At 69.0% G+C, this 57,300-nt stretch carries 52 protein-coding genes, 5 tRNA genes, 3 pseudogenes and 2 riboswitches (2 of these 62 cut by a window edge); of the genes and pseudogenes, 46 read left to right on the forward strand and 14 right to left on the reverse strand.

Annotated elements, in window-relative coordinates; all coding sequences use genetic code 11:
- The 5 genes from ileS to Q9R22_RS07125 all read left to right on the forward strand — a co-directional run.
- Positions 1-1,713, forward strand: partial view of an isoleucine--tRNA ligase gene (gene ileS, locus Q9R22_RS07105; RefSeq protein ID WP_131332801.1) — the 3' portion only. The gene continues 1,587 nt to the left of window position 1, outside the view; 1,713 of the gene's 3,300 nt are visible here — the last part of the coding sequence; its start codon lies off the left edge, out of view; its stop codon occupies positions 1,711-1,713.
- Entirely contained in the window at positions 1,710-3,080 is a 1,371-nt protein-coding gene (locus Q9R22_RS07110) for a folylpolyglutamate synthase/dihydrofolate synthase family protein (RefSeq protein ID WP_286738354.1), read from the forward strand. The genes ileS and Q9R22_RS07110 overlap by 4 nt, the downstream gene beginning before the upstream one ends.
- A gap of 30 nt (positions 3,081-3,110) precedes the next feature.
- Positions 3,111-3,548, forward strand: coding sequence for a DUF4233 domain-containing protein (locus tag Q9R22_RS07115; protein ID WP_131332803.1), 438 nt, complete (start codon positions 3,111-3,113; stop codon positions 3,546-3,548).
- 123 nt (positions 3,549-3,671) lie between these two features.
- Entirely contained in the window at positions 3,672-4,085 is a 414-nt protein-coding gene (gene ndk / locus Q9R22_RS07120; protein ID WP_064846151.1) for a nucleoside-diphosphate kinase, read from the forward strand.
- Between the two features lie 171 nt (positions 4,086-4,256).
- On the forward strand, positions 4,257-4,526 hold the full coding sequence (locus Q9R22_RS07125) for a hypothetical protein (protein ID WP_311254131.1): 270 nt from the start codon (positions 4,257-4,259) through the stop codon (positions 4,524-4,526).
- A gap of 20 nt (positions 4,527-4,546) precedes the next feature.
- Here Q9R22_RS07125 and Q9R22_RS07130 read toward each other — a convergent pair whose 3' ends face one another.
- Positions 4,547-5,185: a vitamin K epoxide reductase family protein gene (locus Q9R22_RS07130; RefSeq protein ID WP_242670666.1), complete on the reverse strand. Its 639-nt coding sequence runs from the start codon at positions 5,183-5,185 to the stop codon at positions 4,547-4,549.
- A 460-nt stretch (positions 5,186-5,645) separates the two neighbouring features.
- Between Q9R22_RS07130 and Q9R22_RS07135 the strand changes: the two genes are divergently transcribed.
- The 13 genes from Q9R22_RS07135 to Q9R22_RS07195 all read left to right on the forward strand — a co-directional run bounded on the left by Q9R22_RS07135 (position 5,646) and on the right by Q9R22_RS07195 (position 19,550).
- Complete coding sequence (locus Q9R22_RS07135) at positions 5,646-8,963, forward strand: Rne/Rng family ribonuclease (RefSeq protein WP_131332805.1); 3,318 nt, start codon at positions 5,646-5,648, stop codon at positions 8,961-8,963.
- Between the two features lie 80 nt (positions 8,964-9,043).
- A riboswitch (TPP riboswitch) is annotated at positions 9,044-9,139 on the forward strand.
- Positions 9,127-10,680, forward strand: a complete 1,554-nt coding sequence (locus Q9R22_RS07140) for a bifunctional hydroxymethylpyrimidine kinase/phosphomethylpyrimidine kinase (RefSeq protein WP_131332807.1) — start codon at positions 9,127-9,129, stop codon at positions 10,678-10,680. It overlaps the preceding riboswitch by 13 nt.
- A gap of 237 nt (positions 10,681-10,917) precedes the next feature.
- Positions 10,918-11,229: a 50S ribosomal protein L21 gene (gene rplU, locus Q9R22_RS07145; RefSeq protein WP_064846154.1), complete on the forward strand. Its 312-nt coding sequence runs from the start codon at positions 10,918-10,920 to the stop codon at positions 11,227-11,229.
- 46 nt (positions 11,230-11,275) lie between these two features.
- A complete protein-coding gene (rpmA, locus tag Q9R22_RS07150; RefSeq protein ID WP_035962177.1) occupies positions 11,276-11,530 on the forward strand; it encodes a 50S ribosomal protein L27 in 255 nt (84 codons plus the stop codon).
- Between the two features lie 151 nt (positions 11,531-11,681).
- On the forward strand, positions 11,682-13,283 hold the full coding sequence (gene obgE / locus Q9R22_RS07155; protein ID WP_035962175.1) for a GTPase ObgE: 1,602 nt from the start codon (positions 11,682-11,684) through the stop codon (positions 13,281-13,283).
- A gap of 49 nt (positions 13,284-13,332) precedes the next feature.
- Positions 13,333-14,556, forward strand: a complete 1,224-nt coding sequence (gene proB / locus Q9R22_RS07160) for a glutamate 5-kinase (RefSeq protein WP_131333915.1) — start codon at positions 13,333-13,335, stop codon at positions 14,554-14,556.
- A gap of 68 nt (positions 14,557-14,624) precedes the next feature.
- Entirely contained in the window at positions 14,625-15,932 is a 1,308-nt protein-coding gene (locus tag Q9R22_RS07165; protein ID WP_311254132.1) for a glutamate-5-semialdehyde dehydrogenase, read from the forward strand.
- A 79-nt stretch (positions 15,933-16,011) separates the two neighbouring features.
- A complete protein-coding gene (locus Q9R22_RS07170; RefSeq protein WP_131332811.1) occupies positions 16,012-16,269 on the forward strand; it encodes a hypothetical protein in 258 nt (85 codons plus the stop codon).
- 104 nt (positions 16,270-16,373) lie between these two features.
- Positions 16,374-17,060 (forward strand): nicotinate-nucleotide adenylyltransferase, encoded by a 687-nt coding sequence (gene nadD, locus Q9R22_RS07175; protein WP_131333916.1) that lies wholly within the window; start codon positions 16,374-16,376, stop codon positions 17,058-17,060.
- Positions 17,057-18,019 (forward strand): hypothetical protein, encoded by a 963-nt coding sequence (locus Q9R22_RS07180; protein WP_311254133.1) that lies wholly within the window; start codon positions 17,057-17,059, stop codon positions 18,017-18,019. The genes nadD and Q9R22_RS07180 overlap by 4 nt, the downstream gene beginning before the upstream one ends.
- A gap of 32 nt (positions 18,020-18,051) precedes the next feature.
- On the forward strand, positions 18,052-18,462 hold the full coding sequence (gene rsfS, locus Q9R22_RS07185; protein WP_085107812.1) for a ribosome silencing factor: 411 nt from the start codon (positions 18,052-18,054) through the stop codon (positions 18,460-18,462).
- A 159-nt stretch (positions 18,463-18,621) separates the two neighbouring features.
- Positions 18,622-18,694: transfer RNA gene (locus Q9R22_RS07190), tRNA-Ala, on the forward strand.
- Between the two features lie 355 nt (positions 18,695-19,049).
- Entirely contained in the window at positions 19,050-19,550 is a 501-nt protein-coding gene (locus Q9R22_RS07195) for an isochorismatase family protein (RefSeq protein WP_131332815.1), read from the forward strand.
- A gap of 99 nt (positions 19,551-19,649) precedes the next feature.
- Here Q9R22_RS07195 and Q9R22_RS07200 read toward each other — a convergent pair whose 3' ends face one another.
- Both Q9R22_RS07200 and Q9R22_RS13315 read right to left on the reverse strand, forming a co-directional pair.
- On the reverse strand, positions 19,650-20,969 hold the full coding sequence (locus Q9R22_RS07200) for an esterase-like activity of phytase family protein (RefSeq protein WP_131332816.1): 1,320 nt from the start codon (positions 20,967-20,969) through the stop codon (positions 19,650-19,652).
- A 337-nt stretch (positions 20,970-21,306) separates the two neighbouring features.
- Positions 21,307-21,555, reverse strand: a pseudogene (locus tag Q9R22_RS13315) (GNAT family N-acetyltransferase); the annotation flags it as partial.
- Positions 21,556-21,599: 44 nt separating this feature from the next.
- Here Q9R22_RS13315 and Q9R22_RS07205 point away from each other — a divergent pair.
- The 5 genes from Q9R22_RS07205 to Q9R22_RS07225 all read left to right on the forward strand — a co-directional run bounded on the left by Q9R22_RS07205 (position 21,600) and on the right by Q9R22_RS07225 (position 29,847).
- A complete protein-coding gene (locus tag Q9R22_RS07205) occupies positions 21,600-21,959 on the forward strand; it encodes a hypothetical protein (protein ID WP_131332820.1) in 360 nt (119 codons plus the stop codon).
- Complete coding sequence (locus tag Q9R22_RS07210) at positions 21,956-22,903, forward strand: arsenic resistance protein (protein WP_131332822.1); 948 nt, start codon at positions 21,956-21,958, stop codon at positions 22,901-22,903. Before Q9R22_RS07205 ends, Q9R22_RS07210 begins: the two co-directional genes overlap by 4 nt.
- A gap of 127 nt (positions 22,904-23,030) precedes the next feature.
- Complete coding sequence (locus Q9R22_RS07215) at positions 23,031-23,978, forward strand: hypothetical protein (RefSeq protein WP_242670669.1); 948 nt, start codon at positions 23,031-23,033, stop codon at positions 23,976-23,978.
- Between the two features lie 389 nt (positions 23,979-24,367).
- Positions 24,368-28,417, forward strand: coding sequence for a Pls/PosA family non-ribosomal peptide synthetase (locus tag Q9R22_RS07220; protein WP_242670671.1), 4,050 nt, complete (start codon positions 24,368-24,370; stop codon positions 28,415-28,417).
- Entirely contained in the window at positions 28,414-29,847 is a 1,434-nt protein-coding gene (locus tag Q9R22_RS07225) for a DUF418 domain-containing protein (protein ID WP_082943378.1), read from the forward strand. Before Q9R22_RS07220 ends, Q9R22_RS07225 begins: the two co-directional genes overlap by 4 nt.
- 43 nt (positions 29,848-29,890) lie before the next feature.
- On the opposite strand, the gene Q9R22_RS07230 is transcribed toward Q9R22_RS07225, so the two are convergent.
- Positions 29,891-30,673, reverse strand: a complete 783-nt coding sequence (locus Q9R22_RS07230) for a 4'-phosphopantetheinyl transferase superfamily protein (RefSeq protein WP_131332826.1) — start codon at positions 30,671-30,673, stop codon at positions 29,891-29,893.
- Entirely contained in the window at positions 30,670-31,434 is a 765-nt protein-coding gene (locus Q9R22_RS07235; RefSeq protein WP_131332828.1) for a thioesterase II family protein, read from the reverse strand. The genes Q9R22_RS07230 and Q9R22_RS07235 overlap by 4 nt, the downstream gene beginning before the upstream one ends.
- Positions 31,435-31,765: 331 nt before the next feature.
- Between Q9R22_RS07235 and ybaK the strand changes: the two genes are divergently transcribed.
- From ybaK to Q9R22_RS07250, 3 genes and pseudogenes are all read left to right on the forward strand, one after another.
- Positions 31,766-32,287, forward strand: coding sequence for a Cys-tRNA(Pro) deacylase (gene ybaK, locus Q9R22_RS07240; RefSeq protein WP_064846797.1), 522 nt, complete (start codon positions 31,766-31,768; stop codon positions 32,285-32,287).
- A gap of 87 nt (positions 32,288-32,374) precedes the next feature.
- Positions 32,375-32,770, forward strand: coding sequence for a hypothetical protein (locus Q9R22_RS07245; protein ID WP_242670672.1), 396 nt, complete (start codon positions 32,375-32,377; stop codon positions 32,768-32,770).
- A 12-nt stretch (positions 32,771-32,782) separates the two neighbouring features.
- Positions 32,783-33,133 (forward strand): annotated as a pseudogene (locus tag Q9R22_RS07250) (enoyl-CoA hydratase-related protein); the annotation flags it as partial.
- Between the two features lie 37 nt (positions 33,134-33,170).
- Here the strand turns inward: Q9R22_RS07250 and Q9R22_RS07255 are convergent.
- Positions 33,171-33,302, reverse strand: coding sequence for a hypothetical protein (locus tag Q9R22_RS07255; RefSeq protein WP_269155647.1), 132 nt, complete (start codon positions 33,300-33,302; stop codon positions 33,171-33,173).
- Between the two features lie 248 nt (positions 33,303-33,550).
- Here Q9R22_RS07255 and Q9R22_RS07260 point away from each other — a divergent pair.
- Positions 33,551-34,106 (forward strand): annotated as a pseudogene (locus tag Q9R22_RS07260) (SDR family NAD(P)-dependent oxidoreductase).
- A 13-nt stretch (positions 34,107-34,119) separates the two neighbouring features.
- Here Q9R22_RS07260 and Q9R22_RS07265 read toward each other — a convergent pair.
- From Q9R22_RS07265 to Q9R22_RS07275, 3 genes are all read right to left on the reverse strand, one after another.
- Entirely contained in the window at positions 34,120-34,455 is a 336-nt protein-coding gene (locus Q9R22_RS07265; protein ID WP_206399173.1) for a putative quinol monooxygenase, read from the reverse strand.
- A gap of 454 nt (positions 34,456-34,909) precedes the next feature.
- Entirely contained in the window at positions 34,910-35,329 is a 420-nt protein-coding gene (locus Q9R22_RS07270; RefSeq protein WP_098054436.1) for a PIN domain nuclease, read from the reverse strand.
- Positions 35,320-35,547 (reverse strand): hypothetical protein, encoded by a 228-nt coding sequence (locus tag Q9R22_RS07275; protein ID WP_131332832.1) that lies wholly within the window; start codon positions 35,545-35,547, stop codon positions 35,320-35,322. Before Q9R22_RS07275 ends, Q9R22_RS07270 begins: the two co-directional genes overlap by 10 nt.
- A 189-nt stretch (positions 35,548-35,736) precedes the next feature.
- Between Q9R22_RS07275 and Q9R22_RS07280 the strand changes: the two genes are divergently transcribed.
- From Q9R22_RS07280 to Q9R22_RS07320, 9 genes are all read left to right on the forward strand, one after another.
- Complete coding sequence (locus Q9R22_RS07280; RefSeq protein ID WP_064846804.1) at positions 35,737-36,147, forward strand: hypothetical protein; 411 nt, start codon at positions 35,737-35,739, stop codon at positions 36,145-36,147.
- A 96-nt stretch (positions 36,148-36,243) separates the two neighbouring features.
- Positions 36,244-39,903, forward strand: coding sequence for a DNA polymerase III subunit alpha (locus Q9R22_RS07285; protein WP_311254134.1), 3,660 nt, complete (start codon positions 36,244-36,246; stop codon positions 39,901-39,903).
- Between the two features lie 173 nt (positions 39,904-40,076).
- Positions 40,077-41,291 carry a metallophosphoesterase family protein gene (locus tag Q9R22_RS07290; protein ID WP_131332834.1) on the forward strand — a complete coding sequence of 405 codons (1,215 nt, stop codon included), beginning with the start codon at positions 40,077-40,079 and terminating at the stop codon, positions 41,289-41,291.
- Between the two features lie 178 nt (positions 41,292-41,469).
- Entirely contained in the window at positions 41,470-42,540 is a 1,071-nt protein-coding gene (locus Q9R22_RS07295; RefSeq protein ID WP_131332836.1) for an App1 family protein, read from the forward strand.
- An 89-nt stretch (positions 42,541-42,629) separates the two neighbouring features.
- Positions 42,630-43,121 (forward strand): NAD(P)H-binding protein, encoded by a 492-nt coding sequence (locus Q9R22_RS07300; protein WP_131332838.1) that lies wholly within the window; start codon positions 42,630-42,632, stop codon positions 43,119-43,121.
- A 295-nt stretch (positions 43,122-43,416) separates the two neighbouring features.
- On the forward strand, positions 43,417-43,653 hold the full coding sequence (nrdH, locus tag Q9R22_RS07305) for a glutaredoxin-like protein NrdH (protein WP_064846808.1): 237 nt from the start codon (positions 43,417-43,419) through the stop codon (positions 43,651-43,653).
- Between the two features lie 128 nt (positions 43,654-43,781).
- Positions 43,782-44,276 carry a class Ib ribonucleoside-diphosphate reductase assembly flavoprotein NrdI gene (gene nrdI, locus Q9R22_RS07310; RefSeq protein ID WP_131332840.1) on the forward strand — a complete coding sequence of 165 codons (495 nt, stop codon included), beginning with the start codon at positions 43,782-43,784 and terminating at the stop codon, positions 44,274-44,276.
- Positions 44,273-46,432, forward strand: a complete 2,160-nt coding sequence (gene nrdE / locus Q9R22_RS07315; RefSeq protein ID WP_064846810.1) for a class 1b ribonucleoside-diphosphate reductase subunit alpha — start codon at positions 44,273-44,275, stop codon at positions 46,430-46,432. Before nrdI ends, nrdE begins: the two co-directional genes overlap by 4 nt.
- Before the next feature lie 189 nt (positions 46,433-46,621).
- The gene (locus Q9R22_RS07320) at positions 46,622-47,593 is read left to right on the forward strand and encodes an ornithine cyclodeaminase family protein (RefSeq protein ID WP_311254135.1); all 972 of its coding nucleotides are present in this window, start codon (positions 46,622-46,624) and stop codon (positions 47,591-47,593) included.
- 43 nt (positions 47,594-47,636) lie between these two features.
- Here the strand turns inward: Q9R22_RS07320 and Q9R22_RS07325 are convergent, their stop codons facing one another.
- A complete protein-coding gene (locus tag Q9R22_RS07325; protein WP_131332844.1) occupies positions 47,637-48,119 on the reverse strand; it encodes a DUF2306 domain-containing protein in 483 nt (160 codons plus the stop codon).
- Between the two features lie 79 nt (positions 48,120-48,198).
- Between Q9R22_RS07325 and Q9R22_RS07330 the strand changes: the two genes are divergently transcribed.
- Entirely contained in the window at positions 48,199-48,879 is a 681-nt protein-coding gene (locus Q9R22_RS07330) for a MerR family transcriptional regulator (RefSeq protein ID WP_131332846.1), read from the forward strand.
- A gap of 52 nt (positions 48,880-48,931) precedes the next feature.
- Here Q9R22_RS07330 and Q9R22_RS07335 read toward each other — a convergent pair.
- The 3 genes from Q9R22_RS07335 to Q9R22_RS07345 all read right to left on the reverse strand — a co-directional run bounded on the left by Q9R22_RS07335 (position 48,932) and on the right by Q9R22_RS07345 (position 49,236).
- Positions 48,932-49,006 (reverse strand) — tRNA-Val (locus tag Q9R22_RS07335).
- A 29-nt stretch (positions 49,007-49,035) separates the two neighbouring features.
- Positions 49,036-49,106, reverse strand: a tRNA-Cys gene (locus Q9R22_RS07340).
- A gap of 57 nt (positions 49,107-49,163) precedes the next feature.
- Positions 49,164-49,236, reverse strand: a tRNA-Gly gene (locus tag Q9R22_RS07345).
- Between the two features lie 243 nt (positions 49,237-49,479).
- Between Q9R22_RS07345 and Q9R22_RS07350 the strand changes: the two genes are divergently transcribed.
- The 6 genes from Q9R22_RS07350 to rpe all read left to right on the forward strand — a co-directional run bounded on the left by Q9R22_RS07350 (position 49,480) and on the right by rpe (position 54,668).
- A tRNA-Val gene (locus tag Q9R22_RS07350) sits at positions 49,480-49,551 on the forward strand.
- A gap of 179 nt (positions 49,552-49,730) precedes the next feature.
- The gene (locus tag Q9R22_RS07355; RefSeq protein ID WP_131332848.1) at positions 49,731-50,651 is read left to right on the forward strand and encodes a cytochrome; all 921 of its coding nucleotides are present in this window, start codon (positions 49,731-49,733) and stop codon (positions 50,649-50,651) included.
- Between the two features lie 45 nt (positions 50,652-50,696).
- Positions 50,697-51,356 (forward strand): peptide deformylase, encoded by a 660-nt coding sequence (def, locus tag Q9R22_RS07360; RefSeq protein WP_131332849.1) that lies wholly within the window; start codon positions 50,697-50,699, stop codon positions 51,354-51,356.
- Positions 51,353-52,303, forward strand: coding sequence for a methionyl-tRNA formyltransferase (locus Q9R22_RS07365; RefSeq protein WP_131332851.1), 951 nt, complete (start codon positions 51,353-51,355; stop codon positions 52,301-52,303). The genes def and Q9R22_RS07365 overlap by 4 nt, the downstream gene beginning before the upstream one ends.
- Entirely contained in the window at positions 52,300-53,958 is a 1,659-nt protein-coding gene (locus Q9R22_RS07370; RefSeq protein ID WP_131332853.1) for an RsmB/NOP family class I SAM-dependent RNA methyltransferase, read from the forward strand. The genes Q9R22_RS07365 and Q9R22_RS07370 overlap by 4 nt, the downstream gene beginning before the upstream one ends.
- 44 nt (positions 53,959-54,002) lie before the next feature.
- On the forward strand, positions 54,003-54,668 hold the full coding sequence (gene rpe / locus Q9R22_RS07375; protein WP_064846815.1) for a ribulose-phosphate 3-epimerase: 666 nt from the start codon (positions 54,003-54,005) through the stop codon (positions 54,666-54,668).
- A gap of 46 nt (positions 54,669-54,714) precedes the next feature.
- On the opposite strand, the gene Q9R22_RS07380 is transcribed toward rpe, so the two are convergent.
- Positions 54,715-55,071: a helix-turn-helix transcriptional regulator gene (locus tag Q9R22_RS07380; RefSeq protein ID WP_131332855.1), complete on the reverse strand. Its 357-nt coding sequence runs from the start codon at positions 55,069-55,071 to the stop codon at positions 54,715-54,717.
- 85 nt (positions 55,072-55,156) lie between these two features.
- Between Q9R22_RS07380 and arsB the strand changes: the two genes are divergently transcribed.
- The 3 genes from arsB to pnuC form a co-directional block, all read left to right on the forward strand.
- Positions 55,157-56,260 carry an ACR3 family arsenite efflux transporter gene (gene arsB / locus Q9R22_RS07385; RefSeq protein WP_131332857.1) on the forward strand — a complete coding sequence of 368 codons (1,104 nt, stop codon included), beginning with the start codon at positions 55,157-55,159 and terminating at the stop codon, positions 56,258-56,260.
- On the forward strand, positions 56,257-56,697 hold the full coding sequence (locus Q9R22_RS07390; RefSeq protein WP_131332859.1) for an arsenate reductase ArsC: 441 nt from the start codon (positions 56,257-56,259) through the stop codon (positions 56,695-56,697). Before arsB ends, Q9R22_RS07390 begins: the two co-directional genes overlap by 4 nt.
- Before the next feature lie 57 nt (positions 56,698-56,754).
- A riboswitch (FMN riboswitch) is annotated at positions 56,755-56,930 on the forward strand.
- 147 nt (positions 56,931-57,077) lie between these two features.
- Positions 57,078-57,300, forward strand: partial view of a nicotinamide riboside transporter PnuC gene (gene pnuC, locus Q9R22_RS07395; RefSeq protein WP_131332861.1) — the 5' end (the start) only. The gene runs 485 nt beyond the window's last position; only the first 223 of its 708 coding nucleotides appear in the window; it begins with the start codon at positions 57,078-57,080; its stop codon lies beyond the right edge, outside the window.

Genomic DNA, 57,300 nt, shown 5'->3' on the forward strand with positions numbered 1-57,300 from the left:
AATTACCCGCGCCGGGACGTCTACGGTTCCCTCGCAGAGCTGGAGCGGGACTTCGGCCGACTTCCGCGCAACGCCCAGGGCGAGGTGGACCTGCACCGGCCGTGGATCGACGACCTGACCCGGCCCAACCCGGACGACCCCACGGGCGAGTCCGTGATGCGCCGCGTGCCCGAGGTGCTGGACGTGTGGTTCGACTCCGGGTCCATGCCGTACGCCCAGGTGCACTACCCCATGGAGAACCGGGAGTGGTTCGAGACCCACAACCCGGGTGACTTCATCGTGGAGTACATCGGTCAGACCCGCGGCTGGTTCTACACGCTGCACATCCTGGCCACCGCGCTGTTCGACCGCCCCGCGTTCCGCAACGTGATCTCCCACGGGATCGTGCTGGGTTCGGACGGGCAGAAGATGTCCAAGTCGCTGCAGAACTATCCGGACGTCAACGAGGTCCTGGACCGGGACGGTTCGGACGCCATGCGCTGGTTCCTGATGTCCTCGCCCATCCTGCGCGGCGGCAACCTGATCGTCACCGAGCAGGGCATCCGCGACGGCGTGCGCCAGATGATGTTGCCGCTGTGGAACGTGTACCACTTCTTCGGTCTGTACACGAACGCCGCGAACGGGGGAGCCGGCTACGACGCCCAGTTGCGCCACGACGCCGATCACGTGATGGACCGCTACATCCTCGCGGAGACCGGCGCGCTCGTCACGGACGTCAAGCGGTTGTTCGACGACTACGACATCTGGGCCGGTGCCGAGCGGTTGCGCTCCTACATGGACACCCTCACCAACTGGTACGTGCGCCGTTCCCGCGAGCGGTTCTTCGAGGAGGACACCCAGGCCTTCGACGTGCTGTACACGTGCCTCGAGACGGTGTGCCGCGTAGCCGCCCCGTTGCTGCCGCTCGTCACGGAGGAGATCTGGCGCGGTCTTACGGGTGGGCGCTCCGTGCACCTGACCGACTGGCCGGATGCCTCCCTGTTCCCCCGGGACGAGGCCCTACTCACGGCCATGGAGCGCACGCGCGCCATCTGCTCGGCCGGGTCCGGTCTGCGCAAGACCCACAACCTGCGCGTGCGGCAACCGCTCGCGGGGATGACCGTGGCCGTGCCCGGGGCGCATGCCCTCGAGGGCACGTTCCAAGAGATCATCGCCGATGAGTTGAACCTCAGGTCCGTCACGCTCGAGGACTCGGAGCAGGTCAGCGCCGCGGACCACGGTATCTCCCAGGAGCTGAAGGTCAACGCCCGCGCGGCGGGCCCGCGCCTGGGCAAGCAGGTCCAGCAGGTCATCAAGGCCACCAAGAACGGTGACTGGTCGGTCTCCGCGGACGGCGTCGTCGTGGCCGGCTCCGTGCCCCTGCAGGAGGGCGAGTACGAACTCGTCACGGTCGTTGACGACGCCGCGGCGGACTCCGCGCGCGCCGTGACCGTTCTGCCCGGCGGCGGGTTCCTGGTCCTGGACACCGAACTGACGGATGAACTGCGCGCCGAGGGCGTGGCGCGGGACATGATCCGTGCGATCCAGCAGGCACGGAAGGACGCGGACCTGCAGGTCTCGGACCGGATCCGCACCCACGTCGCCGCGGACGCGCAGACCGTGGCCGCCGTGGCCGCGAACCGCGAGCTCGTGCAGTCCGAGACCCTGTCCCGCGAGCTCGAGCTCTTGGAAGCGGACGAGCCGTCCGTGACCGTGGCGGTGATCGACGCGTGAGCGGGGCCCAGGAGCACGAGGACTTCGCATCGGTCGAGAATATCTACCAGCACCTGCTGAGTCGGGCGCCGGAGGACAGGATGGCGCCGCGGCTGGACGCCGTGGCCGCCGCGGTCGCCGCGCTCGGGGATCCGCACCGCAGCGCACCCGTGGTGCACGTGACCGGGACCAACGGCAAGACGTCCACGGCCCGGATGATCGAGTCGCTGTTGCTCGCCCACGACCTGCGCGTGGGCCGGTACACGAGCCCGCACCTCGAGCGCGTCACGGAGCGGATTAGCATCGACGGCGAACCCGTCCCGGACGAGACGTTCGTGCGGATCTACTCGGAGATCGCCCCGTACCTCGAGCTCGTGGACCGAAAGCTCGAGGCCGACGGCGCTCCCCGCCTCACGTACTTCGAGACCCTTACGGTCCTGGCGTTCGCGGTCTTCGCGGACGAACCCGTGGACGTCATGGTCCTTGAAGTCGGCATCGGTGGCACGTGGGACGCGACCAACGTGGCGGACGCCGCGGTGTCCGTGGTGACCCCGATTGGGCTGGACCACACCACCATGCTCGGGGACACCGTGGGGCAGATCGCCCGGGAGAAGGCCGGGATCATCAAGCCCCAGGGCTTCCTCGTGAGCGCGGCGCAGCAACCCGAGGCCGCGCAGGTCCTGCTGGACCGGGCCCGGGAACTCGGTGACCCGTTCCGGTTCGAGGGCGTGGAGTTCGCCGTGACCGGGCGTTCCACCGCGGTGGGCGGCCAGGTCATCACCGTGCAGGGGCTCGCGGGGGAGTACCCGGATCTCATGTTGCCGCTGTTCGGGGCCCATCAGGCCCAGAACGCCGCGGTGGCCGTGGCCGCCGTCGAGGCGTTCGTGGGGGGAGGGGACAAGCCCCTGAACCCCGAGCTCGTGGCCACGGGACTGGGTGCAGTCTCCTCGCCGGGCAGGCTCGAGCTCGCCCGCAAGGCACCGCCGGTGATCCTGGATGCGGCCCACAACCCGCACGGACTGCTGGCCTCGGCGACCGCGGTGCGCGAGGCCTTCACGTTCACCAAGCTCAACCTGGTGGTGGGCGTGCTGCGAGACAAGGACGCTGCGGAGATGATGCGCGTGCTCGTGGACGAGTACCACGAGTTCGAGCTCGAACTGTGGTGCACCCGCTCCCAGTCCCCGCGCGCTGTAGCACCCGAGGAACTCGCGGAGATCGCCGAGGACATGGGCTTCGACGAGGACGCCGTGCACGTGAGCGAGCGACTGGACGACGCGTGCGCCGCGGCCATCCAGGACGCCGCGGCCCGCGAGCAGTTCGACGGCGCGGTGCTCGTCACCGGGTCCATCACCGTGGTGGGTGAGGCCCGTGTACTGCTCGGACTCTGAGCCCGCCGCCCCGACCATGGAAGGAGCCCGATGGCCCGCATGACCAAGGCTCAGCGCGAATGGCGCCCTGGCCAACCCAAGAAGCCACGCTCGATCAAGACGATGTTCGCCTCGAGCGTGCTCTCCATCGAGGCGTTCATCGTGTTCTTCGCCGCCCTCGCGGCGTTCGGACTCACGGCGCGGGACTGGAGCACGGCCGGGAAACTGTGGCTCATGGGCGGATCGGTGGTTCTCGCCCTGGTGTTCCTGCTGGCGTGCGGCCTCCTGCGCAAGCCGTGGGGGTACGCCCTCGGGTGGGTGCTGCAGGTCGTGCTCATCGCCACGGGAGTGCTCGTGCCCTCGATGTTCGTGATCGGCGTGTTGTGCGCCCTGGCCTGGTGGTACGCCGTGGTCAAGGGTGGCGCGATGGATCGCGAGAACGTGCGGCGCGCGGAGGAACAACGCCGCTGGGAGGTCGAGAACCCCTGACGTGATCACCGTCTCCCGGCCGCGGTCCCCGGGCGTTGCCGCGCGGGGACCACAGGCCGTTAGGCTCGGAGTGGAACCTGATCGACCGAGGACTCCGCGTGGGTCCACAGCAAGGAGAAGCACATGACGCAACGCACCCTCGTCCTCGTGAAGCCGGACGGCGTCCAGCGCGGCCTGACCGGGCAGATCCTGGCCCGCATCGAGGCCAAGGGCTACACGCTCGCGCAACTCGAGCTCGTGACGGCGACCCGCGAGATTCTCGAGCGGCACTACGAGGAGCACCAGGGCAAGCCGTTCTTCGAGCCGCTCGTGGAGTTCATGCTCTCCGGGCCCGTCGTGGCCGCCGTGGTCGAGGGGGACCGGGTCATCGAGGGCTTCCGCAGCCTCGCCGGTGCCACCGAGCCCACCACGGCCGCCCCCGGTACCATTCGCGGCGATTTGGGTCGGGACTGGGGCGAGAAGGTGCAGAAGAACCTCGTGCACGGGTCCGATTCGCCCGAGTCCGCCGAGCGGGAGATCGGCATCTGGTTCAGCTGAGCTGAACGCGGGATCCATGACCGACTACGACCCGCGGATCGTCGACCTGTGCGACGGGGACAACCCCGACGGGCCGGACCATGACTACTACCGCTCCCTCGCCGAGCGGATGCATTCCCGTGCGGTGCTCGGCGTGGGGTGTGGGACGGGTGGCGTCAGTCCGAGCCCACCGTGCGGGACACGCAGCACGGGCTGTTGCGGCAATGGTGCGAGGTGGGGGAACTCGAACGGAGCCGGGTCCTGCTGCGTTTGCACAATCACTTCGAGTCATCGGATGAGCTCGTGGTGGAGGAGTCGGACCTGGCCTTTCGTGACCGCGGCATCCTGACCGATCAGTTACGGCGCGCCGGGTTCGAGGTCGACGCGGTTCGGGGCGACTGGCAGCGGACGCCATTCGACGGCACGCACCCCATCACGGTGTTCGAGGCGCACGCCGTCTGAGCGCGGCGTCGGTGAACGGCTCAGGCGAAGATCGCGGTCGAGAAGCGCACCGCGATGATCCCGAAGACGATCACGAGCACCCCGATGCCCAGGAGCCACGCCCACGCGGCGGAACCGGCGGCGGTGCCACGCGAGGAACCGATCAGGCCGGCGCGGCGCATCCGCGCCGTCGTATGCGCGAGCAACAGGGTCTGGGCGCACCACACGATCATGCAGTACAGGCACAGGGCGTTGATGTGGAAAGTGGTCTGCCACCACAGCCACAGGGTGAACACCGAGCCGGCGGCGATCCCCAGCCACAGCAACCACCAGAACCAGCTGGCGTAGCGTGCACCGGCGAGCACGCCCACGGCCACGGCGATCACCACGGCGTACGCCACGATCCCGATGAACGGGTTGGGGAAGCCGAAGAGCTCCGCCTGCGGGGTGCGCATGACCGTGCCGCACGAGAGCCACGCGTTGATGTCGCAGCTCGTGCGGTGTCCCGCGTCCTTGTAGATCGCGAGCCGTTCCGCCACGAGCACGGCCGATGCGGCGAAACCCACGATCGAGAAGATCACCGCGAGCACGGCCCACGAGCGGTCCGAACGGGTGGCGTGCGCCGGAGTCGTCTCGGGTGTCCGGTCGGTCAGGGGGGTGGTCGCGGAAGTTGGGCTCACGCGCTCGATCGTAGACCATGCGCATGACGACCCACCGGGCGCGGGCCGCCCGTGGCGGCGGGCGACGCCGGCACATTCCCCGTACACGCACTGTGGTCCGGCCGAGGGAATGTGGTCCGGACCACCCGGAATGCACCCCGGCCCGGGGTGACTGTGAGATACTCCCAATGGTCGGGCCTCAGCCGCACGTGAGGAACCGACCCGGCAGGAACACCGATCTCCCTCGGTACGGACCCGCGCTCTCACAGGATCGAGCGCGTCCGGAGCGGGGCAAGTTCGCGGTCCCCACGGACCCAGCGACTCGGGCATCCGCCGGCTCGCGGACAGTGTGCGCAACACACGCCGCGCCCGCGAGTACGACTTTGACTTCCGGCGGCCGCGTGGCGAACACCGGCTCGACCGACCGAGCACACCTCGGGCCCGGGTGCGGGCGGTGTCCCGAGCAGGAGCACAACTTCACATGGAACCTGAGAAGGACAACGCGGAACAGTCACCCCTCGAGACTGCCGCCACCACCCCCGTCGAGGACAGCACCACCACCGACCCCGCCGTCACGCCTGATGCACCGGCCGACGACGCCGCCGTTCCCCATTCCGAGCCCGACGCCGCCGTGCCCGCCGACACCGCTACCGGGCAACCCGCGACGACCGACGCGTCCGCCGAGGATCCGGGGACGTCCGATTCCGCGGCCACCGCTTCCGACGATGCTGGCGTTGCGCACACGCCCGCGCGCGAGATCCCAGTGGCCGAGATCCCCGAGGCCGAGCAGCCCGCGGAGAGTATCGAGGACGAGATCGCGCTCGATGTCGAGGACGCAGCCGGTGACGCCGCTGAGAGCGCCCGCGAGACGGATGAGCAGGCCGCTCTGCGCGCCGACGGGCCCGAGCAGACGACGCAGGCCGGCGAAGGAACCGGCTCGGCCGAGGCGAGCGACGAGCAGACCGACACCTCGGAACAGACGGACGCGCAGACTGTACAGGTCGAGAAGTCCGCGAACGACCAGCCCAGCACCCAGGAGAACTTCGGGGCCTTCGGTCCCGGCGCCTCCCTCATGTTCCATGCCCCGGACCCGGACGAGATCCGCCGTGCCGCCGAGGAGCAGGCTGCCCGACTGCGCGAGGCCGCCAAGGAACGCGACGCCCAGCGCGAGGCCGAGCGGGCCGCGCGCAATGACGTGGACAGCGAGGACGACAAGTCCGGCGAGGTCACGAGCAAGCGGCGTCGCCGGCGGCGTCGCGGTGACGAGGACATGGAACTCGTGGACGAGTCCGACGGCTCGGTGACCCGGGTCCGCGCCCCGCGCGGTGCCGGTGAGGGCACGGGCAGCGACGAGGTGACCGGGGTCAAGGGCTCCACGCGGCTCGAGGCCAAGCGTCAGCGTCGTCGTGAGTCCCGGCAGTTCGGCCGCCGCCGCCACGTGATCACCGAGGCCGAGTTCCTGGCCCGGCGCGAATCCGTGGAGCGCAAGATGCTCGTGCGACAGAAGGACGACCGGATCCAGATCGGTGTGCTCGAGGACGGGATCCTTGCCGAGCACTTCGTCTCGCACACCCAGCAGGACTCGCTGATCGGCAACGTGTACGTGGGCAAGGTGCAGAACGTGCTGCCGTCCATGGAGGCCGCCTTCGTGGACATCGGCCGCGGCCGCAACGCCGTGCTCTACGCCGGTGAGGTGGACTGGGACGCCGCCGAGCTGGGCAGCAAGCCCCGCAAGATCGAGAATGCCCTGAAGTCCGGGGACACCGTGCTCGTGCAGGTCACCAAGGACCCCGTGGGGCACAAAGGTGCTCGGCTCACGAGCCAGGTGTCCCTGCCCGGTCGCTACCTCGTCTACGTCCCGGGCGGTTCCATGACGGGGATCTCCCGCAAGCTCCCGGACGTGGAGCGCCAGCGGCTGAAGAAGATCCTCAAGGACCGGTTGCCGGAGGGTGCGGGCGTGATCGTGCGCACTGCGGCGGAGGGCGCCTCCGAGACCGAGCTGACCAACGACATCAACCGGCTGCGCTCGCAGTGGGAGCAGATCCAGGACAAGGCCAAGTCCACCAAGACGCTGGCCCCGGAGATGCTGTACGCGGAACCGGACCTGACCATCAAGACCGTGCGGGACGTCTTCAACGAGGATTTCTCCGCCATGGTGGTCCAGGGCGAGCAGGCGTGGGACAACATCGAGGCTTACGTGACCTACGTGGCGCCCGACCTGCTGGACCGCCTCGAGCGCTGGACCGGCGATGACGACCTCTTCGAGCACATGCGCGTGGAGGAGCAGATCCAGAAGGCCCTCGAGCGCAAGGTTTTCCTGCCCTCCGGCGGATCGCTCGTGATCGACCGCACCGAGGCCATGACCGTGGTGGACGTCAACACCGGCAAGTTCACGGGCTCCGGGGGCAACCTCGAGGAGACCGTGACCAAGAACAACCTCGAGGCCGCCGAGGAGATCGTGCGGCAACTGCGGTTGCGTGATATCGGCGGGATCATCGTGGTGGACTTCATCGACATGGTTCTGGAGTCCAACCGCGATCTCGTACTGCGCCGGCTCGTGGAGTGCCTGGGCCGGGACCGCACGAAGCACCAGGTGGCCGAGGTGACCTCCCTGGGTCTCGTGCAGATGACGCGCAAGCGCATGGGTACGGGGTTGCTCGAGGTCTTCTCCGAGCCGTGCGAGGAATGCGCGGGCCGCGGCGTCGTGGTCCACGACCACCCCTTGAAGGGCCGCTCCGGCGCGGCTCCCTCCGACCAGCGCGGCACTCGACACGAGCGTAAGCGTTCGCGCAACAAGCAGCACAACGGTGCGCAGGACAAGCCCAGGAACGGCAACCAGCACCACGGTTCGGACGAGCCGGACCAGGCGCGCGTGGAGGCCACCCGCACGGCGTTAGCGAACATCGCCGCGGCCTCCTCCCACGACGAGTCCGGCGACGCCGCACGGAATGCTTCCCAGGGCACCGCACCGCAGTCCGGGGGCGGGCAGGCCGAGGACACCGGTTCCCAGGAGCAGCAGACCTCCCGCGGTCAGCAGGGCGGGGAGCACGCGTCCGAGAACTCCCACGGGGAGTCCGAGGGCGGGCGCCGTCGCCGCAAGCGCCGCGGCAAGCGCAGCCGCGGTCGCGGTCAGCAGGGCGAGGACAACGCCGTGCAGAACGACGGTTCCGACCGGGACGGTTCCGGGAACGACTCGCGCGGGGATTCCCGGTCCGAGGACCGTTCCGGTGGGGACTCGTCCGCGAGCCTCACGATCCACGGCGAGGTCATCGAACTGCCCCACGGGCAGTCTGAGCAGCGGGGGAGCGAGGGCACCCAGGAGGCCCTGTCCCTGGATTCGCTGAGCGCCGCGTTCACGGATGCGGGCGAGGACGAAACCTCGACCGAGGGTGCCGTTCAGGATGCGGACGCCGCGCCCCAGCCGCGAGAGGCCGTGTCGAAGCGGTCGGCCGCCGGACACGCGCCGTCGAACTCCGGGACTGCGCAATCCAGTGCAGGGCAGACGAGTGCCGCGCAGCAGCAGAGTTCCGGGGCGGCGTCGTCCGCCGGCGGGAACCGGCCGGCGGAGGCGCCGGCGGCTCCGGCCCGACGGCGTCGTGGGTCGCGGCGTGCCGTGGCGCCGGCGGCCGCGCCCGGAACCGCGAGGGTGGAGACCCACGAGTACACGCAGGAACGGCAGGTCAGCCGTTTCACCGCGGAGGCCGGGGCCGCGACCCCCGCGGCGTCCGGTGACCAGCCCACCATCGTGGGTGTGGGCATCAAGGCTCAGGACATCACGATGACCGGCAAGCAGGACTGAGTGACCGGCGGCTGGATCCGTCGCCACGCGAGCACCGCAGGGGCACCCGGGATTCCGGGTGCCCCTGTGGCATGATCGGGGACACACACACGGGGTGCTGCGCACTGCGGCTGAGAACACACCCGTCGAACCTGATCTAGCTCGTACTAGCGAAGGGATTGTCGTGGACACCACGCCTTCTACCGCCATACCCCGCGTCCTCTCTATTGCCGGAACCGATCCCACGGGCGGGGCGGGTCACGCCGCGGACCTGAAATCCATCGCCGCACTGGGCGGGTACGGGCTGAGTGTGATCACCGCAGTGGTCGCCCAGAACACCCGGGGCGTCGTGAGCGTACACACCCCACCCGTCCAGGTCCTGCGGGACCAGCTGGACGCGGTCGCCGGGGACGTCACCCTGGACGCGATCAAGGTGGGGATGCTCGGCTCCGTGGAGGTCATCGACACGGTCCGGGACTGGCTCATGGTGGGGCGCGCACCCGTGGTCGTGATCGACCCCGTCATGGTCGCCACGGCCGGCGGGCGATTGCTGCGTCCGGACGCCGAACGGGCCCTGCGGGAGCTGCTGCCCCACGCGAATTTGATCACCCCCAACCTCCCGGAACTCGCGGTGCTGGCCGAGCGCCCCGTGGCCGCGACCTGGGACGAGGCGCTCGAGCAGGGACGCGCGGTCGCGGCGGCGTTCCATACCCGGGTCCTCGTGAAAGGTGGCCACTTGGCCGGGGACACGACCCCGGACGCCCTGTTGCTCCCCGGTCAGGACGAACCCGCCGCGTTGTTCGAGGGTCGCAGGGTGCACACGCGTAACACCCACGGCACCGGGTGCTCGCTGTCCTCCGCGGTGGCCACGGTCGTGGCGCGGACCGGGGACTGGCCCGAGGCGATCCGCACGGCCCGCACATGGTTGCGTGGTGCACTGCGCGGCGCGGACGAGTTGCACGTGGGTCACGGCAACGGTCCCGTGCACCACATGCACCACGTCCAGCACCTCGTCACGGATCCGGCGTTCGTGATGACGGCCGCCGCGGAATCCGAGGGCCCCCGGTTCACCGACGAACTGTGGGAGGAGAGCGCCCCGGTGCGTGAACGCATTGCCGCCCTGGCGTTCATCCGGGGCCTCGGGGACGGCACCCTGGACCCGGGCGAGTTCGAGCTGTACCTGGACCAGGACATGCAATATCTGCAGTACTACTCCCGGGCGCTGGCCCTGCTCGCGGCCTCCGCCCCGGACGAGCGTTCGCGCGAACACTTCGCCGCGGCGTCGGCCTCCGTGGTCTCGGTCGAGTCCGCGCTGCATCGCGCCCGGCTCGGGGACCGGGAGCCCATGCCGCCGAGTGACGTCACGAGCAGTTACGCGGACTTCCTGCTGGCGCGCACGGGTCAGGACGGCTTCGCGGTGGGCTCCGCCGCGATCCTGCCGTGCTACTGGCTCTACGCCCACGTGGGTGCGGAGCTCACCCGTCGTGCCCGCGTCGCGGGACCGCAGCACCCGTTCGCCGACTGGCTCAGCACATACGACGATCCGGACTTCCAGACCGCGACCGAGTCGGTGCGCGGGATCGTGGACCGGGAGGCCGCCCACGCGGACCCGGCCACCAGGGAGCACATGCGCCGCGCGTTCCACCGGGCGTGCGCGCTCGAGCTGGCTTTCTTCGCGCAGACGACCCCGGCGACGTCGCCAGAGGGCGAGCGGCGCGCCGCGGCGCAACTGGCATGACTTCGGGTGATCGGGTAGGCTGGGGTGTCGGTGCCGAGCGCCGGTGTGTGTCATATCCAGTTCACGCACCAGGTTGCGGCACACTCGGGCGGACATCCTGAATCGATGCGATAGCCACGCGGAGAATGCGGTCGGTCATGGATCACCGCGGCGTGATGTCTCGACATTCGCAGTCCTCCAGGAGTACGCCCGACCCACACACGTAGTCCATAGATGTCGAGAGAAGTGAGTTCCCAAGTGGTGTACGCGATTGTCCGCGCAGGCGGCCGCCAGGAGAAGGTTTCCATCGGAGACCTCGTGACCCTTGACCGCGTCGCCGGCGAGGCAGGCAGCACCGTAGAGCTTCCTGCGCTGCTGCTGGTCGATGGGGACAAGGTCACCTCCGACTCCAAGACCCTGGCGAACGTCAAGGTCACCGCCGAGATCGTCGAGGACCTGCGCGGTCCCAAGATCTCGATCATGAAGTACAAGAACAAGACCGGTTACAAGAAGCGTCAGGGCTTCCGCGCCGAACTGACCACCGTCAAGGTCACCGGCATCGACGCCTGAGTATCCGGCTCCCCACATACGTTTCCAACGAAGGTAGGCACACACCATGGCACACAAGAAGGGTGCGAGCTCCACTCGCAACGGCCGTGACTCCAACGCCCAGTACTTGGGTGTGAAGCGCTTCGGCGGCCAGTCCGTTAACGCCGGCGAGATCATCGTCCGCCAGCGCGGTACGCACTTCCACCCGGGCGTGAACGTGGGCCGCGGCAAGGACGACACCTTGTTCGCCCTGGCCGCTGGCGCCGTCGAATTCGGCACCCGCCGCGGTCGCCGCGTGGTCAACATTCAGACCGCCGAGTAATTCTCGTTCGGACCCCTGGGTCCACCCGCCGCCACGACTCCGTGGCGGCGACCACTAGAGGGTGGGCGCTTCACGCGCTCACCCTCTAGTCTTTTCAGAAGACCCCGGTCGACCCGCTCGCAGCAGGTGACCCCTACCACCGAGGAGCCGCGTGGCTAGTTTTGTAGATCGAGTGATCGTGCACGCCACGGGCGGTAACGGCGGCCACGGCTGCGTGTCCGTCAAGCGCGAGAAGTTCAAGCCCCTGGGCGGCCCGGACGGCGGCAACGGCGGCGACGGTGGTTCGGTGATCCTGCGTGTGGACGGTCAGTCCACCACGCTGTTGGGTTTCCACCACGCACCCCACCAGAAGGCCCCCAACGGTGAGCCCGGCAAGGGGGACATGCGCCACGGTTTCAAGGGCCAGGACCTCGTGCTCTCCGTCCCGGACGGCACCGTGGTCAAGGACCGGCAGGGCAACGTGCTCGCGGACCTGCTCGGTGAGGGCAGTGAGTTCGTGCTGGCCGGTGGCGGCCAGGGCGGACTGGGCAATGCCGCACTGTCCTCGCCTAAGCGCAAGGCCCCGGGCTTCGCTCTACTCGGTGTGCCCGGTGAGGAACACCAGGTCGAGCTCGAACTGAAGTCCATCGCGGACATCGCCCTGGTGGGCTTCCCCTCCGCGGGCAAGTCGAGCCTGATCGCGGCCATGAGTGCCGCGCGCCCCAAGATCGCGGACTACCCGTTCACCACCCTGGTGCCCAACCTGGGTGTGGTCCAGGCGGGTGACACCCGCTTCACCGTGGCGGACGTGCCGGGGTTGATCCCGGGTGCTTCGGAGGGCAAGGGGTTGGGACTCGAGTTCCTGCGGCACGTGGAGCGCTGCGCCGCACTCGTGCACGTGATCGACTGCGCCACGCTCGAACCCGGACGGGATCCGCTGAGCGACCTGGACGCCCTCGAACAGGAACTGTCCCACTACGCCGAGGCCATCCGCGACGACGACCCCACCACGATCCCGCTGACCGAGCGCCCCCGACTCGTGGCCCTGAACAAGGTGGACGTGCCCGAGGCACGGGAACTGGCCGAGTTCATCCGTCCCGAACTCGAGGAACGCGGCTACCCGGTCTTCGAGATCTCCACGGCCTCGCACGCCGGACTGCGGGAACTGGGCTTCGCGATGGCCGAGCTCGTCTCCCGTGCCCGCGAGCAGGAGGAACAGCGGGAGGAGCAGCGCCGCGCGGAGACCGTGCTGCGCCCGGAACCCGTGCGGCGTCGTCGAGGGAAGGACCGCAAGGAGTTCGAGATCACCCGCGAGGACCGGGCGGGGGAGCCGCTGTACCACGTGCGCGGCGTGAAGCCCGAACGATGGGTGCAGCAGACCGATTTCAACAACGACGAAGCCGTGGGATACCTCGCGGACCGCTTCGCGAAACTCGGGATCGAGGACGAACTGTTCCGCATCGGCGCCCGCCCGGGCAACGCGGTGCTAATCGGCCCCGAGGACAACGGTGTGGTCTTCGACTGGGAGCCCACCATGGTGGGCGGCGCCGAACTGCTCGGCGGCCCGCGCGGTTCCGACCTGCGCCTCGAGGACACGTCCCGGCCCACGCGCCGCGAGAAGCGGGAACAGTTTTACGACCGCATGGACGCCAAGGCCGAGGCCCGCGCGGAGCTCGAGGAGCAGCGCCGCGCCGGGATCTGGACCGAGTCCGTGGACGACGCGCGAGATCGACGCCGTACTTCCGAGCCGAAGGAGACGCACGACAGTGAGTGACACGCCCCACGTGGAGAAGACCCCCACCGAGACGATCGACGTCTCGGCCATGGAACAGCAAGCGGCCAAGTCCGCGATCCAGCTGAGCACCGAGAGCCGGGGGAAGAACCGCCGCTCTCCCATCACCCGCCGTGCGGATCTGCCCATGGCCCGGCGCGTGGTGGTCAAGGTGGGGTCCTCGTCCCTGACCTCGATCGAGAACTCGATCGATGAGAACGCGCTGCGCAGCATCGTGGACGCGCTCGGCCGGGTCAAGGCGCAGGGCGTGGAGGTCGTGTTCGTCTCCTCGGGTGCGATCACCGCGGGGCTGCAGCCGCTCGGACTGTCCCGCCGGCCCAAGGACCTCGCCACCAAACAGGCCGCGGCCTCCGTGGGACAGGGTCTGTTGATCTCGCGCTACACCGACTACTTCGCGCGCTACGACGTCACGGTGGGTCAGGTGCTGCTCACGGCCGAGGACCTCATGCGCCACTCGCAGTACAAGAACGCGCATCGCCAGATCGAACGGTTGCTGGACCTGGGGATCCTGCCGATCGTCAACGAGAACGACGCCGTGGCCACCCACGAGATCAAGTTCGGCGACAACGACCGCATCGCTGCGCTCGTGGCGCACCTGATCAAGGCGGACGCGCTGTTGCTGCTCTCGGACGTGGACGCGCTCTACACCCGGCCCCCCAAGGACGGCGGGGAGCGCATCCCCACCGTCGAGGATCCCATCACGGATCTCGAAGGCGTGGAGATCGGCACGATCGGCCGCGCGGGCGTGGGCTCGGGCGGGATGGTGACCAAGGTGCAGGCGGCGCGCATCGCGGCGTCGTCTGGCATCCCCGCGCTCGTGACCTCCGCCGCGAACATCGAGAGTGCGCTGGCCGGCGACGACGTGGGCACGTGGTTCGCCACCACCGGCGGGCGGCGCAACGTGCGGTTGCTGTGGCTCGCGCACCTCGCGGACATCAAGGGCACCCTGACCCTGGACGACGGCGCGGTGGAGGCCATTCGCGGTCGTCGCTCGCTGCTCGCGGCCGGTGTCACCGAGGTGTCCGGGAAGTTCACTGCGGGCGATCCCGTGGCCATGGTGGATTCCCACGGAAAGGAAGTGGCCCACGGGCTGATCAACTACGCCTCGGACGAGGTCCCCGGGATGCTCGGCAAACGCACGCACGAACTGGGGGAGGAGTTCGGTGAGGACTACGCCCGCGAGCTCGTGCACGTGGACAACCTCGTGACCATGCGGCCCCGTTCGGCGAGGACCAAACTGAAACGAACCGTCTGACCGCGCGTCCAACCCCTAACCTGAACCGTGGGCGCCGCGCGCCCGCACCACGATCCGCAGGAGGAACAGTGGCCGAGAACACGTCCGTACTGACCGCGCAGGAGACCTTCGGGGACGATCCCGTGGCCGGGGTCGGCCTGATGACCGACGACGCCCGGGTGGCCGCCCGCACGCTCGCCCGCGCCCCGCGCGCGTGGAAGGACCGCGCGCTGAACCTCATGGCCGATCGGATCGAGGCCCGCGCCGACACCGTTCTCGAGGCCAATTCGCGGGACCTGGAACGCGGGCGCGAGTCAGGGATCTCCACCGCGCCGCTGGACCGGCTCAAGCTGGACCGTACCCGCATCACGGGTCTTGCGGACGCGCTGCGGGAACTCGCGGCCCTGCCCGATCCCGTGGGCTCCGTGGTGCGCGGGCAGACGCTCGCGAACGGGCTGCGCATGCGCCAGGTGCGCGTGCCCATGGGAGTGGTGGGCGTGATCTACGAGGCCCGCCCGAACGTGACCGTGGACATCGCCGGGATCGCCGTGAAGTCCGGTAACGCGGTGCTGCTGCGCGGTGGTTCGGCGGCCTTCGACTCCAACCGGGCGCTCGTGGGCATCCTTCGGGACGCCCTCGCGGACGCCAAGCTGCCCGTGGACTGCGTGCAGACCGTGGACGACTACGGTCGCGACGGCGCCAACGCCCTCATGGGTGCGCGCGGGAAGGTGGACGTGCTCATCCCGCGCGGCGGCCGTGGACTCATCCAGTCCGTGGTGACCAACGCGACCGTCCCGGTCATCGAGACGGGCGAGGGCAACGTGCACGTGTTCATCGACGAGTCCGCGCCCGCGCAGATGGCCGCCAAGCTCACCGTGAACTCCAAGACGCACCGCACCTCCACGTGCAACTCCGCCGAGACCCTGCTGCTGCACAGCGGGGCGCGGGAGACATCCCGCGAGGTGCTCGCCGCACTCGACAAGGCCGGTGTGACCCTGCACGTGGACGACCGCGCCGCAGCACTGTTGCCCCCGGGATCTGACCACCTGCAGGCCACGGACGAGGACTGGGCCACCGAGTACCTGGACATGGACATGGCCGTGAAGGTCGTGGACGGCATCGACGAGGCGATCGAGCACATCCGCACGTACTCCACGGGCCACACCGAGGCGATCGTGACCAACGACCTGGCTAACGCGGAACGTTTCACCGCGGAGATCGACTCCGCGGCGGTCATGGTCAACGCGTCCACCCGCTTCACGGACGGCGGCCAGTTGGGACTGGGTGCGGAGATCGGGATCTCCACGCAGAAGATGCACGCGCGCGGTCCCATGGGGCTGGAGGAGCTGACCACCACCAAGTGGGTCGTCCAGGGTGACGGCCACGTGCGTCCGTGAGACGTACCATGGAACGGACGTCACCCGGGACGTTCGTCGCATTCACCGACCGGCGCCGCCGGCCACAGAAGGGAACCGCATGAGCTCGCTGTACCTGTTGTCCAACGTCACCGTCCTGGCGGCCGAGGAGGGGCACTCCATCAACGAAGAGCTGCACGCCATGGCTCCGGTCTTCGGCATCGTCGCGTTCATCCTGTTCCTGATCATGCTCTTCATCTCCATGTCCTTCGCGTCCCGTGGCAAGGCCCCGGCCGTCGGTGAGTACGAGGACCCCGCGCAGCTGCCCGCGGAGGAGCAGGCCATGCTCGACCGGGTGCACGCCACCCCGCGCCACTGACCGACAGATCGGCACGAGTGAATCCCCTCAGCGCGTCAGTGACCGCGGCCGAGACGGAACTGGACATCCCCCCGCGCAGACCGGGTGTGACCCGGCTGGGAGTCATGGGCGGGACCTTCGACCCCATCCACCACGGGCACCTCGTGGCGGCGTCGGAGGTCGCCGCGGTCTTCGACCTGGACGAGGTCGTCTTCGTCCCCACGGGTGAACCGTGGCAGAAGGCCGGGCAGGACGTCTCCGACGCCGAGCACCGCTACCTCATGACCGTTGTGGCCACGGCGTCCAATCCGCGGTTCACGGTGTCCCGCGTGGACATCGACCGTTCCGGACCCACGTACACGATCGACACCCTGCGGGACCTGCGCACCCTGCGTCCCCACGCCGAGCTGTTCTTCATCACCGGCGCGGACGCCATGGCGGAGATCCTCACGTGGAAGGGCACCGATGAGCTGTGGTCCTTGGCCACGTTCGTGGGTGTGACCCGCCCGGGCCACGCGCTCTCCGCGCCCGTGGGCTCGGAGAGCGTGGCGCTGCTCAACGTCCCCGCCATGACCATCTCCTCCACGGACTGCCGCGCCCGCGTGGCGGCGGGCAAGCCCGTGTGGTATCTGGTCCCGGACGGGGTCGTGCAGTACATCAACAAGTACGGCCTCTACCGCGGTTCCACCGATCCCGATGTGGACCCGGAGACCGCATCCGGCACCCCTGTGGCACAGGATGCCGGTACCCCCTCATCCGCCCCCACGGATTCGCCCGGGGTCCCCGCCCCGGGTCACAGGAGCACTGCGTGAGCACACCCCCCGAGAAGAACCGAGTCGCGAACCCCCAGGAATGCCCGTGGGCCGTCCACCCGGCCACCGGACAGCAGGAGTGGGTGGCCCCGCCGGCTCCCGTGATCGAGTTGGACACCCCCCAGCACACGGGTACCGTCAAGCCCTTGGGGCCCCGGCGACTCGCGCGACTGCAGCGTGAGATGGTCGAGCACGCCCGGCAGATCCAGGAATCGGAGCGCACGGGCGGGGGAGAGGTCGACGACGCCCTGCTGGCCACCCAGCGTCGTCTCGCGGATCTCGCGATGCGCGCCGCGGCGGCCAATGAACAGGACCGGCAGGCCGCTGAGCGGGCCACCGCTGAAGAGCCCACCGCTTTGGGGAACGGACCCGCAGGATCCTCGGCCGCGGGGAACACACCCGCAGCGAGTAGCCCCGCCGGGGAGGCACTGGCTCGTCCGGCATCCGAGGGCTCCGTGCCAGGGGACGCCGTGTCGTCGGGTCACGCTTCCGCCGAACCCGGGATCGGCCAGGCGCCGGTCACCCCGCCGCAACTCGTGCACGACGAGCCGGAGCCGGAGTACTTCACCATCACCTTCCCGCCGGCCCTGATGACCCAGGCGACGGGGGTGAGCCTGGGGAAGAGTCTCGCGGACCCCGCGTCCCTCCCGGCCTCACCCGTGCGCTACGGACCGGTCACCCAGACTTCCCGGATCCCCGTGATCCAGGCCCCGCACCGGGACCGCACACCCGAGGGGACGCACGAGGCCGCGGCGGGAGCGGCGTCGTCGACCCCCGAAACGCGGTCCGAGACCGTGGCTCCTCCCGCCGAGCCGGTGCGCGCGGTGGACGCCGAGGGACTGACCCTGCTGGAACCCGGAGCGTATTCCCGCGGGACGTCCACGACCCGAGTGGTGCTCGCGCTACTCGTGGCCGTGATCGTGGCGCTCGTGGTGGCCTTCGTGATCTTCGTTCTGTGAAACCGACCCATGTGAAAGGACAGCACACTTCAGTGACTGCAACCACCGAATCCATCGACCTCGTGCGCAGCGCCGCGCGCGCTGCGGACCAGAAGAAGGCCGAGAACGTCGTCGCGTTCGACGTCAGCGAGAGCCTCGCCATCACGGACGTCTTCATGGTGACCTCCGCGTCCAACGAACGTCTGGTCTCCGCCGTGGTGGACGCCGTGGAGGAAGCGCTCATCGAGCAGCACGACCGTCGGCCCCTGCGCCGCGAGGGCAAGGGGGAGGGCCGCTGGGTGCTCCTGGACTACGGGGACGCCGTGATCCACGTGCTCCACGACGAGGACCGTGCCTTCTACGCCCTCGAACGGCTGTGGGGCGACTGCCCCGCGATCGACGTCCAGTTGCCATCGGCCGGCTCCGCGAACATCGACGACGACGCCGCTCCCCGCGCGGTCTGACCTCGCGCCGCCGGGCAATTTGCGCGAGTTCGCGCGAACTGTCTAGGATGGTCGAGTCGTTCCGGGGAACTGGAAACGCGGCGGTCCCACGAAGTTGTTCGGGAGTGAATCCCGGGTAAACGTGGCAGGCCGAAGCGTGGTAAGGTTTCGGAGTCGTACGGGGCTATGGCGCAGCTGGTAGCGCACCTGCATGGCATGCAGGGGGTCAGGGGTTCGAGTCCCCTTAGCTCCACCGAATGGCCCGTCGCACGGGCGGAGAAACCCGGATCCTCGAAAGAGGGTCCGGGTTTTTCGCTGTCCGGGTGAATTTGCCGTGCCGGGTGTGGTTGTCGGTCGAGGGTCCAGGAGGGGCCTCCGCGTCCGTGGCGTGGACGCCCCACACGCCGGATACACATATGTGCCGAAAAGACATGGTTCCGGGTCCTGGGCGTGCGTATCGCACCACAGATGTATTCCGTGGCCTTTCTCACGCTCTACACGGGCAAGTTGTGTCCGGGCGGTCGTCACATCATGGGCAAGAAGATATGCCCCTCTCTACGCTGGGGGTGGCCCATCGTCGGGTCCCCGGAATGCGACACGAGAACACCATGTCAACGGATTTCCCCGCCCTTCCCACCTTCCACGGTTCCCTCCCGATGATCGATCCCGAGGACGTCGCTATACTGCTGGTGGACCACCAGAGCGGCCTGTTCCAGGTCGTTCGGGATCTGAGCGTCCCGGACCTGCGCCGTAATGCGACCGTCCTGGCCAAGGTGGCCGGTAGAACGGGGATGCCCGTGGTCGCCACCGCCTCCGTCCCGCAGGGCCCCAACGGCCCGCTCATCCCGGAGATCCAGGAACATGCCCCGCAGACCGTGTACGTGCCCCGCAAAGGCGAGGTCAACGCATGGGACTGCGTGGACTTCGTGGAGGCGGTCAAGTCCGCGGGGACGAAGCAGTTCATCATCGCGGGCACGCTGACCACCGTGTGCATGGCGTTCCCCACACTCTCGGCGGTAGCCGAGGGTTACCAGCTGCCCGCGGAGTCCCACCAGAAGGCCCAGGAGGTCGAGCGCACGGGTGAGCCATCGGATTCCGAGCGCGACTGACCGAACGCGCCTCGTGGCGCATCGGCCTGCTTCACGGGCCGCGGCGTGATGGGAGCGAGGGTGGGTGGGGTCCACCGTGGACCCCACCCACCCCCCCATCTATTCGTGGGTGTTCACCCGGAGCAGGTGGAACACCGTGTCCTGGGTGGCCAGGTTGAAGTTGTCGTCCGCCGCGAGCACGAGGGATGCGTCACCGTCCGCGAAATCCGGACCGAAACTCACGGCCTCCACGTTCCCGGGGGACATCCCCGATACGGCCAGGTCGATGACCAGTTCCTTCTTCATCGGGATTTCCGTACCCGTGAGGGCCGCCGAACGGGACACATCGGTGGGGCCCTTGGTACTGGCCCGGTAGACCTGGATCTGGTTCTCACCCTCGACGTACTGACGCTCGATCACCAGGTAATCGGCCTTGCTCAATTGCAGCATCTCGGAAGCGCCGCGGTCGCCGCCGGTCGAACCCCGCGGGACGGACACCGGCTCGGTCTCGTAGACGTACTGGGCCAGGTTGTGACCGGTCCGCCGGTCGAGCTGCGTCAGGCGCAGCGGACTCCCGGTCTCGGGTGAGGCGACCGGGCCGTCCTGGACCAGCGTTGCCTCGTTCATCACGGAGAACGTGGTGCCGCACGGCCCCAGGGTCAGATTCTCCAGCGCGAGGTTGTTGCGAACGCCCCGGATCTGATTGCCGCTCCGGTCGAACGCTGGGAGGTACTGCCGGGGCACGTCGAACGCGCGAACGAAAGCCCCTGTGCCGGTCATCTCCCGAATGGCCGGGGCGAGTCCCTTGGTCACGTCTCCCTCGTCCGTCCAGAGAGCCGTGTGCGAGGTGCGGTCCCATCGGACGGACTCCGGATCCACGGAGTTCTCCGGGTACGGGGAGCCATCTGCGCGCTGGAGCACCGTGGTGTCCGTGACGGAGTACCCCGGTGCATCGAAGCCATCGTCGTCGAAGGGTAGGTCCAGGGTGTAGAACCTGGCGGGTGCTTTCTGGGAACGGTCGTCGCTGAGGGCCAGATAGGAACCGTCCACGGAGCGATAGTCCACCCCGGAGATCCCGCCGAAAGGCACGCCGTTCACGCTGCGCAACTCGTTCGGCAAGACCATGCTGTCCACGTAGCTCACCTCGAAGGCGTGCCCCTTGTGTTGCCCTCGCCCCGGGCGGTGCTTTTTCCCGTGGCGACGATGCCGATCGTGATGGGCCCCGTGATCTCCCCGGTGCTCGCGTACACGGTGTCCCTGCGTGTTGGCCTTACCCTCGTGCGGGTGGGTGCCCGGTGCGGGAGAGCGGTCGTGCCCTCCCATGGGGACCTGGACGGCGGAGCCGGTGTTCACCGCCGGCGCCGCGGCCGCGGCCGGTCCCGCGGTGAATAGGCCGAACCCCACGGTGATCGCGGCCGCAGGGACGAGTGATCGGTGCATGGCGGTACTCCTCGGTCTGACCCGCGCGGGTCGGCGGTGGGTGTGCCGCCGCAGACCCTACGAGCGTCCGGAGACCGCGAGGTGACCGACCGGTGAACGTCTCTGCGCGACGTCGGGCCCCGGCATGTCCGGGATGGCCGGGCGCCGCGGTCCTCGGCGGGCATCCCGACGACGAGCGTGTCCGTCCACTCGCCCTTGTTCCACCGGTCCTGACGCATGTGGGCTTCGGGGCGCATCCCCACGGCGGTCGCGAGCCGGGCGGAGGCGGTGTTGCGGACATCCAACTGCGCGACCATGCGGCGCAGGCCGTAGTGTTCGAATGCCCCCGCAGCACCTCGGCCACGGCTTCCCTGGCGAATCCCCGTCCCGCGTGAGCGGGGTCCAATACCCAGCCGACGTCCGCGATCCGGGGGTGCGTGTCGGTGCGCCACAGCAGAACGTCCCCGATCGGGATGCGCTCCCGCTCGATCACGAGGGCGAGGGTGTGGGTGCCACCGTCCAGATCGGATTTCGGTTCGTGTGTGACGGCTTCCCGGGCGGCGCGGGCTGCGTCCCACGGGTCTTCCAGCAAATAGCGGGCCACGTCCGGCTTCGCGTGCCGGGTGAACGGTGTTCGTTTACGCTGACCCCGTGAGTTACTGGGACCATCGAAAACCCGTGCACCGCACCCGCGCCGTGGACACGGACGAGATCGGCCGAACCGCCGCCGCTCTGCTGGACGAGCTCGGTGCGCCCGATCCCCTCAGTGCTGCGTACACACTCGCCAGCTTCACGCTCGGCAGCGCTCTGACACAGCCGATGGCCCCTTCCGAGCGCGCCGCCCCGGTCGATGCGGAGATCGCGCCGCGCTATGCCCGCCTGCACACCGAGCACCCCGTGGACACCGACGCCGTCTTCCGGTCGGGACTCACGGCCCTGATCCGAACTGCGCTGACACGGGACGACACCAACGGCGCCGGACATGGCGGCGCGTGGCAGGGGCCCCGATGACCCGGTTCATGGACCGGTTCCAGATACCCCTCTACCTCGCGGCGCTCGCGGTGGGCGCGCTCGCCGGCTGGTGGGCCCCGGGCCTCGGCGGCCTCGCCGCCCCCGCGGTGACCCCGGTGCTCGCTGCCCTGCTGTACGTGACGTTCCTGGGTATCCCGCTGCGCCGCGTGGGCGAAGGTCTGCGCGACCTGCGCTTCATGGCGTGCCTGGTGATCGTCAACTTCGCGGTCGTCCCGGTCATCGTGTTCGCGCTCGTCCGCGCATTCTCCATCGAGGGCCCGATGCTGATCGGGGTGCTACTGGTCCTGCTCACACCGTGCATCGACTACGTGATCGTGTTCTCGGGCCTCGCGGGCGCCGCGAACGACCGGTTGCTCGCGGCGTCCCCCGTGCTGCTCGTCCTGCAGATGCTGACCCTGCCCCTGTATTTGTGGTCGTTCCTGGCGCCCGACGTCGCCATGGCCGTGCACTGGGGGACATTCGCCCAGGCCCTCGCGGTGGTGATCGTCATCCCTCTGGTGGCTGCGGCAGTGACCCAGTGGGCCACAGCGCGGTCCCCGGTGGCCCGGCGGTGGGGCCGGCTCGCCGGTGGGGCCATGGTCCCGCTCATGATGCTCACCCTCGCGACCGTGGTCGCGTCCCAGATCGCCCTCGTGGGTTCACGCGCGCAAGCGCTGCTGCCGCTCGTACCCGTATACGTGAGCTTCGCAGCGCTCATGACGGCGCTTGGCTGGGCGGCCGGTCGCCTTGCCGGCCTGCGCGTCCGCGAGCGCCGCGCGGTGCTCTTCAGCGGGGTCACGCGCAACTCCCTGGTGGTGCTGCCGCTCGCCCTCGCGGCGCCGGACGGCACGGTCCTCGCGCCGCTCGCCGTACTCACGCAGACCCTCGTGGAGCTGCTCGTCATGCTCGCACTCGTCGGCCTCGTGCCCCGTCTGGTGCGCTGAAGCGGACGACGACGCCGCGGTGCCGGGGCGTCGCGCGGACCCGGCCGAGCGACGTCGTCTCACGCCACAGGGGTGTCGCGGGGTGGAAGGTCGAGAACTCCCAGCCCGCGGGGGTACGATTCCGGCCATGCCTACCAGTCCCACGAGGACGGGCGCGAGACATGCCTCGTGGCGTGTCGTTCTGGTGCTGGTCCTGCTGCTGGTGCTGGTGGCGGCCGTGGTCCTCATCAGTGTGAACCCGTTCAAGTCCGCGGAGCCGCCCACGACCGACTGCACCCAGTACGGGCTGCGCGCGGACGACTCCCGAGCCTTCCCCCACACGGTGACCCTGGCCACGCAGCCGACCACCCAGGACCAGACCCAAGCCGGGGCGCTCGGCCACCTGGAGCAGACCTACACGTACCGCGGGACCACGAGTTCCTACCACGTGATCGACGGCGGGGTGGACGTCTCCAAGCCCGTGGGGCTCGTGATCGACCTGCACGGGGACGGCGGGGCGGAGTACTTCGAACCGGGTGGGCGCACCACGTGCCTGTCCGCGATCGCGGCCTCCCACAACGACCTGTTGGCCGTGCCCCTCACACCCGACTGCCAGGGCGAGTGCACGTGGTGGCAGGGGATGGGCGCCAACATGCGCTGGTTACGCGCGTTGACCGAGAACCGGCTGCTCGCGGACCTCCCGGTGCAACGGGACCGGGTGTCGTGGTTCGGGTACTCGGGTGGCGCGGAGATGCTCAGCTACGGGGTGCTCAGCAGTGCCCGGGACCTCGTGACCGGCGGTGCGGCCATGGTGGGCGGTGGTGGCGCGCCGGACGGGCTGTCGAAGGTCCCGACCCGCCAGGAGAAGGCCGAGGTGCGCATGTGGTGGTTCACGGGTCTGCTGGACGACGGCTCAGATCCCGCGTCTGATTTCGACGCCGTCACGGCGGCCACGGAGGGTCAGCGCTTCTACGAGAAGCGCGGCTTCACGCGCACCCGCCTGGAACTGATGCCGCACCGCGACCACTTCAACATGCCGGACGCCGAGATCCTGGACGAACTGCTCGCGGCGGACGAACCCACGCCCTCCACGTGATCTCCGGAACACGATTCACGGGCACACGGGTGGAAGCCCGTGCGGTGGGTCACGTTGAGTAATTCTTCAGCATGACATCCCCACCTGGGTGATGCCGGGACTGACACCGTATATTGCATCCAAGTTCATGCTTGTCGTATTCTGGCGACGTAATCTGGGCCAGCAGGGGGATATTTTCGCTGGACGCCATTGCGCATCTTCCGGATGTCACGCTGCCGTATCGGTCGGGGGACCCATCGGCATGATCCATACGTTCGCAGCACCGCGCCTCGACCGAGGACGACGTCCGCATCTCCCTGCACCACCGGTCCTTAGCAAGGGGGAGAGTACTAGCAGTGGACAGCCAAGATCTTAGGAGCGGAGTCCGAGCGCTCGCGCCGGACAGGGCCGTGTACCCGGTGGAGGAACCACCGGCACCGCGCACCCTCGTCGACATCGTCCTCGAGACGGTCGCGCAGTACCCGGACGCCATCGCCTTGGAGGACGAGAACGAGAGCGTTCCCTACGGGGAACTCGAGGACCGGGTCGAGACCCACGTCCAGCGGTTGTGGGACATGGGCATTGGACGCGGGGACCGTGTGGGTGTGCGTGTGCCCTCCGGCGGCGTGGACCTGTACGTTGCCATCCTGGCCACCCTGTTCGCCGGCGCGGCCTACGTGCCCGTGGACTGGGACGACCCCGATGAACGCGCGCGCACCGTGTGGGAGGAAGCCGGCGTGGCCGCCGTGTTCGGTCAGGGGCTCGAACTGACCCGCAACCCGGCCGTGACCACGGGTGAGCAGACCGCCACCCCGCGCACCCGCGACGACGCCTGGATCATCTTCACCTCCGGGTCCACCGGTAAGCCCAAGGGTGTGGCGATCTCCCACCGCTCCGCCGCGGCACTCGTGGACGCCGAGGCCCTCATGTACCTGCAGCGCCGCCCGCTCGGCCCCGGTGACCGCGTGATGGCGGGACTGTCCGTGGCTTTCGACGCGTCCTGCGAAGAGATGTGGCTCGCGTGGCGCCACGGTGCCACCCTGGTGCCCGCACCGCGCAAGATCGTGCGCTCCGGCCCGGACCTGGGCCAGTGGATCGTGGACAAGGAGATCACCGCGGTCTCCACCGTGCCCACGCTCGCATCCCTGTGGCCCAATGCCGCACTGGACCGGGTGCGCCTACTGATCTTCGGCGGCGAGGCCTGCCCCCTGGAACTGATCAAGCACCTGGTGCGCCCGGGCCGTGAGGTGTGGAACACCTACGGACCCACCGAGGCCACCGTCATCGCCACCGGCGCCCTGCTCAACGGGGAGGCCCCAGTGCGCATCGGTCTGGCCGTGCCCGGGTGGGAACTCGCCGTCGTGGACGCCGACGGCCAGCCCGTGGGCTGGGGTGAGACCGGCGAGCTGATCATCGGCGGCGTGGGTCTGGGCCGCTACCTGGACCCCGCCAAGGACGCCGAGAAGTACGCGCCGCTGGAATCCCTGGGCTGGGACCGCGCGTACCGCTCGGGTGACGTCGTGCGCGCGGACCCCGAGGGCATCGTCTTCGCGGGCCGTGCCGACGACCAGGTCAAGGTCTCGGGGCGGCGCATCGAACTCGGTGAGATCGACACGCAGATGAGCGCCGTGCCCGGCGTGAAGCTCGGCGCGTGCGCCGTGCACTCCACCCCGGGCGGTGGCAGCGTGATCGCGGGTTACCTGGTCCCCGAGTTCGAGGGCTCCGTGGATCTCTCCGAGGCGCGGCGTTGGCTCGTGGAACGACTCCCGGGGCAGATGGTCCCCGCGCTGTGCATCATGGACGAACTGCCCATGAAAACCTCCGGCAAGGTGGACCGCAAGGCCCTTCCCTGGCCGCTGCCCACGTCCAACGACGACGGCTCCGAGTCCCTGACCGGGGACCTCGCGTGGCTCGCGGAACTGTGGGCGGACCAGCTCGGACCGCTGCCGTTCGGCCCGGACAGCGATTTCTTCGCAATGGGTGGCAGCTCCGTGGCGCTCGCCCGGTTGGTCTCCGCGCTGCGCAAGACCCACCCGGACACCGAGATCGCCAAGATCTACGCCCACCCCACCCTCGAGGGCATGGCCGGTTACCTGGCCACGCTGGGGGAGTCCCACGACGTCAAGCGGGACCCCGAGCCCACCCCCGCGAGCACCGGCTGGCTGCAGGGGCTGTTCATCCTGGCCCTGAACTTCCTGAACGGGTTCCGCTACGTGGTGGGCGCGCTCATCGTGGTGTGGCTGCTGGCCGTGGTCGCGGACGCCGGTTGGGTCCCCACGCCGCCGTTGTGGCCGCTCGTCCTGGGGTGGCTCGTGATGTTCTCCCTGCCGGGGCGCGTGTTCATCGGCGCTGCCGCGGTACGCGCGCTGACCGCGGGGTTGAAACCCGGGCACTATCCGCGGGGGAGCTGGAACCATCTGCGAGTGTGGGCCGCCGAGCGCATCGTGGTCTACAACAAGTACGACGTCCTCACCGGCACCCCCATGGCCCGCGGCCTGCATCGGTTGTTCGGCAACAAGATCGGTAAGGGCGCACACCTCTACAACACCCCGCCCGTCACGGGTCTCGTGAGCGTGGGGGAGCACTCCACCCTGGAGTTCGAATCGGATCTGTCCGGCTACTGGCTGGACGGGGACGTCTTCCACGTGGGCGCCATCGAGATCGGTGACAACGCCCGCGTGGGCACCCGCACCCTCGTGGATCCCGGGATGCGCGTGGGCCACGGCGCCGAGGTGCTGCCCGGCTCGCACGTCAGCCGCAACGTCCCGGACGGCGAGCTGTGGGGCGGTTCCCCTCTGCGCCACCATGGCTCGGCCGGCCTCACGTGGCCCGAGGAGTCCCCGGAGGCCACGGGCGGCATGAAGACCTGGGGTTCGGCGACATCGCACCTCGCGTTCTCCGCGGGTGCTGTGCTCGTGGGGTTGTTGCCCTTCCTCGCCCTGATCCCCGGGGCGCTGATCGTGCTGTCCCAGGTGATCACCATCCAGCAGTACGAGGTCGTCTTCCCGATCGTGGCGGTGTGGGTCCCCGTGTTCACCATCGTGACCGCGGTGGTGTGGTTGTTGCTCGTGGTCGCGCTCGTGCGCCTCGTGGCCGGGATGATCGTGCCGGGGTACTTCCCCCAGAACGGTCCCGTGGGGTGGGCCATGTGGCTCACCGAGACGCTCATGCAGCGCACCCTGATCTCCACCTACCCCGTGTACGCGTCCTGCATCACTCCGTGGTTCATGCGCCTGCTTGGGGCCAAGGTGGGGCGCAACGTGGAGATCTCCACTGCGGAGACCATCCCGCACCTAACCACGCTCAAGGACGGGTCCTTCCTGGCCGACCACGCCCTGGTCACGTCCCACCGCGCTGGGTTCGGATGGCTGCACGTGGGTACCTCCGTGATCGGTGAGCGCACCTTCGTGGGCAACTCCGGGATCGTGGGACCGGACCGGGACCTGCCCGCGGACGCCCTCGTGGCCGTGCTCAGCTCCGCCCCGCACCACGCACCCGCCGGTTCGTCCTGGCTGGGTCGCACGGCCGAGCCGATCGCCCGCGCCAAGACCGAGGCCGACGCTGAGTCCACGTTCCGCCCGCAACGGCGGCTCAAGGCGGCGCGTGCGTTCGTGGAGTTCTTCCGCTTCGTGCCCGCCATGGTCTCGGCCTGGTTGGACCTCATCATCGTGTACGTCCTCACCGAGATCTACATGTCCCACGGGATGGGCGCCACGGGTGTGGTGGCCGCGTTCGCGTGGTCCGGTGTGGTGCTCACGGTCGCCAGTACCGTGGCCTGCCTGGTGCCGGTGCTCGTCAAGTGGGCCCTCGTGGGCCGCTTCCGACCGAGCGAACGGCCGCTGTTCAGCTCATTCGTGTGGCGCAACGAACTCACGGACGTGTTCGCCGAGTCCCTTGCGGTCCCGTCCATGATCCGCCTGAGCGTGGGCTCGCCCATGTTCAACCTGTGGGCGCGCCTGATGGGTGCGCACATCGGTCGCGGCGTGTGGTGCGAGTCGTGGTGGCTGCCCGAGTTCGACCTCGTGCGCCTCGAGGACAACGTGTCCGTCAACCGCGGCACGGTCCTGCAGACCCACTTGTTCCACGACCGGGTCATGCGGATGGAGCCAGTGACCATGCGGCGGGGATCCACGCTGGGCCCCAACAGCTTCGTGCTGCCGGGTGCGACGATCGAGGAGCGCACCACCGTGGCCCCCGGGTCACTGGTGATGCGGCAAGAGACGGTGCCCTCGGACGGCAACTGGGGCGGTAACCCCATCCGTCACCTCGCACCGGGGGACCAGGCGGTCAGCGCCGAGGTCGTGCCCGCGATCGAGTCGGACCACGTGTCCACCGCACCGTTGCTCGGGGCTGCCCCGGCGCCGCAGTTGAACGCTGGATCGTCCGCGATGGCCACGGTTCGCACCGACGTCGTCCCCGCGGGGAAGACCTCCGGTAAGCACGAGGGAGTCACCGAATGACGCAGCAGAGCACGCAAGAAGTCGTCCTGGAGGGTGACCTGCCCGTGGGACAGCGCCCGCAACCGGGGCGCCGTCCACCGCGAGAGGTGTGGTTGGGCGACCGCGGGGACGAGGGCCGCACCGCGGCGGAGAGCGGTCTGTGGACCGCCGCGACCCCGGTGGTCACCGCGCCGCCACGTTCCACGTCCGCACCGCGTCAGGGTGCGGCCACCCGCAACGTGACGAGCGCGGACGGCCGCCGCACCAAGCGCCGCATCATGGGCGTGGACGTGGCGCGTGGATTCGCGCTCATCGGGATGATCGCGGTGCACGTGCTCTCCGCGACGAACGCCGCGGGGGAACCGTCCCTCGAATGGACCCTGTTCGCCGGGCACTCGGCCGCGCTGTTCGCCACGCTCGCCGGTGTGAGCCTCGCGTTCATGACCGGGGGGCGCACCCCGCGCCACGGTCGTGACGGCTCCCGGGCGCGGTTCTCCATCCTGGTGCGTGCCCTGCTACTGTTCGCGATCGGTCTCACGGTGAACCTGCTCGAATTGCCCGTATACAACATCCTGATCTACTACGGTCTGATGTTCCTGCTGGCCATCCCGTTCACGCTCATGAGTGTGCGGTGGCTGCTGGCCTCGGCCGCGTTCTTCGCGGTGGTCATGCCGTTCGTGATGCAGTGGTCGCTGTCGGTGCTGCCCGCCCACGTGTACGGCAACCCCAGCTTCCTGGAGATCTTCTCGGACCCGGGATCCGTGTTCGCGGAGCTGTTCCTCACGGGCACCTACCCGGCGCTGCCATGGATGACGTTCATCTGCCTGGGCCTGGCACTGGGCCGGTTGCCCCTGTCCCGCGACCGGGTGCAGGTGCTGCTCGTGATCGTGGGCGCCGTGGTCGCGGCCCTGTCCCGCGGTATCTCCATGCTCATGCTGCTGCGGTTCGACCTCGAGGACGCGTTGATCAATGCGACCCCGTGGATGACGTCCGAGGACGTGTGGAACATCCAGTACTACGGCCCGGACCCCCAGCTGCCGGACACCACGAACCTGTGGTTGCTGCTCACGGGCCCGCACACCAACACCCCGCTCGCCCTGTTCGAGAGCGCAGGCATGGCTATGATCGCACTGGGCGCGTTCCTGCTGCTGTGCCGCGTGATCGGCAAGTGGCTCACGTGGCTGGGTGCCATGGGCTCCATGACGCTGACGCTCTACGTGTCGCACCTGATCTTCATGGCGTTCGTGTGGACGGACGGCACCCCGTGGTTCTGGTACATCGTCCAGATTGTGGTGGCCGCCCTGTTCGCGGTGGCGTGGCAGCACGCCGTGGGGGCGGGTCCGCTCGAGCGGTTCGTGACCCGGGCGTCCAAGGGCGCGGCGGCCGCGGTGATCCGGCCCAAGAAGGCGCTCCCGCGGCGTCGTGCGGAGACCCCGCGGCGTCGCCACTGAGTGATGCCGCTGCCCCGCGGGGCGGATGACGAATGAACGGACCTCAGCCCTGCGGGGCGGGGTCCGTTCGCCATGCCACGGCCAGGCGCGCGTTCTCCCGCGCCGTGGTGCGCACGTCGCTCACGCTCCACCCGTGGCCGTAGTCCGCGCGTGCGGCCGATCCCACGTGGATGCTTGCGGGGTCGCGGGACAGTCCCGTCTGCCAGCCCTTCACCAGCGCTTCCACCCGGACCCATGTGCGCGTCACGGCCACGGCACGACGCCGCCCGCGCACGCGGGAAAGCCGGGCGCGGTCCGCGGGGTGCAAGATGTCGAGCAGCACGTTCGCCTCCACCTCGGACTGCAGACGCTCCACGTCCACGCCCACGGCACGCTGGGCCGTGACGAGAGCGATGACCCCGGCCGTGCGCGAGACCGAGAACCGGACGGGGCGAACGTGACCCAGCGCGGAGGACGCCGCGAGCTCGGGACCGGCGTCACCGCGGGACCCGGTCACCGCCGCCGCGCGACCGTGCACCTCGTGGGGTGCCCCGGTGCGTGGGTCGTGGCTGATCGGGACCTCGTGGGCGGCGCACCCGAGTCGGTGGGCCAGAACGTGGCGCAGAGCGACGCGTGAGACCACGAACAGTTCACGGGTGTGGGAGTCCTGCAGCGCACACGCCCGGGACAGTTCGTCCTCCGTGAGGCAGTCCACGGCGGAGAACGCCCAGGACGAGACATCCTCGAGGTGCAGGACGTGCAGCGTGAGATCCGCCGGCGCACCGGGCACGCGGCGTCGTTGTGCTGCCCACACGGGCTGGCGGTGCGCGACCGCGTGCGCGCTCATCGGGCGCCACCCGTCGTGCCGTCGACAGCGGACCGCAACGCGTCGTGCAGCTCGCGTGCGTGATTGAACAGCCCGTGATGGCCTCCGGGGATCGTGAGTGTGGCAGTGCCCCCGGTGCTCGTCCACCCCGCCATGGACCCCGCCGACGCCGTGCGGTCTTCCTGTGCGTGGACGAGCAGCAGGGGCGTGGCGAGGTCCGGCGGGGCGGCGTCGTAGCTCAATGACGCCCGAAGATCCGCGCGCAACGGGGCCAGGACGAGCTCACGCAGACCAGGGTCCGTGAGCAGCTCCTCGGGGGTGCCCCCGAGCTCGAGCAACCAAGCGGCCAGAGCGGCGTCGTCCTCGAGGATCGACGCGAGGTGCGGATCGCGATCCGGGGGCGCGGCCTTGGCGGAGAGCACCGTGCGCTCGAGCCGACCCGGGCGCTCGCGGTCCAGGGCCGCGGTGAACTCGGCGGCGAGCAGCGCACCGAAGGAGTGACCGAGCGCGACCGTGGGCCGCTCGTCCGCGTCGAGGATCGGCAGCAGCGCCGCAAGCGCTTCCGCGACGAGCTCCGGGACGTCCACGACAGCGGGTTCGGCCATACGTGATTCCCGGCCTGGACGGCGGTGGGTGAGCACCTCGGTGTCCGCGGCCTGCAGATCGCGGCCGGACAGTGCCCCGGCGCCGGCATGGGGGAAGACGACGAGGCGCCGTTGCGGGGTGAACGGGCCGGAGAACCACTGGGCGAGGGCCGTGGCGGGGGGTGGGGTCGTAGCCAACTTCCCGGACCTCCTGAATCCTGAGTGTGCCGACTGCCGCCGGTGCCGCGCGTGGGCGACGCTCGCTCGGTACGGTGCCGGACTGTTCCACCGGGCGGCCCTGTGGGGCGTTGCGGCGGGTGCTCCGGTGCGGGTCCGGGGTGCTGCGAGTGGGCGTCTTACTGCGAGGCGTCCGGGGGAGAGGCTGCGGTGGGGGGACTTCTCGTCCGCGCTGCGGGAGGGCCTAGACTCGAGGTGCGGGGCACCGGCCCTTCCGTGGTGTGGACGTGGTCCCACAGTACCGAACCCGACTGGGTGTGCTCCCCCGCAATCCTGGAAGTGACCCGAGTGCATGACGGACGCGGCATGGGAGGAACCCGTGGGGAAGAAGACACAACGAGCATCGGCCACGCCCGCCACACTCGCCCTCGAGCGCGCTGGCGTGCAATTCGAGGCCATGGGTTACGAGCACGATCCCCGCGTCACGGCCTACGGGCGCGAAGCGGCCGAGGCGCTGGGGCTGCCGCCGCAGTGCGTGTTCAAGACCCTGGTGGTGCAGACGGATCACGATGGTTTCGGGGTGTGCGTAGTGCCTGTGGCGCAGAGTGCGGACCTGAAAGCGGTGGCCGTCGCGCTGGGTGCCAAGAAGGCCCGGTTGGCGGATCCCGGGGACGTCCAGCGACTGACTGGCTACGTGCTCGGCGGCGTGAGCCCTCTGGGTCAGCGCACCCGCTTGCCCACGGTGATCGACGACGGCGCTCGGCGGTTGGACCGGATGTACGTCTCCGGTGGCCGACGCGGGCAGGACGTGGGTCTGGCCCCGCGAGATCTGGCCGAGCTCACCGGGGCGGTGTTTGCGGCGATCGCCCGCTGAGGTGGTCGCCACGATCGCGCGGTGACCGGGCACGGTTTCATCTTCCGACCCTTGACGCGCCATGAAGTGGATCCAGATTTATTCGAGATGAATACTGATTCACTTACCGACATCTCGGCCCTTGCCCCGGAGGGAGCGGCCCGTCGCGCCCGCAAGGAGGCCCGCCGGAACCAGCTGCTGCGTGCGGCCGGTGCGGTGCTGGACGAACTCACCGAACGGGTCCCGGCCGCTGTGGCCGCGGCGGACGAGGACCCGGTGGAGCGGGTGAGCGCCGTCGCGCCCGAGGACCGGCCTCAGGGGAGGCCCGGAAGTCCGCTCGGAGGGCCGTCCCAGAATCCGTCCAGGAGCCCGCTCCTGGACCCAGCCGAGAATCCGCCCCGGAACCCGCCCGAGATGAGGAGACGCGTCATGACCGCTGAGCACGAGTTCGAGGACATCCTGTACGAGATCCGCGGCGCCGCGGCCGTGACCACCATGAACTGACCCCAGCGCTACAACGCGTTCCGGTCGCAGACGGTGTACGAGCTCATCACCGCACTCCGGCTCGCCTGGGCGGACCAGGCTGTGCAATCCGTCATCCTGACCGGTGCGGGCGAGAAGGCCTTCTGCACGGGCGGGGACGTGAAGCAGCGCGCCGAGACCGGCGACTATGGTCCGTCGCCGTCGGGGATGGTCGAGATCGGGAACCTGCACAAGGTCAACCGTGACATCCCCAAGCCGGTGATCGCGGCGGTCAACGGACTCGCGATCGGTGGCGGGCACGTGCGGCACGTGCTGTGCGATCTCACGATCGCCTCGAGCACCGCGCGCTTCGGTCAGTCCGGGCGCAAGGTGGGTTCGTACTGATCGTGGAGGAGATCGCCCGCGGTGACGTCAACGCGGGCTACGTCCAGGTGGTGGGTTCGCTCGTGGGACAGATCCCGGCGTCGTCGGCGTTGCCTAAGACGGCGGAGAAGTACGTGCCACTCATCAGAGCGGGCTCGGCATCGTGGGCATCGCCCTCTCCGAATCGCACGCGGGCTCGGACGCCGGCGACCCGAGGATGACGGCCCGGCGCACTGACGACGGTTGAGTCATCAACGGCACCAAAGCGGTGGGCCGCGGCCTGATGCGCTGCGAGGACGTCCTGGTCCCGCGCGAGCACCTGATCGGCCCGGGGGCGCGGGATTCACCCAGATCATGGAGCTCATCATTTCCCGCGAATCGGCCGGACGCGAGTACGCACCCTAACCGGGATCGACAGCACGACCAGGAGGATTGCCCATGAACGAGCACAACACCGGCATCACCGCACGGGTGGCGATCGTGACCGGCACCGGACAGGGCATCGGAGCGGCCATCGCCGAGCCGCTGCACGAGACCACTGAGGAATGGACCCGCGAGATCGTGACCGTGGAGCGGCTCGGGGTGCTCACTGTGGCTCGCCATGTCCTGCCGCATCTGCGTGCGGCGGGAGCCGCGGGTCGGCGGGCGAGCTTGGTCGTGGTGTCGTCGGACAGTGCCAAGGCGGGCTCGTTCGGGGACGCGGTGTCGTCGGCCGCGCGGGCGGGTGTGCTGGGCATGGCGCGCTCCGTGGCGCGCGAGAACGCCGTGGTACCCGTGACGGCCAACGCCGGGTCCCACGGACACCATGTACCGCGAGCTCGCGGACGCCCAGGGCCTCACGGGGAAGATCTTCTCCGGGATGACACGGGGCATCCCCGCCCGCAGGCTCGGCACCCCCGAGGAGGTCGCGGCCACGATCCACTTCCTGCTCTCCCCGGGGACTGCCTACATCACGGGCCAGGCGATCTCGGTGAGTGGTGGGTTGACGATGTGATGGTGGCGCCGGGTCAGCGCGGGATGCCCGCCACGGCTTGCAGCCGGTGGCTGGTCATGCCTTCACGGTCGATGATCGGTAAGGCCCGCTGGATCCGCTCCTGGACGGCCGGGATCTGCAGGGACGCCTGATGATCCTCCTCGGTGTCCCAGACCTCGGTGACCCACACGGCATCAGGGTCCTCGGGATCGGTGGCCACGAGGTAGAGGCGGCAACCGGGCATGGGCTCGGCGGCGTCGTTCTCGGCCAGGATGCCCGCGAGCGCGTGTCCGTTCCCGGGGGTGGAGCGGAGGCATCCGTGGAGCATGAACAGGGCGGTGGTGTCGGCTGTCCCGATGGATGTCGTCATGGGGCCAATCTAACCGCTGTGTGGCGTGGAACACAGGGGTGCGTGCGGACAATGCCGGCGCTCCCGAAAGGGGTACGGACACCATGCCCCGGAACTGCTCCAGGGCATCATCTCCGGGCGCTTGGTCCGGGTGTGCAACGTCCGGACGGTGCCCGAGCGGCGTCGTAGTGTGAGCTCATGCGCCAGCGGACGACGACGGGCACGGCAGCGCGCCCCGGCGCTGGCAGCGCGCCCCGGCGCTGGCAGGGCGCTTTTCGCGGCGATCGCGGGAACGGTTATCGAGTGGTACGACTACGCGTTGTACGGCACCGCTGCCGGGCTCAGCATCGGCCGCTGTTCTTCGCGGGATGGACTCCGGGGCGTCGCCCAGGGCGGCGGGCCCGCGGTATTTCCCCGGTCACGGCGCAGAGAATCACCGACCGGGAGGGCCGATAATCGCCTCACGCGTGTTCTGTCATCGCAGCGTGAGGGTTTCCACCGGCTGGCCTGTGACCGCGGCAATCAAGTCGAAGTCCTTGTCCATGGCCAGCACCGTCAGCCCAGCCTTCTCTGCACATGCTGCGATCAGCAGATCCGGAATGGACGGCGCACGATGCTGACCTCTATCGGCGAGCAACATCTGCACCTGGAAGGCACGGTCCTCCATCGCGGGCGTCAGATGTTCGATGGGCATCAGCGACAGCGGCGGCAGCCCGAACGCCTGACGCCCGCCTTCGCCGGAACGGGATGAGAATCCCAGTTCAAGCCGCGTGACCGTCGAGAGTCGAACCAGTCCTCGTTCGATGCGGGCATTCCAGTCCTCAAGGTGCGCGGCCTTCCCTGCCTGCATTCGTGCATACGCAGACTTGTCAATTAACCAGCCGGTCACTGCCACGCGGCAGCCATGATGTCGTCATCCATGAGGTCGCCGAAGGCGCGGGAGGAGCGCTCCCAGTCCTCAGTGGTCACCGTGGCCTTGTCGTCCGTCATGGCTGCCGCTGTCTCGAACTTCCGGCGCAGGAACTCGTTGCGGGATAGCCCCAGCGCGGATGCCTCCGCATCGATGCTTTCAACCGCCCTGTCACTGAGTCCCCGGATGAGGACATTCTTCATCGTCAGCACCTCCTCGAAGAATGCTATCGCGATATCGTTTAGCGGAAAAGATCTCACCCACGCCCGTGTGCGGGCATCTCTCCGGTGACCGACACCGCTGTGGCGTCGGTCGCTTATGCGTGTCGGACGATCTTGGCACCGTCTCAGTAGTCGAATAAATTTTCGAATAATCGGGGAGGGTGAGCCACCATGACGGTGCTGGAGATGACAGAGACCGGGCAATACGAGGACCCGTGGGACACGGTTCCGGTGATCGGCGCGGGCATGCCGGTGGAGCGTCCCACGGGGCTGGTGGGCGGCTCCACGGACCCCGCCCTCGATGATCTCGCGGTGGTGTGTGACATCACCGGGACGCCGTGTGTGGTGACGTACCGCGGTGAGGAGCATCGCGTCCTGCAGCCCGCCGTTCGCTGGTACGAACGCCGGAATTGGTGGGACGTGGAGGTCCGCGTGCCGCGTGAGAGCCGCACGAGCGCGGTGGATCAGGAGCGGTGGCGGGTGCAGGTCGTCCGGCCCGGGGTGGTTATCGCACGCACCTTCGAGCTGGTCCGGAACCAGTTCACCGATCAGTGGCGGGTGCTCCGTGTCAGCGCCGCATGAGACCGCCCGTGGTCCCCGTGCGGAGTCCTTCCATGTCACTTCATGTCGCCCGCGGAGCCGTCCACGATTGACAGAAGTTCGAATAAAGTTTCGAATATGGGCATGTGGTTCCCCCATCTTCACGTGGCCTCGGCCTTCAGTGCGCACTACGGTGTGGCGCGTCCGGAAGAACTCGCCCGGGCGGCGGCGTCCCAGGGAGCACAGGTCCTCGCGTGCACGGACCGGGACGGCCTCTACGGGGCCGTCAAACACGTGCTGGCATGCCGCGCGCACGGTCTCGCTCCCGTCCTGGGTGTGGACATCGCCCTGCTGCGGACCCCGCGCGCCGTCGCGGGAGGCGCGCAGGGCCGGGTGGCCGGGAAGAGTCGGGCGGCCGGACAGCGACGTCGTCCGGCGGCACCCGTGGTGATCGGCCGGGTGGTGGTCCTGGCCACGGGACGCAACGGGGGAGCCGGGTACGCGGCCCTGTGCCGGGTGGTCTCCGCCGCCCACCGGGCTCATGACCGGCACGCGGCCCACCCCATCGGACTCAGCGCGGAGCAGTTGGCGCGGCACGTGCATCGTGCGGCGCGCCACGGTGATCCCGGACTCGTGGTGCTGCTCGGCCCGGACTCGGACGTGGGTCGGCTGCTCGTGGGACGGCACTACCACGCGGCGCGCACCGCGCTGAACCGATGGCGTCACGCGCTGCCCGTGGAGACCCTCGTGGTGGAGACGGTGACCCACCTGGCGCCCCAGGGTGCGCCCCTGAGCATGGGGCACGCGGTGCGGATGTTCCAGATCGGGCGGCAGGCGCAGCTGCCCGTGGTGCTCAGCAACGCCGTGCGCTACGCCCACCCGGGGCAGGCCGTGACCGCGGACGTCCTGGATGCCGCCCGGACCTTGATGTCCCTCGACGAACTGGCCGGGGCGGATCGCGGTGTGCTGCAACCCAACGGGCAGGGCTGGCTCAAGGACGGTGACGAGATGAGTCTGCTGGCCCGGGAGATCGCCCTCGCCGCGGACCACGGTCAGGCGGGACACGGCGCGCTGCTCGCGGACACCCACCACCTGGCCCAGCGCTGCCGTCTAGATCCGGAGGGGGATCTCGGGGTGGACCGTCCGGTGATCCCGGAGGCCTCGGTGATCGGGGTGAGCGGTGACCCGGACCGGGAACTGGCCCAGCGTTGCTACGCGGGACTCGCCCGGTTGCATGCCGGCGAGGACTGGGACCGCACCGTGCCCGGACTCAACCGGGAGTCCCTGCGCGGACGGTTGGAACGGGAACTCGCGGTGATCGCCCAGCTCGGCTTCGCCGGGTACTTCCTGACCGTGGGGGAGGTCTCGGAACTGATGAGCGGCATGGGTGTGCGTCACGCCGCTCGCGGTTCCGGGGTCTCGTCCCTGGTGGTCCACCTGTTGGGGATCTCACCGGCGGATCCGCTCGAGTACGACCTCGTCTTCGAGCGCTTCCTCTCCCCGCTGCGCCCCAGCCTGCCGGACATCGACATCGACATGGAGAGCGCGCAACGCCACGCCGTCTACCACCGGATCTTCGAACGCTTCGGCCCCCGCCGCGTCACGCTCATGAGCATGCAGAACGCCTACCGCTCCCGCGGAGCAGTGCGGGACGCCGGACTGGCACTGGGGCTCGAGGCCCAGGAGGTGGACCACGTGGCCACCCAGTTGTGGCGCGTGCCCGGGGGCACCCTGCGGGAGGAGATCGCACGCCGGCCCGAACTCGCCCCGCTCGCGGAGCGGCTGCGCAACAACCGGCAGTTGGACCTGCTCGTGGATCTCACCGAACGCCTCGACCGACTACCCCGGCACATCTCCATGCATCCGTGCGGGGTGATCCTCTCCGACACCACCCTGTTGCAGCGCACCCCCGTGCAGGCCAGCGGGATCGGGCTGCCCATGTCCCAGTACGACAAGCACGACATGGACCCCATGGGGCTGATCAAACTCGACATCCTGGGCGTGCGCATGCAGTCCACCCTGGCCCACGCCGTGGAGGAGATCACCCGGTTGCGACCCCACGAACCCCCGCCCAACCTCGACACCATGCCCCGGGACGACCCCGACACCTTCCGGCTGATCAGCTCCACCCACACCCTGGGGTGCTTCCAGATCGAGTCCCCCGGGCAGCGGGAACTGATCGGGACCATGGGACCGGAGGATTTCAACGACCTCGTCGTGGACATCTCCCTGTTCCGCCCCGGGCCCATGCAGGCCGCCATGGTCCGGCCCTACCTCAACGCCCGCCACGGCTGGGCCACGCCCACCTACCCCCACCCGGACCTCCAGGAGATCCTCGCCGAGACCCGCGGGGTGGCCGTCTACCACGAACAGATCATGCGCATCATGGACCGGATGACCGGGTGTGGTCTGGCCCGCGCGGACATCTGGCGGCGACTGCTCGGCTCTGCCTCGGAGGAGCCCGTGGAAACCGCTTTCCGCGACGGCGCCCGCGCTCGCGGCTACGCCCCGGACGTGATCGACACGGTGTGGGGGATCCTGCACGCGTTCGGCAGTTTCGGTTTCTGCAAGGCCCACGCGGTGGCCTTCGCGGTGCCCACCTATCAGTCGGCGTGGTTGAAGACCCATCACCCGGAGGCGTTCATGGCCGGGGTGTGGGAACATGACCCCGGGATGTACCCCGCCCGCCTGCTCGTGGGGGAGGCCCGCCGCATGGGGATCCCCGTGCTGGGCCCGGACGTCAACCGCAGCACGGACCACCACCGGGTGGAGTCGGTCACGCCGCGGCCAGGGACCGTGGTCTCGGGGGACCTGGACCGGGGGATCCCCCACACCCAGGACGGTGCGTGGGGGATCCGCATGTCCCTGGGTTCCATCGCGGGGATCAGCGCCGCGGAGATCGAACGTCTCGTGGCCGCCCAGCCCTACAGCACCCTCGCCGAACTGCGGGTGCGCGCCCGGCCCACCCGGCGCACGCTGCAACGGCTCGCGGAGGCGGGCGCCCTGGACTCCCTCTTGCACCGCGCCGAGACGCGGGCCTCCCACACGGACATGGTCCACTTCCTGCGGGAACAGGCGGATCGGCCCGCGACCGGGCGCGGGACCTCGGCCCGTGCGCAGCCCGGGGAGGGGCAGCTGGCCCTACCCCTCGGGGACGTGGACCTGGCCGCCCTTCCGGCGCGGCTGCCTGAACCGAGCACGGGGGAGCGGGTCAAAGCGGAGATGGACACCATGCGCATCGAGGTCAGCGCCCACCTCATGGACTCGCACGGTGAGCTCATGCGTTCCTACGGGGCCACCCGCGCCGAGGACCTGTTGGGGTTGCGCAACGGCACCGAGGTGATCGTAGCTGGCGTGCGGGTCTCCACCATGACCCCGCCCATGCGCAGCGGCAAACGCGTGGTCTTCATCTCCTTGGACGACGGCTCCGGGGCCGTGGACTGCACGTTTTTCGACGAGGCCCAGGCCGCCTCCGGTGAGGTACTGTTCGCCCCCACGCTGCTGTTGGTCCACGGCCACACGCGCCGCACGGGCCCGCGGGGGATCGGGATCCAGGCGGCCCAGGCGTGGGACCTCTCCCGCCCGGAGACCCTCCCGGATCCCCGGTCCCTGCTGGGTTCGCGGCCCACACCGTCCCGTCCGCCGCGACCGGAGTCCGCTGAGGGCCCCGGACGACGCCGCAGCCACGGCCCCGAACGGCCCGGTGCCTCCCGGGGCCGCGCTCCCCAGGGGGACAGCGCCGTCGCCGGTGCGCACCCCCGCACCAGAACGGAAGTGAAACCCCAGGTCAGAAGGTGAATAACCGGCGCGCGGCTCGTGCCCCACGGGACACCGGGGCGCCACGTGGCCGTAACGCGGTGACCCTAGCGTGTGACTCACCCACCGCCCGTCGCGGTCGGATGCTCACCGCCCGTAGTAGCCGGACCCCCTCCGCCCGCAGCGGTCGGAACCCTTCGCACCAGGAGCACCACATGACCGAGAACACCTCACATCCCTCGCGCCGGAACCTGATCACCGGGGGCAGCGCCATCGCGGCCGCCGGTGTGCTCGCCGCCACGCCGTCGACCGCCCACGCGGCACCGGCGCTTGTGACCCAGCACGGCCACGGTCACAGCCGGATGCCCCTCTCTTTCGGGCGCAATGGCAGGTTCAAGATCGTCCAGTTCAACGACACCCAGGACGGCCCGCGCACCGACCGGCGCACCATCGAGCTCATGAACAAGGTGCTGGACCGGGAGAAGCCCCAGTTCGTGCTGATCAACGGGGACGTGATCGACGGTTCCCCGCGCACCGACCGCGAGGTCAAGCAGGCCGTGAACAACGTGGTGCTGCCCATGGAGTCCCGGGGCATCAAGTGGGCGGTGACATTCGGCAACCACGACGAGGACTCCACCGAGGAGCACGGCACCGGGATGCGTGAACCGCAGTTGGTCGAGTTCGTGCGCCAGTACAAACACAACCTCAACCCCGGGGACGACCAGAAGGTCTTCGGCTCGTCCAACGCCCAGCTGTTGATCCGCGGGTCCCGCGGCCACGCCCCCGCGTTCGCCGTGTGGTTGCTGGACTCCGGCCGGTACGCGGAGGAACGCCCCGGCGGGCAGGACCGTGAGGGTCTCATGGGCTACGACTGGATCCGTCCCCAGCAGATCCGCTGGTACAACGACCTCTCGGTGGAGACCGAGCGCCGTTACGGGAAGAAGATCCCGGGGCTCATGTACTTCCACATCCCCACGTGGGAGCACCACCACATGTGGTTCGGTCAGCAGTTCACTTCGGACGAGTCCGGGCACGCGGCCGCCGTGAAGCGTCACGGGATCGTGGGGGAGAAGCACGAGAACGTCTACACGGGCATGGTCAACTCGGGGATCTACGCCGCGGTCCTGGAACGCGGGGACGTCCTGGGCCTGTACTGCGGCCACGACCACATCAATACCTACATGGGCAACTACTTCGGGGTCGAACTGGGCTACGGCCCCGGCACGGGTTTCGGGACCTACGGGCTCAACGACGGCACCCGTGACGAGCACACCCTGCGCGGTGCCCGCGTGTTCGAGCTCGACGAGCGCACCAAGCGCGTCTACACCCGCACACGCCTGGTCTTCGCCAAGGACCTCGGGATCGACATGAGCCCCGAGACCCAGCCCATCGACCACCCCGAGCGCTTCCCGCGCTACGTGCGCGGCTGAGCCGCGGGCACCGGGGCCGGGCCCCGGGTCCGTCCTCGCGCCCGGGGCCCGACGCCCTGCCCGCAGCCCTGCCAGGGGTTCGACGGCGCGGCCCCGCTCCACGACGCCGCGCGCCGTCGTCCGCGGCACGGTACGCCGCGACGTCGTGGGCCGGGAGTGCTGTGCAAAACTGTGAGGCATGGCGAAAAACAGTGGCGGAGGAGATCTGCTGCAGACCGTGGACCAGGTCACGGAAGAGGCGATCAACATCGCGTACCGCTTCGACCAGAAGCTGCAGCGATGGCGTCAGGGACGGGCCGTGCAGCGCGGGGACATCCCCACCATGCTCGCCTTCGACGGCTACGGCAGCCCCCGCTACGTGCGGGCCCTGGGGCGTGTGCTCCTCAAGACGCGCTTGCTGATCGAGGACACCGACGACGCCGCGGAGTCGATCCGCGGGTGGCGTTCCTTCACGTCCGTGCCCTTCGCGTTCGCCCACGTCAACGTGTGGTTGGGCGAGCACGAGTTCCACCTCGTGGCGGACAAGGGCGGCGTGATCGACGTGGACCTCAAGGTCTCCATGACCCCCGGGGTGCACACCATTTACATGCAGGCCGAGGGCTCGGAGGTCACGGAGGCCAAGGTCACCGTGGTCTCGGACGAGCAGCACGTGGGGGTCGTGTGCGACGTGGACGACACCGTGATGGTCACCGCCCTGCCCCGCCCCATGCTCGCGGCCTGGAACTCGTTCGTGGCCAACGAGCACGCGCGCATCCCCACGCCGGGGATGTCCACCATGATGGACCGGCTGCGCCGCAGCCATCCGCACGCACCCTTCCTCTATCTCTCCACGGGGGCGTGGAACGTGGCGCCCACCCTGCGTCGGTTCCTCACGCGCAACGCGTACCCCGCCGGAGCGCTGCTGCTCACCGACTGGGGGCCCACCACGGAGCGCTGGTTCCGGTCTGGTTCCCAGCACAAGGTGCAGAACCTGCAGCGTCTGGCGCGCAACTTCCCCCACGTGCGGTGGATCCTGATCGGCGACGACGGTCAGCACGATCCGCAGATCTACTCGGGCTTCGCGCAGCGTCACCCGGATTCGGTGGCCGCCATCGTGATCCGCAACCTCTCACCCACCGAGGCCGTCCTGGCCGCGGGCACCCGCGCCTCGGAGGGCCATCACGTGACCGTTCCGGAGGGCACGCTGTGGATCGAGGCCAACGACGGCGCCTCCATCTCGGATCAGCTGAAGGACGCCGGGTTGCTCTGAACCCGCGCGGGCCACGGGGGCGCCCCGATCCGGGCGCCCGTCGACCCGCCCCGAGCACATTGTCGGATGCACCCCCGAACGGAGGAACCATGGCACACACGACCCTCGGTATCACCGGCGCCACGGGACGCATCGGCGGGGCCGTCTCGCGTCGGCTCGAAGAACGCGGCGTCGCCCACCGGCTGCTCGTGCGTTCCCCGCACCGGGTCGCGTCCCACGTGGCCGCAGCGAACGGCCTGCTCGACGCCGCCACCATGGACTTCGCCGACCCGGACGGGGCCGCGGAGTCGATGGCGGGACTGGACACTGTGTTCCTGGTGTCCGCGTCCGAATCGGCGGATCGCAAGCAACAGCAACTGGCCATGGTCGAGGCGCTGTCCCGCGCGGGCGTGCGCCGGGTGGTCTATACGTCCTTCGCTGCACCCGCACCGGACGCGACCTTCACGTTCGCCCGCACCCACTACGTCACAGAGCAGGCCATCGAGCGCGCCGGTCTCGAGTACACCTTCCTGCGGGACAATTTCTACCTGGGCGTCTTCCCGGACTTCGTCAGTGCCGACCGCGTCCTGCGCGGCGCGTGAGACACGCTGTGCAAAAAAATTTTTCGTGACTTCCCCCGCCCGTCTTGTCCACATGGGCCCCGCGAGAACCGCGTGTTCTCAGGGCTCCCGGACGCGGTCCCTGTGGACAACCCGGGGAAAAGACGACATCCCCCTGTGGATCACACGACCACATCATGTTGGGTCCTGTTCCGGCACACGACACTAGATGTAGTATTGACGTAGATCTTCAACCACCTGGCGCACCACCCGGATCCAGAGCCGAACGGCCCCGGAAGCGCCCGAAAATCGGTACTTCCCGCAAGGAGAATGGGCTATGTCTGTCACCGTGTATTCCAAGCCGTCGTGCGTCCAGTGCAACGCCACCTACCGTGCTCTCACCAAGAAGGGCATCGACTACACCGTCGTGGACGTCACCGAGGACACCGCCGCCTACGAGCACGTGGTGGGCCTGGGATACCAGCAGGTCCCCGTCGTGGAGACCGCCACCGAGCACTGGTCCGGCTTCCGCCCGGACAAGATCAACGCGCTGGCCCTGCTGCGCTCCGCCTGAGCCGGAAACGGACGGACCGCCGCGGACGGCCCGGCACCACCCGGGCGAGTGGCCCCGAACCCCACCGCCAGCCCGCCCCCGGAATCACACGAATTGGTACGACCCCCCCAGAATCGAAGTGACCCGGCATGAGTGCTCTCGCCACGGTTCTCGCCCAGGCGAAGGAGCGGGAACTCCATCGCACACCCGTCGTCGCGGGGGATGATGCACCCCTAGTGGTGTACTTCTCCTCCGTGACGCGCAACACGGACAGGTTCGTCACCAAGCTCCCGGTGCGGTCCGTCCGGTTGCCCCTGAAGACCACCGAGACCGCTCCCCGCATTGACGAACCCTACGTGCTGGTAGTGCCCAGTTACGGGCGTCCCGGGGGAGCGGGATCGGTCCCACCGCAAGTCGTGAAGTTTCTCAACGATCCCGTCTCGCGCGCGCACCTGTTGGGGGTGCTCGGCGCGGGCAACACCAACTTCGGCCCCCTGTTCTGCGTCGCCGCGGAGAAGGTCGCAGCCAAGTGTCAGGTTCCCCTGCTCTACAAGTTCGAGCTCATGGGAACCGACGAGGACGTCGAGAAGGTTACCCAAGGATTGGACAAGTTTTGGCAAGCATCCATGCAACCCCGGGCGTGAGCGTCGAACCCGGTCACGAGGATCCCACCTGCCCCGAGAAGTACCGCGGGCTGGGCTACCACGAGCTCAACGCGCTGTTGAACCTCTACGACGCGGACGGCAAGATCCAGTTCGAGGCCGACCGCCAGGCCGCGCGACAGTACTTCCTGCAGCACGTGAACAAGAACACCGTGTTCTTCCACGACCTCGAGGAGAAGCTCAAGTACCTCGTGGACCACCAGTACTACGAGGCCGAGGTGCTCGAGAAGTACAGCTTCGAGTTCGTGAAGGCGCTGTCCAAGCAGGCCTACGGCTACAAGTTCCGGTTCCAGACCTTCCTGGGCGCGTTCAAGTTCTACACGTCATACACGCTCAAGACCTTCGATGGTCAGCGTTACCTGGAACGGTTCGAGGACCGCGTGGTCATGGTGTCCCTGTACCTCGCGGACGGGGACGAGGCCCTCGCGCAGCGGCTCGTGGCGGAGATCATCTCCGGACGGTTCCAGCCGGCCACGCCCACGTTCCTCAACGCGGGCAAGAAGCAGCGCGGCGAGCTCGTCTCGTGCTTCCTGGTGCGCTTCGAGGACAACATGGAGTCGATCGGGCGCAACATCAACTCCGCGCTGCAGCTGTCCAAGCGCGGCGGTGGCGTGGCGTTCGCGCTGACCAACCTGCGCGAGTCCGGTGCGCCCATCAAGATGATCGAGAATCAGTCCTCCGGTGTTATCCCCGTGATGAAGCTGCTCGAGGACTCCTTCTCCTACGCCAATCAGCTGGGTGCCCGCCAGGGCGCCGGCGCGGTGTACTTGAACGCCCACCACCCGGACATCCTCAACTTCCTGGACACCAAGCGCGAGAACGCGGACGAGAAGATCCGCATCAAGACCCTCTCGCTGGGTGTGGTCATCCCGGACATCACGTTCGAGCTGGCCAAGAAGGACCAGGACATGTACCTGTTCTCCCCGTACGACGTGGAGAGGATCTACGGCGTGCCGTTCGCGGACGTCAACGTGAGCGAGAAGTACCACGAGATGGTGAACGACTCCCGCATCGCCAAGAAGAAGATCAACGCCCGCGAGTTCTTCCAGACCGTGGCGGAGGTGCAGTTCGAGTCCGGGTACCCGTACATCATGTTCGAGGACACGGTGAACCGCGCCAACCCCATCGACGGCAAGATCATCATGTCCAACCTGTGCTCCGAGATCCTACAGGTCTCCGAGCCCTCCGTGTACAACGAGGATCTCACGTACGCGCAGGTGGGCAAGGACATCTCGTGCAACCTGGGGTCCATGAACATCGCCATGGCCATGGAGTCCCAGGACTTCGGCGCGAGCATCGAAATCGCGATCCGCGGTCTCACGGCGGTCTCGGACATGTCCAACATCGACTCGGTGCCCTCCATCCGGCGCGGCAACGAGATGTCCCACGCGGTGGGCCTGGGGCAGATGAACCTGCACGGGTACCTCGCCAAGGAGCACATCCACTACGGCTCGACCGAGGGCGTGGACTTCACCAACATGTACTTCTACGCGGTGACCTACCACGCGATCCGCGCGTCCAACCTGATCGCCAAGGAGCGCGGCGAGTCCTTCGTGGGCTTCGAGAAGTCGGCCTACGCGAGCGGCACGTTCTTCGACAAGTACGTCGACGGCGTGTGGGAGCCCGCCACGCCGCGCGTCGCCGAGCTGTTCGAGCGGGCGGGCATCGCCCTGCCCACCGCGGACGACTGGCGTGAGCTGCGCGAGAAGGTCATGGCGGACGGGATGTACAACCAGAACCTGCAAGCGGTCCCGCCCACGGGGTCCATCTCGTACATCAACAACTCCACGTCCTCGATCCACCCGATCGCCTCGCGGATCGAGATCCGCAAGGAGGGCAAGCTCGGGCGTGTGTACTACCCGGCGCCGTTCATGGACAACGAGAACCTGGAGTACTTCCAGGACGCGTACGAGATCGGCTACGAGAAGATCATCGACACGTACGCCGCCGCGACCCAGCACGTGGACCAGGGCCTGTCCCTCACGCTGTTCTTCAAGGACACCGCCACCACGCGCGACATCAACCGCGCGCAGATCTATGCGTGGCGCAAGGGCATCAAGACCATGTACTACTCCCGCATCCGCCAGCTGGCGCTCGAGGGTACCGAGGTCGAAGGCTGCGTCTCCTGCATGTTGTGATCCCCGCCGTCTCCTGACGGCACCGCGTCGGCAACGACGACGCCGCTCCCGCCCCACCCGGGTCTCTTAGCCGGGTGGGGCGGGAGTTTTTCCCTAAAGTCCGGCCCTGGCCGGGGATATGCTGACGGAACGGTCGAGACAGTGAATCGGCCAATGCCGGAGCACCGCATCCCTGGGAGGAACCGCATCATGACCACCGCGGAATCGACCCCCCAGGAGCAGTGCTCGACAGGAATCCAGGGTGCACCCGCGTGGTACACCGAGGAACAGATCGTGCGGGCGGTTCCCGCCGAGCGTGCACGTCGGCTTCTCGAAGCCACGCTGCGTTCCGGATTCCGCCCGGAAGATGACCCCGCGCGCAGCAATGTCCCCGCCGGCGAGGGCCACCTGCTGTTGATGCCGTCGGTCATTGGTGACTGGGCAGGCATCAAGGTCGCATCGGTCTCGCCCGGGAATCCCGAACGCGATCTGCCCCGCATCCAGGCCACCTACATGCTCATGGACTCGGCCACCCTGAGTCTTCGAGCTCTGCTGGAAGGCAACGTCCTCACCACCCTGCGGACCCCCGCGATCTCGGCCGTGGCCACCGATTACCTGGCCCCGAAGGAGGCGACCAAGCTCGTGGTGTTCGGCACGGGGCCGCAGGCGCTCGCCCACATCGCGGCATTCGCCGAGATCCGCTCGTTCACGGAGGTGGTGGTGTGCGGCCGGACGCCGCGCAAGGTGGACGCCGCCGTCGACTACGCCCGCACGCTAAGTCTCGCGGCCCGATCGGGGGACGCGAGCGAGGTGCGCGACGCGGACGTGGTGGTGTGCACGACGTCGGCGGCGGAGCCCCTCTTCGACGGTGCCCTGGTGCCGGACACCGCGTGCGTCGTGGCCATGGGATCCCACCAGCCACAGTTCCGCGAGCTCGATTCCGCGCTCATGGGTCGCGCCCAGGTGGTCGTGGAGGACCGGGCCACCGCCATGCGTGAAGCCGGGGACGTAATCCAGGCCGTGGCCGACAGTTCATTACACGAGGACTCACTCGTGGACCTCGCGGACGTCGTCACGGGCGCGGTGGCCCCTGATGAGACGCGGCCCCGCGTGTTCAGGTGCGTGGGCATGAGTTGGCAGGACCTGGTCGTGGCCGTAGGGGTGGTCGATCCGAACGTGTGAGAGGGGAGCGGGCGTCGTCGGCTTCGTCTTGCTCAGCGGCGTGTCATGACGACGGCCCTCGCTGCGTCCCGGTGCCCCGGTACGTTCGAATGATGGTCCCGCTCCACGCGGCGACCAGGAGGGTGACCCCCAGCGCCGCGCCCAGGAGGGTCACCGGGCTAGAGGCGAAGGTCTGGGAAATGGCCCTCGTGGGCACACCCACGGCGAAACCGAAGGCGGCCAGGGTGCCCAGGTAGCAACCGAGCATGTTGCGCCGGTGCATTCGGACGTCGCCGTGCAGGATTCCCCACATGGCCAACCCCACCGAGAAGAGGGTGAACGCGGCGAGTCCGTGTAGCCACGTCAGGCCGTGGGGGTGGATGAGGAAGGACGTGACGCAGTTGAGGACCATGGCGCTCACCCACGTCACTCCCAGGACGCGGTGTGCGCGATCGCGGCGTCTGCGCAGCAATTGCACCGGTCCCAGCAATAGGACGAAGAACGCGCACGACGCGTGAACGGCGATGATCGGTGTGAAGTGCTCCATACCGCTAAGATAGTTTCGGTATCCAGCGCGCGCCATCAGGACAGCTGGCGCGCGGAGGACTATCCGAGGGGGCTGCGTCATGCTGCTCAATGCCCTGGCCGAGGTCAGTAACACCACCACGGCCAGCATCAAGTTCTACCGTCGGGAGGGACTGTTGCCCGCCGGCACCAGGCTCACCGCCACGCGGCAGGACTACGACCAGGGTCACGTGGAACGCCTGCAGCTCATCCGCGTACTGCGGGAGGAGGCCGGTGCCACGATCCCCGACATCCGTGCGCTGGTCACCGCGATCGACGATCCGCGGCGGCCCCTGGTGGAGGCCCTCGAAATCGCCCAGGCGCTCGCTGCGGGCCTGTCACCTGCCGAGGCCGGCGGGCCCCCGGAGCGCCGGGAGGATCCGATGATCCGGGACCTGCTCACGCAGCTGGGGTGGCCGGACGTGGCCAGCGGGCCGCGCCGGGCGCTCGGTGAGTTGTTGGAGGGCCTGCGGGCCGCTGGTTCACCCGTGGACCGGGGCGTCCTGCTGCGTTACGGCCGCGCACTCGACGAGCTCACTCGCGGGGACATCGCGAGCATCCACGAGCCCGCGCAGCCTTCGGTGGATTCCCTTTCCGGCGACACCGGTGGAGCGGGGGAGACGCCGTCCCGGGACGTCATCGTGGCCCGCGCGGTGCGGGGAATGGTCTCCTACGATCGGCTGACCCGGGTGCTGCGGGCCCTGGGCCATGCTTCCCACTCGGTGCGCGCCGCCGGGTCGTAGGTCAGCGGTGGCACGCGAAAGGCCCCGGAACGTAGTGTTCCGGGGCCTTGTCTGGTGCGCGATACTGGGATCGAACCAGTGACCTCTTCCGTGTCAGGGAAGCGCGCTACCGCTGCGCCAATCGCGCTCAATCGCTTGAACGAGGTGGTTGCACCGAGGTGGAGACGGGATTCGAACCCGCGTAGACGGCTTTGCAGGCCGCTGCCTAACCACTCGGCCACCCCACCGGGGACCAGATCCTTGGAGGACAAGGTCTCAGGTCTCGACCAGGGTCGAAAACTGCGAGCGGACGACGGGAGTCGAACCCGCGACCCTCACCATGGCAAGGTGATGCTCTACCAGCTGAGCTACGTCCGCATTGTCGGTCGATCGAGGCCCTGGAACTCAGTGCTCCGTTCTTCCGAGCGGAAACTTTATCACAAGACTTCACACCCTTCCGTGCTTGTCCATCCGGGGTGTTGCCATCGGAGGACTTCGCTTTCGGGGCGTTGCCAACGAGCAAGAACATTACCCACCGGAGCGGGTCCGGGCAAATCGATCGCGGACGCCGGGGAATTTGCCGTTCCCGGACGAAGTGTTCTAGAGTCTTCAACGTTGCAAGCGCGATTGGCGCAGCGGTAGCGCGCTTCGTTCACACCGAAGAGGTCACTGGTTCGATCCCAGTATCGCGCACGGTAACGAGGAACCCGGTCCCGGGAGGGGCCGGGTTCTTTCGTGTCCAAGGCCGATCGGACCGGTCGGTCCGGCCCCGGCCGCGTGAGGTCCGGCTCCTGGACGGACGTCCGAGCCCGCTCCGCCCGGGTGAGCCCGTGATCGTTGTCCGTGTCTGGACCCCTTCCTACGCTGAGCCCATGACTCAACCCCGCTTGGCCCAGCAGACCGCCACCGGCCGGATGTACGCCCGGAGTGAGGGCGGGGACCTCGAGGTCCCCTCCATCACCACGGTCATCGGGTGCGAGGCCAACGACCTCGGGGGCTGGTACGCCTACACCGCAGCGCAGGCCCTAGCCACGGATCCCCAGTTGCCGGACGCGCTCCGGGACACGCGGCGTCGTCGTTCGCTCGTGAACCGCGCGGCCAAGGCGGCGGAGCGGCACCGGGACCACGCGGCGCAGCGCGGTGACCGCGTACACGACTACTGCGAGCAGCTCGCGCTGCGGGCCATGGGCCGCGACCACGAGGTGGACCGGGCCCGGGACACGCTCGCAGAACACCACGAGACCCGATTCGCGGACAGTGCGGACCAATGGTGGCAGTTGTTCCGCCCCGAACCGCTGGCCGCGGAGATCACGGTATGGAACTCCACGGTGGGCTACGCCGGCACTCTGGATCTCGTGGCGCGCATCGGCGGCAAGGTGTGTCTGATCGACTACAAGACCCGCGGGACCGACCGCGCCGGGCGGGTCAAGGCCCCGGACCCCAAGGTCGTGACCCAGTTGGTGGCCGGGCTCAAGGCCGAGGAATCCCTCGTGGACGCCACGGCGGGGGAGTGGGAACCGTGGCGCTACCGGGACGCGGAGGTCCTGATGGCCGTGGCGATCGGTGAGACCGAGGCGCTCACCGTGCAGGCCGCGCCCGAGCACCTCCCCGTGCACTGGTACAAGTTCTGCGCCCTGGCCAAGGTGTGGGCGCGCAATTCCCAATTGGCCACCGCGGGGGCGCAACTGCGCAGCATCGCGCCCCCGCCCCTGGATTCCTTCCCCACGGGTCGCGTGGCGGGCGGCACGCAGGTCGTGACGGCCGAGACGGTCGCGGGCCCCGCCGTAGACTGACAGGCACACCCCGTCCCACGACCCCCATGAGGAGTGCACTCCGCGGTGAGTATTCTGCGCATTCGTACCATCGGTGACCCCGTCCTGCGCACCCCGGCCCAGGAGGTCACGCAGTTCGACGACGCCCTGGCTGCCCTCGTCCGGGACATGCTCGAGACCATGTACGCCGTGGGCGGTGTGGGTCTGGCCGCACCGCAGGTGGGCGTGGGGTTGCGCGTCTTCACGTGGGGCATCGACGGGGACGAAGGGCACGTGATCAACCCCCAGCTGAGCATGGGGGAGGAGCCGCAGGAAGGCGGCGAGGGCTGCCTGTCGGTCCCGGGCCTGTCCTACGAGACCCCCCGCGCCGCGCACGCCGTCCTCACCGGGGTGGATTGCCACGGCGAGCCCGTGCACCGTGAGGCCACCGGCCTGTTGGCCCGCTGCTTCCAGCACGAGAACGATCACCTGGGCGGCATGCTCTACGTCGACCGTCTCGTGGGTGACGAGCGCAAGGACGCCATGCGGCAGTTGCGCGCGCAGTCGTTCACGGACACGACCGCCCGTGTCACGCGCGAACGCGAGGCGCAGCGCGCGGGTCACTCAACACCGGACGCACACGACGCCGCTGGGTCGGCTTTCGGTGCGGCCCGCACCTCGGGAGCCGCATCCGGTGCCGCACACACGGCCGGTTCCGCGTTCGGCGCGGCGGGTGATGCCCGATGAGCCCCGACACGAACCAGCAGCCTCTCAAGATCCTGTACGCGGGAACCCCGGAGACCGCCGTCCCCCCGCTCGAGGCACTGCACCAGGATCCCCGGATCGAGATCACCGCGGTGCTGACCCGTGAGGACGCCCCCGTGGGCCGCAAGAAGGTCATGGCCCCGTCCGCGGTGGGTCGTCGGGCCGATGAGCTCGGACTGCCCGTGATCAAGGCCAATCGGGTCCGGGGTGAACTCCTGGACACCCTGCGTGACACCGGCGCGAGCATCGCGGCGGTCGTGGCCTACGGCGCCCTGCTGCCGCGACCGGCCCTGGAGGTCTTCCAGGACGGGTGGATCAACCTCCATTTCTCCCTCCTGCCCCAGTGGCGCGGCGCCGCCCCGGTGCAGCGGGCCCTCATGGCCGGGGACTCCGTGGTCGGGGCCACCACCTTCGTCCTGGACGACGGCATGGACACCGGCCCCGTGGTAGGCACCCTCACGGACGAGGTGCGTCCGGAGGACACCTCCGGGTCGGTGCTGGATCGGCTCGCACATGAAGGTTCGCCCCTGCTCGTGGAATCCTTACTCGGTGTGGCCTCGGGCCGCGTGCACCCCACGCCGCAACGCGGTGAATCCACCGCTGCCCCTAAACTCACGGCCCAGGACGGGCGCGTCGATTGGTCACATCCCGCCGTGGCCGTGGCTCACCGGGTGCGCGGTGTGACCCCCGAACCCGGTGCGTGGACCGAACTCGACGGCCAGCGCTTCAAGCTCGACCGCGTGATCCCCGCCCCGGAGATCACCGGGATCGCCCCGGGCCACGTGGAGCTGCGGGAGAAGCGGGTCTTCGTGGGCACCGGGTCCTACGCCGTGGAGCTGACCCGCGTGCAACCCAATGGCAAGAAACCCATGGCGGCCCTCGACTGGGCGCGCGGCAAGCAGAACACGGAACAGGTGGCCTTCGGATGAGTCGGGACCAGCAGTACCGCGGCCACGCCGGTAGCGGCAACGACCGGTCTCGGGGGAACAACCGCCGTCGTGACGATCGTCCGTTCCGTGATGCCGGCCGCCGGGGCCGCGACGACCGCTCGCCCCGGGAGGCCGGCGGGAGGGATCGGCGAGCGGGGGGCGGCTCGCGTCGCGACGCCAAGGGCCACGAGCGCAACCGCCGAGCCCAGCACGAGCGCTCCTACTCCGCGCAGGCGCCCTCGCAGCGTCGCAAGCGCTCCGATCCCGCACGGCTGACCGCATATCAGGCCCTGCGCGCGGTCAACTCGGAGGACGCCTACGGCAACCTCGTGCTGCCACGCCTGGTCCGTGAAAACCGCCTCGACAAGCGGGACGCGGCGTTCGCGACCGAGCTCGCCTACGGGGCCATGCGGTGGAGCGGCACGTGGGATGCCGTGCTCGAGAAATGCGTGGACCGCCCCCTGGACCAGCTGGACCCCGCGGTCCTGGACGCGCTGCGCCTGGGTGTCCACCAGTTGCTCGCGATGCGCGTCCCCGATCACGCCGCGCTGGACGCGACCGTGGGTCTGGTGCGCGGGGAGATCGGGCAGGGACCCTCGGGACTCGTCAACGCCGTCCTGCGCAAGGTGACCCGGCGCAGCCACGACGAATGGCTGGACGCGCTCGCCGCCGAGCACACCGACGAGCTGCGGCAGCTCGGTGTCCGCCACGCCCACCCGGTGTGGGAGGTCCGCGCGTTGCGCCGGTCCCTGCGCGCCAACGGCCGAGACACCGCGGAGATCGAGGCCCTGTTGGAAGCGGACAACGAGGCGCCCCGTGTGCACCTCGTGGCCCTGCCCGGTATCGGCTCGCTCGAGCCCGCACTCGCAGCAGGCGCCGAACCCGGTGACCTGGTCCCGAACAGCGCGGTCAGCGCCGGGGGAGACGTCCACCGCGTCCCGGGCACGCGGGAGGGAACGGTGCGTGTCCAGGACGCCGGTTCCCAGCTCGTGGCCCGCGTGCTCGCGCAGGTGCCCGTGGCCGATGACAGCGGGGCGTGGGCCGACTTCTGCGCCGGACCCGGCGGCAAAGCGGCGCTGCTCGCGGCATTGGCCCACGAGCGCGGTGCCACGTTGCTGGCCAACGAGGTCAGCGGGCACCGTAGTGACCTCGTGAGCCAGGCGCTGTCGGCCGTTGACCACGAGGCGTGGCACGTCCGCACCGGCGATGCCCGGCAGATCCCGTCCGGCCAGGACACGCGTTTCGATCGGGTGCTCGTGGACGTGCCGTGCACCGGACTGGGCGCGCTGCGGCGTCGTCCCGAAGCGCGATGGCGGCGCACGCCGTCGGACGTCGCGAATCTGGCCCCGCTGCAGCGTGAGCTGCTCGACGCCGCGCTGGACGCCACCCGCCCCGGCGGCGTGGTGCTCTACGCCACGTGTTCGCCGCACACCGCCGAGACGCACGACGTGCTCCAGGACGTCCTGGCGCGACGCGGCGACGTGTCGGTCCTGGACACCGCGCAGCTCGCCGTGGATGCCGCCCTGCCCGGCGCGCTCGACGACGCTCGGGCGGCGGGGCACGACGTCCCCGGCGGGGGTACGAGTGTGCAGTTGTGGCCGCACGTCCACGGAACCGACGCCATGTTCATGGTCGCGCTGCGCAAGAGCGCGTGAGCCGCGGCTCGGTCATTGATCCGGAACTATTCCCAGGAGGAACCATGTCCCGCTGTGACATCCACCCGTCAATCCTCTCCGCGGACTTCTCCCGGCTCGCGGAGGAACTCCAGCGCATCTCGAACGCGGATGCGGCGCACGTGGATGTGATGGACAACCACTTCGTCCCCAATCTGACCCTGGGGTTGCCGGTCGTGGAACGGTTGCAGGCCGTCTCCCCGATCCCCCTGGACCTGCACCTGATGATCGAGGACCCGGACCGGTGGGCCCCGGCGTACGCGGAGGCCGGGTGCGCATCCGTGACGTTCCACGCGGAAGCCGCCACGGCGCCGATCAAGCTCGCGCGTGAACTGCGCGCGGCGGGTGCCCGTGCGGGACTCGCGGTGCGTCCGGCCACGCCGATCGAGCCGTACCTGGACCTGCTGCCCGAGCTGGACATGTTGCTCATCATGACTGTGGAACCCGGCTTCGGCGGCCAGAAGTTCCTGGACGTGACCCTGCCCAAGCTGCGCCGCGCCGCGGCGGCGGTCAAGGCCCACGGGGGCACGATCGCGCTGCAGGTGGACGGCGGGATCACGGAGGAGACCATCGTGCGCGCCGCGGAGGCTGGGGCGGACACGTTCGTCGCCGGTTCCGCGGTCTACGGCCAGGACGACCCCGCCGCCGCGATCGAGGCACTCCGCAGGACCGCGCGGGAGCACCGGGCCTGAATTTATGCGGGCCCCGATGACGGGTCCGCGGAGAACGCCCTGCCTGTCAGCGCAGGTCCAGGAGTTCACGCAGTTCCGTGAAGGCGCCGCGCACCACGGTGTAGTGCGCCCACTTGCCGCGCTGCTCGCGTGTGAGCAGTCCGGCGTCCACCAGCTTCTTGAGGTGATGACTCACGGTGGGCTGGCTGATGTCGAGGACGTCCAGCAGGTCGCAGGCGCACACTGTGTCGCAGCCCTGCGCGGCGATGTGGGAGAGCAACCGCAGGCGCGTCGGGTCGGAGAGCGCCTTGAGCTTCGCGGTCATGCGCTCGGCCTCGCCGGCCCCGAGCGGCGAGGAGGCGAGCGAGCAGCACTCGGTTGCTTTCTCATCGATCAGCTCGGGTCGTTGCGCGGGTGCTTTCATACCAAGATTTTACATTGACGGACATCTATATGACCTCGTAGCGTGTGTCCCATAGATAACCGTCGATACGAGGAGCTCGCCGCCCATGAGTACCACCATCGCCTCCGCACCGGTGAGGCAGAGCATGTCGTTCCTGGACCGGTGGCTGCCGGCCTGGATCCTGCTGGCCATGGGTGCGGGCCTTCTGCTGGGACGCCTGGTGCCGGGGCTGAACACGGCTTTGGAAGCCATGACGATCGGACAGGTGTCGCTGCCGATCGCACTCGGTCTGCTGGTGATGATGTATCCCGTCCTGGCGAAGGTGCGCTACGACGAGACCCGCCGGGTGACCGGTGACAAACGATTGCTGGGCCTGTCACTCGTGCTCAACTGGGTCGTGGGACCGGCGGTGATGTTCGTGCTCGCCTGGGTGTTCCTGCCCGATCTGCCCGAGTACCGCACCGGGTTGATCATCGTGGGCCTGGCCCGGTGTATCGCCATGGTCCTGATTTGGAACGACCTGGCATGCGGTGACCGGGAGAGTGCGGCCGTGCTCGTGGCCATCAACTCCGTCTTCCAGGTCGTTGCCTTCGGCGCTCTGGGGTGGTTCTACCTCCAGGTCCTGCCGTCGTGGCTGGGGCTGCCGACCACCACGGCCGAATTCTCCGTGGGGGCGATCGTGGGATCCGTCCTGGTGTTCCTCGGCATCCCCCTGCTCGCCGGCTTCCTCACCCGCGTCCTGGGTGAACGGGCGAAGGGTCGGGACTGGTACGAGGAGAAGTTCCTCCCCGCGATCGGCCCGTGGGCCCTGTACGGCCTCCTGTTCACCATCGTGATGCTCTTCGCGCTCCAGGGGGACGCCATCACCTCACAGCCCCTCGACGTGGTCAGGATCGCGCTGCCGTTGCTCGTGTACTTCGTTGTGATGTTCGTCATCGGCCTCTTCGCCTCGAAAGCGGTGGGGCTCGACTACGGCAAGTCGGCCACGGTGGCCTTCACCGCGTCGGGCAACAACTTCGAACTGGCGATCGCCGTGGCCATCAGCACCTTCGGTGTTACCTCCGGGCAGGCACTGGCCGGCGTCGTGGGGCCGTTGATCGAAGTGCCCGTCCTGATCGGCCTGGTCTACGTGGCCCTGTGGGCCGGCCCGCGCGTGTTCCCGAACGATCCCTCCGTCCCCACCCACCGAACCCGGGAGACCGCATCATGAGCGCACCATCACCCACGAAACCGACCGTGCTCTTCGTCTGCGTCCACAACGCGGGCCGCTCCCAGATGGCGGCGGGCTACCTGGCCGCGATGTCAGGCGGGAGCATCGATGTCCGTTCGGCCGGGTCCGAACCGGCAGAGAGCCTGAACCCGGTGGCCGTGGAGGCGATGGCTGAGGAGGGCATAGACATCACCGCAGCCGTGCCCACGATCCTGCGGACGGAGCAGGTCAGGGCCTCCGACGTCGTCATCACCATGGGCTGCGGGGACACCTGCCCCGTGTTTCCGGGCAAGCGCTACGAGGACTGGGACCTCGACGACCCGGCCGGTCAGCCCCTCGCGGACGTGCGCAGGATCCGCGACGCCATCAAGGCCCGCGTCGCCGGACTGCTCTCGGATCTGCAGGGCCGGGAGAACGGCCGGAAGAACAGGACGTGACCGCGCGGTGTCCCCGATCATGGGCATGGTGAGGCCGCGTGGCATAATGAGCGCAGCAACGTGTTCCGGGGTCGGTGCAATTCCGAACCGGCGGTGACAGTCCGCGAACCGTGAACACCGTGCCCAGCACCGAGCAGGTTCCCGTGGGAACCACCGAGGATGCGCACGGAGGGATCGGCCGAACCGGTGGAAATCCGGTACCGACAGTACAGTCTGGATGGTAGGCACACGTGAGCGTCACGGCGTCCTGACCGTGCGCGGTCGCACGCGATCGCGGTCCGTCGGGTGGTGCTGTGACGTGCTCCGCCGCGTGATCGTGTTCGACGCGTGTGCGCATTCCTCCCCGGGACCACCGACAGTGGCGGGTGAGAGGAGACACCGTGGACGTCCTGCGTTGGTTGTTCGACGCGCAGTTGCGGGTGGGTGACGGTTTCATCCTGTGGCGCGAGGTGCTCGGCAACGTGTTCGGGCTGTTGTCCGCGCTGGGCGGGATGCGCCGCAAAGTGTGGGCGTGGCCCGTGGGGATCGTGGGCAACGCGATCCTGCTGACCGTCTTCCTGGGCGCGGTGTTCGACACCCCCAACCCCGTGAACCTGTTGGGTC

This window comes from Kocuria sp. PD6 (genome assembly GCF_031844145.1).
Taxonomy (GTDB): Bacteria; Actinomycetota; Actinomycetes; order Actinomycetales; family Micrococcaceae; genus Kocuria; species Kocuria marina.

Coding starts and splice junctions, on each gene's coding strand:
- Q9R22_RS07115 (WP_131332803.1), top strand. CDS start 3,111: ATGGCCCGCATGACCAAGGCTCAGCGCGAATGGCGCCCTGGCCAACCC.
- ndk (WP_064846151.1), top strand. CDS start 3,672: ATGACGCAACGCACCCTCGTCCTCGTGAAGCCGGACGGCGTCCAGCGC.
- Q9R22_RS07135 (WP_131332805.1), top strand. CDS start 5,646: ATGGAACCTGAGAAGGACAACGCGGAACAGTCACCCCTCGAGACTGCC.
- rpmA (WP_035962177.1), top strand. CDS start 11,276: ATGGCACACAAGAAGGGTGCGAGCTCCACTCGCAACGGCCGTGACTCC.
- proB (WP_131333915.1), top strand. CDS start 13,333: ATGGAACAGCAAGCGGCCAAGTCCGCGATCCAGCTGAGCACCGAGAGC.
- Q9R22_RS07170 (WP_131332811.1), top strand. CDS start 16,012: ATGAGCTCGCTGTACCTGTTGTCCAACGTCACCGTCCTGGCGGCCGAG.
- nadD (WP_131333916.1), top strand. CDS start 16,374: ATGGGCGGGACCTTCGACCCCATCCACCACGGGCACCTCGTGGCGGCG.
- Q9R22_RS07195 (WP_131332815.1), top strand. CDS start 19,050: ATGTCAACGGATTTCCCCGCCCTTCCCACCTTCCACGGTTCCCTCCCG.
- Q9R22_RS07200 (WP_131332816.1), bottom strand. CDS start 20,969: ATGCACCGATCACTCGTCCCTGCGGCCGCGATCACCGTGGGGTTCGGC.
- Q9R22_RS07210 (WP_131332822.1), top strand. CDS start 21,956: ATGACCCGGTTCATGGACCGGTTCCAGATACCCCTCTACCTCGCGGCG.
- Q9R22_RS07215 (WP_242670669.1), top strand. CDS start 23,031: ATGCCTACCAGTCCCACGAGGACGGGCGCGAGACATGCCTCGTGGCGT.
- Q9R22_RS07225 (WP_082943378.1), top strand. CDS start 28,414: ATGACGCAGCAGAGCACGCAAGAAGTCGTCCTGGAGGGTGACCTGCCC.
- Q9R22_RS07230 (WP_131332826.1), bottom strand. CDS start 30,673: ATGAGCGCGCACGCGGTCGCGCACCGCCAGCCCGTGTGGGCAGCACAA.
- ybaK (WP_064846797.1), top strand. CDS start 31,766: ATGACGGACGCGGCATGGGAGGAACCCGTGGGGAAGAAGACACAACGA.
- Q9R22_RS07245 (WP_242670672.1), top strand. CDS start 32,375: ATGAATACTGATTCACTTACCGACATCTCGGCCCTTGCCCCGGAGGGA.
- Q9R22_RS07265 (WP_206399173.1), bottom strand. CDS start 34,455: ATGACGACATCCATCGGGACAGCCGACACCACCGCCCTGTTCATGCTC.
- Q9R22_RS07275 (WP_131332832.1), bottom strand. CDS start 35,547: ATGAAGAATGTCCTCATCCGGGGACTCAGTGACAGGGCGGTTGAAAGC.
- Q9R22_RS07280 (WP_064846804.1), top strand. CDS start 35,737: ATGACGGTGCTGGAGATGACAGAGACCGGGCAATACGAGGACCCGTGG.
- Q9R22_RS07285 (WP_311254134.1), top strand. CDS start 36,244: ATGGGCATGTGGTTCCCCCATCTTCACGTGGCCTCGGCCTTCAGTGCG.
- Q9R22_RS07290 (WP_131332834.1), top strand. CDS start 40,077: ATGACCGAGAACACCTCACATCCCTCGCGCCGGAACCTGATCACCGGG.
- Q9R22_RS07295 (WP_131332836.1), top strand. CDS start 41,470: ATGGCGAAAAACAGTGGCGGAGGAGATCTGCTGCAGACCGTGGACCAG.
- Q9R22_RS07300 (WP_131332838.1), top strand. CDS start 42,630: ATGGCACACACGACCCTCGGTATCACCGGCGCCACGGGACGCATCGGC.
- nrdH (WP_064846808.1), top strand. CDS start 43,417: ATGTCTGTCACCGTGTATTCCAAGCCGTCGTGCGTCCAGTGCAACGCC.
- nrdI (WP_131332840.1), top strand. CDS start 43,782: ATGAGTGCTCTCGCCACGGTTCTCGCCCAGGCGAAGGAGCGGGAACTC.
- Q9R22_RS07320 (WP_311254135.1), top strand. CDS start 46,622: ATGACCACCGCGGAATCGACCCCCCAGGAGCAGTGCTCGACAGGAATC.
- Q9R22_RS07325 (WP_131332844.1), bottom strand. CDS start 48,119: ATGGAGCACTTCACACCGATCATCGCCGTTCACGCGTCGTGCGCGTTC.
- Q9R22_RS07330 (WP_131332846.1), top strand. CDS start 48,199: ATGCTGCTCAATGCCCTGGCCGAGGTCAGTAACACCACCACGGCCAGC.
- Q9R22_RS07355 (WP_131332848.1), top strand. CDS start 49,731: ATGACTCAACCCCGCTTGGCCCAGCAGACCGCCACCGGCCGGATGTAC.
- Q9R22_RS07365 (WP_131332851.1), top strand. CDS start 51,353: ATGAGCCCCGACACGAACCAGCAGCCTCTCAAGATCCTGTACGCGGGA.
- Q9R22_RS07370 (WP_131332853.1), top strand. CDS start 52,300: ATGAGTCGGGACCAGCAGTACCGCGGCCACGCCGGTAGCGGCAACGAC.
- rpe (WP_064846815.1), top strand. CDS start 54,003: ATGTCCCGCTGTGACATCCACCCGTCAATCCTCTCCGCGGACTTCTCC.
- Q9R22_RS07380 (WP_131332855.1), bottom strand. CDS start 55,071: ATGAAAGCACCCGCGCAACGACCCGAGCTGATCGATGAGAAAGCAACC.
- arsB (WP_131332857.1), top strand. CDS start 55,157: ATGAGTACCACCATCGCCTCCGCACCGGTGAGGCAGAGCATGTCGTTC.
- Q9R22_RS07390 (WP_131332859.1), top strand. CDS start 56,257: ATGAGCGCACCATCACCCACGAAACCGACCGTGCTCTTCGTCTGCGTC.